This is a genomic window from Brevibacterium moorei (genome assembly GCF_024580735.1).
GTDB lineage: Bacteria > Actinomycetota > Actinomycetes > Actinomycetales > Brevibacteriaceae > Brevibacterium > Brevibacterium moorei.
This window is the reverse complement of record NZ_JANIJX010000002.1, coordinates 56,208-113,878: the sequence shown is the minus strand read 5'-3', so window position 1 is coordinate 113,878 and position 57,671 is coordinate 56,208. Positions and strand designations below refer to the sequence as shown.

Sequence of the window (57,671 nt, the reverse complement as noted above, 5' to 3'; positions counted from 1 at the left end):
TGGCCGCGGCGTATCGGTTCATGCGGGTCGTCGAACACCGTCTGCAGATCCCCCGGATGCAGCGCACGGCTTTGTTGCCGGATGATCCGGGCCGACTGCGGACCCTGGCCAGGGCCGTCTACGCCGATGGGGACCGAAGCGCCGAGCGCCTGGCGGCCGAGCGGACTGTCCACTCCCGCCGAGTGCGGGTCCTACACCAGCAGATCTTCTACCGGCCCATTCTGCAGGCCGCCGCGGGAGCCGACTCCATCGTGCGGATGTCCGATTCGGCCGCCCGCGACCGCCTGGCCGCCTTCGGCTACAAGGATCCGAAGTCCGCGCTGCTGCACATCGGCCGCCTGGCCCAGGGCACCGGGCGCAGCGCACACGTGCAAAAGCAGGTGTTGCCGGCCCTCCTGGACTGGTTCGCCGACGGCGTGGATCCGGATGCGGCTCTGCTGTCCTTCCGCCGCCTGTCCGAGTCATTGTCCGGTTCGACCTGGTATCTCAAGATGCTGCGCGACTCGGGTGTGGCGGCCAGGGCAATGGCCCGTGTCCTGTCGCTTTCGGCGTATGCTACGGAACTCCTGTTGAAGAATCCCTCGGCGGTGGCCTGGCTCGAAGAGCCACTGACGCTGGCCGTGCGCAGCGATCTGCGGGCCGAGACGGCGGGCCTGCTGCGCCGGCACGGCGCAGAATCGATTCCGGCTATCAGAGGCCTGTACGGGCGCGAACTGTTGCGCTGTGCGCTGGCCGATGTGCTCGAAGTCGGGGACCGAACGGAGATTCCGGCCCGGCTCGCGCAGATCGTCGATGCCACGATAGCGGCTGGCTGCCAGGCCATGCGCCTGGCCATGGACACCCCGGAAACGCCCGCCTACGAGTTCGCGGTCATCGCGATGGGCCGGCTGGGCGGTGCGGAGGTCGGCTATTCCTCCGATGCGGATGTGATGTTCGTCTACCGTCCGGCAGGCGATCTGGACGACGACGCCAGGAGCCGTCTGGCCACTCACGTTAAGAAGCTCGCCCTGCGCCTGATCCACGAGCTGGGCCAGGCGGGCGCCGCCCCGGCCGTCGAGCTGGACGCGGATCTGCGGCCGGAGGGCAAGAACGGACCGCTGGTGCGCACCCTGGAGAGCTACCGGGCGTACTACGGCAAGTGGTCGGAGCCCTGGGAGGCTCAGGCCCTGCTGCGGGCGCGTCCGATCGCCGGCGATCAGAGTCTGGCTGCGGACTATCTCGAACTCATCGAGCCGCTGCGCTACCCGGCAGTCGTCCCCGAGAGCTCTTTGCGCCAGATGCGCAGGCTCAAGGCGCGGATGGAGGCCGAGCGCTTGCCGCGCGGGGCCGATATCCGCAGGCATTTGAAGTTGGGCCACGGGGGACTATCGGACGTAGAGTGGACGGTTCAGCTGTTGCAGCTGGTCCACGGGCACGGGGAAGCGGCCCTGCACACCACCTCGACCCTGCCGGCCTTGCACGCTGAGGTGGCACTGGGCGTAATCGGTGGGGAAGACGCACAGGTTCTCGAGGAGGCCTGGTTGGCGGCCACCCAGATCCGCTGTGCAGCGGTGCTCTTCCGCGGGCGCATCGCAGATTCCCTGCCGGCCCGGCCGGAGGACCTGGAAGCGGTTGCACGGCTGATGGGTTACGGCCCTGGTCTGTGGCAGGAGTTCCAGGACGACTATCTGCGTGCGGCACGGCACGCCAGGAAGGTGGTCGAGCGGCTGTTCTTCGGCTATGAGGAGTGACGCGAGTCGAGATCCGAAGCGCGGTGCCAGGGCAGCGTGCGTTCCACCCACAGAGAACGATAAGGGCTGTGGCCCGCAACCGAAGCGGTTGCGGGCCACAGCCCTTATCGTTGAGCCGGTCTGATCGGATCAGACGGTGTAGTACAGCTCGAACTCGGCCGGAGTCGGGCGCAGGCGCACGACGTCGAGTTCGTTCTCACGCTTGTACTTGACCCACGTTTCGATCAGATCGGGCGTGAAGACATTGCCGGCGGTGAGGAACTCGTGGTCGGCCTCGAGTTCGGCCAGGGCATCCTCGAGGGAGTTCGGGGTGAGCTTGATGTCGCCCAGTTCCTCCGGGGGCAGTTCGTAGAGGTCCTTGTCGATCGGCTCCGGCGGCTCGATGCGGTTCTTGATGCCGTCGAGGCCGGCCATCAGCTGGGCGGCGAAGGCCAGGTAGGGGTTCGACGAGGGATCGGGCACGCGGAACTCCAGGCGCTTGGCCTTGGGCGACGAGCCGGTGACCGGGATGCGGATGGCGGCCGAGCGGTTGCGTGCCGAGTAGACCAGGTTGACCGGTGCCTCGTATCCGGGAACCAGACGACGGTAGGAGTTGATCGTCGGGTTCGTGAAGGCCAGCACGGCGCCGGCGTGTTCGATCAGGCCGCCGATGTACCAGCGGGCCAGATCGGAGAGGTTGGCGTAGCCGTTCTCGTCGAAGAACAGCGGCTTGCCGTCCTTCCACAGCGACTGGTGGCAGTGCATGCCGGAGCCGTTGTCACCGTACATGGGCTTGGGCATGAAGGTCGCGGTCTTCTCGAATTCGTTCGAGACGTTCTTCACGACGTACTTGAAGTCCAGCAGCTGGTCGGCGGCCTTCTGCAGGCTGTCGAACTTGTAGTTGATCTCCTGCTGGCCGGCTGTGCCTACTTCGTGGTGGGCGCGTTCGACGGAGAAGCCGATCTCCTTGAGCGTCAGTGAGATGGCATCGCGGATGTCGGCGAAGTGATCGGAGGGGGAGACGGGGAAGTAGCCGCCCTTGATGGGGGTCTTGTAGCCCAGGTTGTGGCCGCCCTCTTCGGCGCCGGTGTTCCAGGCCGCTTCGACGGAGTCGATCTTGTAGAAGGCGCCGCCGGGCTGGCTGTCGTAACGGATCGAGTCGAACAGGTAGAACTCGGCCTCAGCGCCGAAGAAGACCGTGTCGGCGATCCCGGTGGACTTCAGGTAGGCCTCGGCCTTGGCTGCGACCTGGCGGGGATCGCGGGAGTAGGGCTCGTCGGTGAAGGGATCGACGATCGAGTGCGTGACGACCAAGGTCTTGGCCTCGCGGAACGGGTCGATGAAGGCCGAGGTGACATCGGCCAGCAGCTTCATGTCCGATTCGTTGATCGACTGGAAGCCGCGGATGGACGAGCCGTCGAAGAGCAGGCCCTCTTCGATTTCGTCCTCGCCGTAGGCCTCAGCCGGCATGTTGAAGTGCTGTACGGTGCCCGGCAGGTCGCAGAAGCGGACGTCGACGAACTCGACGTCCTCTGCCTTCAGATAGGCGACGAGTTCAGAGGCTGATGTAAACAAGCTCACTCCCAGTGTCAATCGATACGCGATACATATGAATTACCGCGTTGCTCTGACCACTTTAGCCAGATGCCGTAACCGCTGAGTGTCCCGAATGTTTCGGAGATGTTTCAGCGACCACTCCTTCATCCTATGCGGTGCAGCCCTGCAATGTGGCGAAGGCCTCCGGATGCGGTCGGGAATCGTCTCAGGCGATACCCTGGTGGGGTGATCGACAGAGATGATATCGGCTCCTGGCTCAACGGCCCCGACCTCTCCATGCGCCCGGGCGACTGGCCCGGCAAACGCCTGGGTCTGCCCCAGGAGGGCCCGGGCTCGGTTGCCCCACACTGGAAGAGGTTCCTGTCCCTGTGCATCGACTGGGGCCTGTGCCTGCTCATCTCCACCGCGTTCTTCCACGGGGACTCCTGGGTGACGCTGGGGCTGTTCCTGGTGGAGAACTGGGTGCTGCAGTCCACCCTGGGGTACACGATCGGTCAGCGGGTGCTGCGGGTGCGGCTGCTGGGCCCTGGCGGGACTCGCCGCAATCCGGGCTGGATCCTGGTGCGGGTTGTCTTGCTGGCTCTGGTCATCCCGGCAGTCGTCTACAACGGCGATCGTCGCGGTTTGCACGACTTGGCGGCGAACGTCACCGTGGTCAGAATGTGACCGATGTCCTCCGTATTCGGATGGAGGGGACGACGAAGACGATGAAACAGGGCCCCTGTTCACCACACGGAGTGTGGATGGAACAGGGGCCCTGTTGCGTGCTGCGAGGTATCAGCGACCACGCATGGCGCGGCGGTCCGGGCGCGCCCGGCTGGGGTCGATGCCCTTGGGGATCGGAGCCCGCTTCGAAATGGTGCCCAGTGCGGTCAGGCGCTTGCGAATGACCAGGACCTCCGACTTGTTGAGCTTCCGCGGGATCTTGTAGACCTCCTTGGTCAGCCGATTCATCGGGATCTGTCCCTCGCCCTCGCCACCGAGCAGGGTGTTGACCGGAACGCCGGGGAGCACCCGCTCATGGCGCTTGCGTTCCTTGTCCACCAGCTTGGCCACGCGTCCGGCGGGGCCCTCGCCCACCAGGACGACGCCGCCGCGGCCGGTGGCGCGGTACACCAGGTCGCGTGTCTTGGGGTCGACCGCCACGGGCTCGTCGTCGGCCAGCCAGGACTTGCGCACCGTGTTGAGGACCGCACCGTAGGCGCCGGGCTTGCCACGCATCTCCTCGAACGCCGCGGTTTCGGCGAAGCGGCCCAGGATGAAGGTAGCACCGAGGACGCCGACCATCAGGCCCAGGATGATCCACAGCCAGATGGGTGGCAGGAGCAGGCCGACCAGGGCGCCGAGGGCGCCACCGCCGAGCACTGCGGCGGCCAGGATCCACGGCAGGGCCTTGTAGTGCTTGGCCGCCAGCTTGTAGACCTGCTTCATCTGGGCGATCCGGCCCGGATTGTTCGGATCTTTCGGCTTGCGCTTGAAGCGTTTGGGCTTCGGTTCGTTCGAAGTAGACATGGACTCGTTTCTTGACAGTTGCGGACTGCTCAGTATTTTACCTCTTCGCCCGCGCCGAAGGTATCGACCACCGCCTGGGCCTCCTGCCTGGCCGGGGATTCGGAGTCACGGTCGAGGTGGGCCAGGTGGGCCGGAATCGGGCGCCCCTTGCTGCGCATGGCCTGCGCCCACAACCGCCCCGCCCGGTATGAGGAGCGGACCAGCGGTCCCGACATGACTCCCAGGAAGCCGATTTCTTCGGCTGCATCGCGCAATGCGACGAAGTCCTGTGGTTTGACCCACCTGTCGATCGGATGATGGCGCGGTGACGGGCGCAGATACTGGGTAATCGTCAGCAGGTCACAGCCGGCGGCGTGGAGGTCCTGCATGGCTGCGACGACTTCGTCGTTGGTCTCTCCCATGCCGAGGATCAGGTTCGATTTCGTCACCAGGCCGGCCGCGCGGGCCTTTGTCAACACGGACAGTGAACGGTCGTAGCGGAAGCCGGGGCGAATACGTTTGAAGATGCGGGGGACCGTCTCGACATTGTGGGCCAGGACCTCGGGGCGGGAGGAGAAGACTTCAGCGAGCTGGTCGTCGTCCGAGTTGAAATCGGGGATGAGCAGCTCGACGCCGGTGCCCTGTCCGTCGGCGGTGTCCAGCCCGTGGATGAGGCGAACCGTCTCGGCGTAGAGCCAGGCCCCACCATCGGCCAGATCATCACGGGCCACGCCGGTGATCGTCGAATACCGCAGGCCCATGGTGGCGACCGATTCGGCGACCCGGCGCGGTTCGTCGGCGTCGAAGTCGGCGGGCTTGCCCGTGTCGATCTGGCAGAAGTCACAACGTCGGGTGCACTGTTCGCCGCCGATGAGGAAAGTCGCCTCGCGATCCTCCCAACATTCGAAGATGTTCGGGCACCCGGCCTCTTCGCATACCGTATGCAGCCCGGACGTGCGCACCAGGGATTTCAATTCGGAGAATTCGGGGCCGATATGGGCCTTCGCCTTGATCCAGTCGGGTTTGGACTCGATCGGGGTCTCCGAATTCCTGGCTTCGACGCGCAGTAATCTGCGTCCCTCGGGTGCGATTGTCACGTGCTGGTCCTTCCTGTGTGGGGTCAGGCTGTGTGGGGTCAGGCGGTGATATGGCGATTCAGAAGTGCGATGGCCTCATCGGCGAGTGCGGCGGGAGTGACCTCCCTGTGAAGCTCGCGGCTGATGGAGGTCACTCCGGCGTCGACTATTCCGCAGGGGACGATGTTGTCGAATCCGGAGAAGGAATTGGAGCAGTTAATGGCGACGCCGTGCATGGTCACGCCGTCGTGGATGCGAATGCCAATCGCGGCGATTTTGCGTTCGGGACCGGTGGCATCGGCCTCCAGCCAGACTCCGGCGCGCCCGTCCACGCGTCCGGCTTCGATTCCCAGGCCGGCGAGCAGTTCGATGACGGCATCCTCGATTTGGCTGACGTAGAGGCGAACGTCCTTGGCGTCGTTAAGTCGGTATACCGGGTAGAGGACCAGCTGGCCGGGTCCGTGCCAGGTGATCTTGCCTCCGCGGTCGATGTCGATGACCTCTGTGCCGTCGAGGGGGCGCTCGTGGGGCTCGGTACGCTTGCCCGCTGTGTAGACGGCCTCGTGTTCGAGTGCCAGGAGTGTGGAGTCCCGTGTGCCGGCGACGACCTCGTCATGGTAGGCGTTCTGAATGCCCAGGGCGTAACGGTAATCGACGAGTTCGGGGGCGAAGCCGAGTTTTTCAACGGTGAGGACCATGGCACCACCCTATGTCCCGCCGGGTGCTGTGGGCAAAGACACCCGGCGACGGGCGCTGGGAACCGACGGGAGGAGTGATTCAACCGGTGTCGGGCTATTTCTGGTGGAGAGCGTTATCTATTATCAACAAAACGACATAAACGCTCTTAGCCATTGGAACTGATTATGAACGATGACGAGCAGCAGGAAACAACGGGTGTCCGCGAGGATGACCAGGAAAAATGGACGCTTGTCCATCAGCTGGAGCCCGACCTCTTCCGTGTTGAAGCGGATGGCCGCAGCCGCTGGTTCGTCACCGGCGCCGACGCTCCCGGCGGCGCTTGGACGGGTGCGCGGCCCCGCGTCGCGCGGATGTACGACCCAATTGACGGACAGACGTTAGAGGGCCTGCTGGTGTCCCGCTGTGAAGGCGGGACCCTGCGCATGTATCTGGGTACGGCAGGGCCGCTGAGCGTGTCCCGCTGTCTGTTCCTACTGCACCGGGTGGTCGAGGTGCTCGACGGCGCGCCACCGCCACCTGAGGGGATGAGCAGGGTGCACCTCGATGCCTTCGGCGTGGATGCGAGAGGCGACATCGTGCTCGTCCCCGGGAGGTACGGCTCCGCCGCGGGACGGGATGAGGCGTGTGCTCTGGCCCGTCTGGCCGTGGTAGCGCTGAGTGGAGACCTCACCGCCGACATCGGCACCCCGCCCGCTTTGCTGGCACCGGGTATGCCAGACGAACTGGCCGAGTTCCTCAGCGACCTGGCTTACGGCAGCGCCCGCTACGCCACGGACCACGGCCTGGCCACCGAGCGGGTGCGCGAACGTCTCGACGCCTGCGGCCAAGGTGAGCCCCTGCCGTTCATCGCGGCGGAGACCGGCGTGGCCGTCGAACAGGCACGGACGGCGAGCACGCCCGCCATCGGGCCGGGAGCGGAGGCGCTGAGCGCGCGTCGTGCAGGTGTGCGGTCGAGGCCGCACGAAGACGGTCAGGCGGACTCCGTTGCGTTATTGCGGGCCGCACGGGGGAGCCGGCTGGTCCGCCGGTCAGCGGAGCCGTCCGAGGGCCGGATGGGTCGGCGTCGGTCCCGTCGGTCCGGAGGATGGGCAGTCTTGGTGCGGCGTTCGGCCGTACCCGTGCTGGGTGGGGCGTTGCTGCTCGTGGGGGTTGGGATTCTCCTGTCCGGTCCCTGGCATGATGCCGAGAAGATCCCGGCGGTGGGGGAGGCCGGCGGAGCGACTTCATCGGCCGTGGCGGCCGAGTCGGATTCACTGCACGATCCGGAGGAGCCGGTCGGCGCCTGGCGGGCACTGACGCGCTTGCGCGAGGCCGCGTTGGAGACCGGGGATGCTGGGGCGCTGGCAGACCTCAGCGTGCCGAACTCACCTGCGGCTCGGGCTGACGCGCAGACAGACCCGGGGACGCACCGGGGATCCGACGTGCAACTGAGCGTTGAGCCGGGCGCTCCGGAGGTGGTCGGCGCGCAGCGGGTGCGGCTGCGCAGCACTATGGGCGCGAAGGTGACGGGTGCCTCGGGCACGGTGGACTACGGCACGCGCACGGTGTGGGTCGAACTGAGGTTCGCCAACGGCGTCTGGAAGGTCTATTCGGTCCTTGAAGCCGAAGGTTAGTCCAGACGCCGAAGCGGCGGGGGGGGGGGGGGGATACCCGCTCCGCCCCGCCGCTTCACACGGGGTCGTGGAGTGCTCAGAGGTCCAGATCGGCCTCGAAGTTGCCGTCCTCCAGACGATCCTTGACCGTCTTGAGGAAGCGACCGGCGTCTGCGCCGTCGACCAACTCGTGGTTGTACGTCAACGGCAGGTAGACCATATCGCGCAAGGCGATCGTGTACTCGCCGTCGGCGCCCTTGACCGCCACCGGACGCTTGGTGATGGTGCCGGTGCCCAGGATGCCCACCTGCGGCGAATTGATGATCGGCGTGTCGAACTGCGCGCCGAAGCTGCCGATGTTCGTGATGGTGAAGGTACCACCGGTCAGTTCATCGGGACCGATCTTGTTGTCGCGGGTGCGGGAGGCGACATCGTCGATGGCCTTGGCGATTTCGGCGACGGACAGACCGCCGGCGTTCTTCACAATCGGCACCACCAGACCGCGCGGGGTATCCACGGCGAAGCCGATGTCCTCGTGGTCGAAGTAGGTGATCTGCTTCGAGGCGACATCGTACTGGGCGTTGACCGCCGGGTGGATCTGCAGTGCCTCGGCGACGGCCTTGGCGAAGAACGGCAGGTAGGTCAGCTTCACGCCGTGCTTGGCCTGGAACTGTGCCTTGTGGGCCGCCCGCAGCTTGGAGACCTTGGTCATGTCGACCTCGGTTACCTGAGTGAGCTGCGCCGTGGTCTGCAGCGACTCGCGCATGCGCTTGGCGATCGTCTGCCGGATCCGCGAGGCCTTCTGCGTGGTGCCGCGCAGCTTCTTGGCCTCCTCCGGGATCTCCAGCTGGAAGGGTGCCCGCGGTGCACCGGTTGCAACCGGCGCGGCGGCGGGCGCCCCGGCGACCGACTGGGCCGCCTGGGCCACAGCAAGCACGTCCTGCTTGCGGATACGTCCACCGACTCCGGTACCCGACACGGTCGACAGGTCGACGCCCTTCTCCTTGGCCAGCTTGCGGACCAGGGGGGTGACGTAGGCGGAGACATCCGAGCTGGCCACGGTCTGTGCAATCGAGGGCGCGGGTGCGGCGGCGGGTGCCGGAGCGGGCTCCGGTGCCGGCGTCGGTTCAGCGGCGGCCTGTGGTGCGGGCTCAGGCTCGGGTGCCGGTGCCGGTGCCGGTTCGGGCTCAGGCTCGGGTGCCGGTGCAGCGGGCGCTGCAGCCGGGGCGCCGGAGCCGACGAGGGCCAGCGCTCCGCCGACCTCGACTTCGTCATCCTCTTCGGCCAGGTGCTGGAGCACTGTTCCGGCGACGGGGCTGGGAATCTCGGTATCGACCTTGTCCGTCGAGACCTCGAGCAGCGGCTCATCGACGTCGACGTGTTCGCCGACCTCCTTCAGCCAGCGGGTCACGGTGCCCTCGGTGACCGACTCGCCCAGCGCGGGCATCACGACGGTCTCGGAGTCGCCGGAATCACCGGATGCGGTCGGTGCTGCGGATTCCGCGGCGGCCGGGGCCGGTTCGGGTTCCGGAGTAGGTTCGGGTTCCGGCTCGGCGGCCTGCGGTGCAGCGGCGGCGGGTGCCTCTGAGGCGCCGGTGCCATCGCCGATGACCGCTAGGTCGCCGCCGATCTCGACTTCGTCGTCCTCATCGGCCAGGATCTTCTCGACGACGCCGGCGTACGGGCTGGGAATCTCGGTATCGACCTTGTCCGTCGAGACCTCGAGCAGCGGCTCGTCGACGTCGACGTGTTCGCCGACCTCCTTCAGCCAGCGGGTCACGGTACCTTCGGTGACCGACTCACCGAGGGCCGGCATCTGTACGGTATTTGACATGGTTTACGTCTCCCTCGTGGGTCAGTTGTGGAAGTGGAGCGGCTTGCCGGCCAGGGCCAGGAAGGCCTCGCCCAGTGCTTCGTTCTGCGTCGGATGCGCGTGGATGAGCTGCGCTACCTCTTCGGGGTAGGCCTCCCAGTTCACGACGAGCTGTGCCTCGCCGGCCTGCTCGCTGAGGCGCGCGCCGATCCCGGTGACGCCAACGACGGGGCCGTTCTTGACGCGGATCGCCTTGATGAAGCCCGTGGTCTTAAGGATCGCGGACTTGGCATTGCCGCCCAGCGGGAACTTCACGGATTCGATGTTGTCCGCGCCGTACTCCTCCTTGGCCTTCTTCTCGGTCAGGCCGACGGAGAAGATCTCCGGATCGGTGTAGGTCACGCGCGGGATGCCGGATTCCACGGGTACCACCGGGTTGAGGCCGGCGATCTCCTCGGCGACGAACATGCCCTGGGCGAAGGAACGGTGTGCCAGCTGCAGGCCGGGGACGATGTCGCCGACGGCCCAGATGTTGCCCACACCGGTGTGGAACCGGTCGTTCGTGATGACGAAACCGCGGTCCATGGTGATGCCCTGCTCTTCGAAGCCGAACCCCGCGGTCACGGGACCGCGGCCCACGGCTACCAGCAGCACCTCGGCCTCGAGGCTGGTGCCGTCGGCCAGCGTTACGTGCACTCCGTCCGCGTCCTGCTCGACACCGTCGAAGAATACTCCGGTCTTGAAGTTGATCTTGCGCTTCTTGAATGCACGTTCGAGGGCCTTGGAGATGTCCTCGTCCTCATTGGCCGCCAGATGGGGCAGACCCTCGACGATGGTCACATCCGCGCCGAAGGAGTTCCAGATGCTGGCGAACTCGATGCCGATCACGCCGCCGCCGAGGACGATGGCCGACTTGGGCACGCGGTTGAACTTGAGCGCCTCGGTGCTGGTGAGCACGCGGTCGCGGATCTCGATGCCCAGGGTCTTGGAGGTCGAGCCGGTGGCCAGGACGATATTCGCGCCCTTGACGTCGATCACGCCGTCATCGGTGGTCACCCGCACGGTGTCCTGCGACACGAGCTTGCCCTCACCGGAGATGGTGTCGATGCCGGCGACCTTCACCAGGCCGGACAGGCCCTTGTAATTGCCGTCGATGATGCCCTGTTTGAACTTCAGGACACCGTCCATGTCGATGCCGCCCAGATCGGCCTGGATGCCGAAGGCCGCGGCGTCACGGACGGTGTCTGCGACCTCGGCCGCGTGCAACAGGGCCTTGGTCGGAACGCAGCCACGGTGCAGGCATGTACCGCCCACCTTGTCGCGTTCGATCAGTGCGACCTTCATATCCAGCTGGGCAGCACGCAGTGCTGTCGCGTATCCGCCCGTGCCACCACCCAAGATGACGAGATCGTAGGTGTTGTCGGAATCGCTCACGAATTTCTCCTCTTATAAGAGTTGACTTCGGACCGCCAAGCGCGGTTTGTCACTAGTGTTCCATTCATCGCCGCACCGGTGGGACCCGGGCGCCGTGTTCCGCGCGTGAGATCGGAGGAATGGTTACGTTCCAATGTTATTCTTCTGCGTCCGTCGTACTCAATCCACGAGCCACTTCGATCAGTGTGCGGACGGGCACACCGGTGCCCTCCTTGGGGGTGTATCCCCAGGCGCCGTGGCCGTTGAAGGCGGGACCGGCCACATCGATGTGCGCCCAGGCCTGCTCGGATGTGACGAATTCCCCGAGGAAGACGCCGGCCAGGAGCATGCCCCCGGGGCGTGGTCCGGCGTTCTTGAGGTCGGCGGTGTGGGAGTCGAGGCCCCTGCGCAGTTCCTCGGGCAGTGGCATGGGCCAGACGGGTTCGCCGGCTGCCTGGCCGGCCAGGACGACACGGTTGCGTGCACCTGTGGTTCCCATCACGCCGGAGGTGCGTTCTCCGAGGGCGACGATCTGGGCGCCGGTGAGGGTCGCGACGTCGATGACCAGATCCGGGTCCTCCTCCTGCGCGGCCACCAGGCCGTCGGCGAGGACCAGGCGTCCCTCGGCATCGGTGTTCGTCACCTCGACGGTGGTCCCGCCGTACATCTTGAGGACATCAGACGGGCGCTGGGCGGATCCGCCCGGCATGTTCTCGGCCAGTGCCAACCAAGCGGTGACTCGGACCGGTAGCTGGAGATCGGCGATTGCGAACAGGGCCTGACCGACGGCGGCGGCGCCGGCCATATCCGACTTCATCTCCTCCATCGAAGCCGGCGGCTTGAGTGATAGTCCGCCGGAATCGAAGGTGATGCCCTTGCCCACCAGGGCCATGTGCTTGAGTGCCTTCTTGGGGGAGTACTCGAGCTTGACCAGGCGGGGTCCGCGCGGGGACCCCTGACCCACCCCGGTCAGTCCGCCGAAGCCGCGTTCGCGCAGAGCCTTGTCGTCGATCACCGTGACCTTGAGGCGTCGTTCTTTGGCCTGCGTCGCGAATTCCTGGGCCATGGACTCCGGGTACAGATCGGCGGGCGGCTGGTTGACCAGATCGCGGGTGCGGTTGACGGCCTGGGCGATGAATCCGGCATTGCGGACGGCAGCGCCGTGGTCCTCGACCGTCAACATGGTGAGCGCTCCGGGTTCGGCGGCGGAGGCGGATTTGTAGGAGTCATAGGTGTAGGCGCCCAGCAGCGCTCCGGTGGCCACCGCCTCGGCAGCGGAATCGTCGGTGGTCGGCAGGGCCAGGGCCACGGAATGTCGCCGCTCGACCGTGCGCAGGGCAGTACCGGCGGCCCGCCGCAGCGCCTCGTGCGCGGCTTCGGAGGTCTCTGCGTCGTCGAGCAGATCGGCGGTGAAGTCACCCAGCCCCACCAGCAGTACGGCGCGGGCCTTGAAACCGGCCGGCGCGGGCAGCATGACGGTGGCCATGCTGGACCCGGTGAAGCCCACTGCCTGTGCCGCGTCGGCCAGGGCCAGGAGCTGGCTTGCCTCGAGGCGGGTTCCCGAACCCTCGGGCCCCGATTCGGTGAATCCGACGACCAGAACGTCGGCGGGGACGTCCTGTGGTCTTGTGGTGTTGGGCGTGAGCGCGCGGAGGGCGTTGGCCATGACGGTCCTTTCCTAGGGCAGTGGTTCCCGGACATCGTATCGTGGGTCTCCTGCGCTGGATCGGAGCGGAGGCCGATATGCTGAAGCGCGTGTATCGCCTTATCTACAATGCCGTCCTCAGACACATCGATGCTGAGCGGATTCATCATCTGAGCTTCTCCGCCCTCAAAGCGATCGACGCGGCGCCCTGCGGTGGTCGTCTCATGGACCTGGCCTTCGGCAACCGGGCCCATCCCGGCTCCCGCGCCACCGTCATGGGGCTGGACTTCCCCAATCGGGTGGGCCTGGCCGCGGGCTTCGACAAAGAGGCAACCGGCGTGCGGGCCATCTCCCGGATGGGCTTCGGCCATGTCGAAGTGGGGACCATCACCGCCGAAGGGCAACCGGGCAATCCGCGTCCGCGCCTGTTCCGACTGCTGTCCAAACACGCGATCCTCAACAGGATGGGGTTCAATAACGCCGGGGCCGTGGCCGTGGCCGGTTGGCTGCGCGAACAGCGGGAACTGTTGGCGGAACTGCCACAGGGAAAGCGGCCGGTGATCGGAGTCAACATCGGCAAGACGAAGGTGGTCCCGGCCGCCGAGGCCGTTGCCGACTACCGTGCCAGCACCAGGGTGCTCGCGCCCCTGGCCGACTACCTTGTCATCAACGTCTCCTCCCCGAATACTCCGGGGCTGCGCGACCTGCAGGCCGTCGAATCCCTGCGGCCGATCATCACCGCGGTGCAGGAAGAGGCCGAGGCGGTCGTACGGTCGCCGCGCTCGACCCTCGGCCATGTGCCGCTCGTGGTGAAGATCGCACCCGACCTGGGCGATGAGGACGTCGAAGATGTCGCTCGGATGTGCGTGGCCGCCGGCGTCGACGGAATCATCTGCACGAATACGACCATCGATCGCGATGTGGTTGATGGTGCTGATCGCGAGTTCGCGCAGTCACAGGCCGGCGGCATCTCCGGTCCGCCGGTCGCCGAACGCTCCTTCGAGGTGCTGCGTCTGGTGCGCCGGACGGTTGGAAGCGCACTGACCATCATCAGCGTCGGCGGAGTGACATCACCTGCTGACGCACGGGCCCGGCTGGGCGCCGGCGCAGATCTGGTGCAGGGCTATACCGGTCTGATCTACGAGGGTCCGTGGTGGCCGGGACGGCTGGTGCGCGGGTTGGCCCGCTCACGGGTCTGAGGAGAACGAGGGGGCCGGTTCCGAAGAATCGGAACCGGCCCTTCATGACGGCCTCTACCGGCCGGGACGACTCCGGCTATTACTCCGGGTACTGGCGACGTTTGACCTGCGGCTTGGGCATGCGCAGGGGGCGCAGCTGAATGGCGCGCATCACCGCGTACCAGGTGGTGCCGCGCTGGATCTTGTCCTTGCCACCGAACTTGACGGCCATCCGGCCCTTGAGTTGATAGTTCAGGACGAACGAGTCGAGGATCAACAGGGCGAAAAGCGCATAGACGACGATCGTCGCGTAGACCTGGACCGTCTGGTTGGTTAGGAAGCCGATGATGAGGACCACCACGGCCACCGGGATCAGCAGCTCGCCGATCGAGTACCGCGCGTCGATGAAATCACGGACGTAGCGGCGCTGTGGGCCCGCATCGCGGGCCGTGAGGTAGCGTTCGTCTCCGTTCATCAGGCCGAGGCGGGCATCCTCGCGCTGCTTGCGCATCTCCTCCTTTGACGCCTTGTCCGCGGCCTTGCGGTCCTCTGGCACCAGGGGACGGCGGTTGGCCGCCTGCTGCTGGCTGCGCTTGGGCGTGGGGCGGTTCTTCTTCTGCTCCGCGGGGTTCCCCTGTGGAGCGTCCTGCGCCGGCGTTGCGGCAGGTCCGGCGGTCACGCCGGGGACTTCGTCTTGACTCTTCTTATTGCGTCCGAACACGATGCCCATAGTATCGGACTATGACACACAGCGATTTCACGTCCCCTGAACTGACCGCGGACACACTCCACACCGAACTGGGGCGACTCATGCCCGAGGTGATCGAGCGGTGGCGCACCCTGGTCGCCATCCCCTCGATTGCCTGGCCCAGCTATCCGGCGCAGGAAGTGCGTCGCAGTGCGGAGCAGGTGGCCGACTTCGCGCGCAGGGTCGGATTCGAGACGGTCGAGGTGCTGACCGCGACGCGTCCCGACGGCACCGAGGGCTATCCCGCCGTCATCGCGCGCAAGCCCGCTACGGCGGGAAGACCGACGATCGTGCTCTACGGCCACCACGACGTGCAGCCGGTCGGTGACGAATCCCTCTGGGACACCCCACCGTTCGAACTGACCCAGCGCGGGGACCGCGTGTTCGGTCGAGGCGCTTCGGATGACAAAGCCGGTGTCATGGTTCATCTGACAGCGCTCGAACTGCTGGGTGACCGGTTGGGCGTCGGCGTCACGATGTTCATCGAGGGCGAGGAGGAAGCCGGGTCCCCGAGTTTCTCCGACTTCATCCACCGCTATCGTGACAGGCTGGCCGGCGATGTGATCGTCGTCGCCGACTCCGGCAACTGGGCTCCCGGCGAGCCCGCGCTGACGGCGAGCCTGCGCGGGATGGTCGCCCTGGAATTCACCGTGCGCACGCTGGACCATGCCGTGCATTCGGGAATGTACGGTGGCCTGGTGCCAGACGCCGGCCTCGCGCTGACCCGACTGCTGGCATCCTTGCACACGGCGGACGGCTCGGTCGCTGTCGCCGGTCTGGTGTCGAACACCACCGGGGGAGTGGAATACGCAGAGGACGTGCTGCGCGCGGATTCGGGAATTCTGCCCACATCCGAGTTCATCGGCCACGGTCCATTGTCCAGCCGGGTGTGGAATCAGCCCAGCCTGACGGTGATCGGTGTCGACCTGCCCAGCGTCGACCACTCGTCGAACACCCTGCAGCCGGCTGCCAGGGCCAAGGTGTCGATGCGTCTGGCGCCCGGGCAGGATCCTCAGGCGGCTCTGGCGGCTCTCAAAGAACACTTGCGCGCCAATGTGTCCTTCGGAGCACAGGTGGAATTCGGGGCGGCGGAGGCGGGCAGCCCGTGGAGTGCCGATCCGCACGACCCCGTGGTTGAAACGGCCCATGCCGCGCTCAGTGAGGGCTTCGGACACCCCAGTGTCGCCATGGGCCTGGGCGGGTCCATTCCGTTCATCGCGGATCTGCTCGAGGTATTCCCCTCGGCCTCGATCCTGGTCACCGGAGTCGAGGACCCCGATTCGCGGGCGCACAGTGCCAACGAGTCGCAGTATCTTCCCGATCTGCGCAATGCAATCGTCTCCGAGGCCCTGTTGCTGGACAAACTCGCGCGGGGCTGAGCCGAGGGGGAATAACGGGGAAACGCCGTCGGTTACGGTATATGCTCGTCCCAGCAGCGGGGCATCGCTGAGAGTCTGCTAAGGAGAATTATGACCGTCACGACTGAAATGCCGACCCACGAAGTCGAGCTGTCGGCGCCCGCCGCGGGCAAAGTCCGCAGCCTGCTGGAGCAGGAAGGGCGAACGGATCTGCGGCTGCGCGTCGCGGTGCAGCCCGGTGGCTGCTCCGGATTGATCTATCAGCTGTACTTCGACGAGCGACTGCTCGACGGGGATGCGGTACGCGACTTCGACGGGGTCGAGGTCGTCGTGGACAAGATGAGCGTTCCGTACCTCAACGGTTCGACCATCGACTTCGCCGACACCATCGAGAAGCAGGGCTTCACGATCGACAACCCGAATGCCCAGGGCTCCTGCGCCTGTGGCGATTCGTTCCACTGAGCCCCACGGACTCGGGAGGCGAATACATGGACCTGGGGGAGGTCAGCGCGGTTACGCCGGCGTTGACCATCCCCCAGGTCCTTCGTGCTTATCGGACGGGGATGTTCCCGATGGGCCTTGGCGAGAGGGGAGCGGCGCCCTATGGCTGGTGGTCTCCACATATGCGCGGGGTCTTGGAACCGGGACGTCTAAAGATTACAAAAAGTTTGCGAAAATCAGTTCGGCGATTCTCGTGGAGCTGCGACCTGGATTTCGACGGAGTCATCCGAGGATGTGCCGACCCACGGCGCGAAGGCGCATGGATCGACGAGGAGATCATCGCGATCTACTCGAGGCTTCACTCCAAGGGCATCGCACATTCGATCGAGGTGTGGGAGGACCAGCGGCTGGTCGGAGGACTATACGGCCTGGCTCTGGGCTCCTTGTTCGCGGGGGAATCGATGTTTCATCGGGCGACGGACGCCTCGAAGGTGGCCCTGGTTCACTTGGTCGAGCTGCTCGACGGGGTGGCGACGGGACGGCCGTGGCTGATCGACACTCAGTGGTCTACACCGCATTTAGCGACGCTCGGTGTATCGGAAATCCCCCGGCTCGAATATGAGCGCAGACTGCCCGCCCTGCTCGGCGGCATTCATTCGCAGGGTTTTCTCAAGAACTGAACAGCCCGGTATGAATTTCTACCCCGTGTAGCGGTAAGGTAGACACGACAAAAGTAGTTATTGGTACGTAGGCTCATCGCCCGCTGCGAAACCCACTCGGATTCGCCTCGATCGCGGTTGGTGAACCTGCCGAATCAGTTGTGAAAGGCTGCACGTGGATTCTCCGAATCAGCCAGCACGTGGGAGGGCAGCGACCTGGGCCAAGCGGCTTGGCCTGGTCGGGGTGCTCTCCGGCGCTGTGCTCCTCTCAGGATGTTCCAAGGAGGAACTCAAAATCGGGTTCATGCCCCTCGATTCCGTGGGCGCCACGAACCACACGGAGGCATATACCCATCTGTGGGTCGGCGGCTGGATCGCCGCCCTGCTCGTCGGCCTCGTTACCTGGGGTCTGATGCTCTTCTGCCTCATCGCCTACCGTCGGCGCAAGCACGACCGTGGCCTGCCGGTGCAGATGGGGTACAACATGCCCATCGAAATCTTCTACACGATCGTCCCGATCATCTTGGTCGTCGGATTCTTCGGTCAGACGGTTCACACGCTGAACCAGACGACTGAGGACAAGACCCCCGGCGAACAGAAGATCGAGGTCGTCGGCAAGCAGTGGGCGTGGGACTTCAACTACGTCACGGAGGACGCTTACTACGCCGGTGTCCAGGCGAACCTGGACGGCACGGAGAAGCCCGGTAAGAACGCTCCCACGCTGTACCTGCCGGCCAATACGAACCTCGAGATCGAGCTGCGCTCCCGCGATGTCATCCACTCGTTCTGGGTGCCGGCATTCCTGGAGAAGCGGGACATGATCCCCGGCCAGCCCAATACCCTGCACCTCAAAGCCCTCAAAGAGGGCGAGTACATGGGTAAGTGCGCCGAACTGTGCGGCGAATTCCACTCGGAGATGCTCTTCAACGTGAAGGTCGTGTCGATGGAGGAGTTCAAGGCCCAGACCAAGCAGCTGCGCGATTCCGGTAACAAGGGCCAGCTCGGCGACGACCTGGACCGTACCGAATGGCACAAGAACCCGTACGAGGAGGGTGAGAAGTAATGACGGCGGTTGCCAATGAACCGATTACCGTCGCGGCCGGGCCCAAACAGCCCAAGAGCCTCGGCAAGGTGATCGTCAGCTGGATCACCTCCACTGACCACAAGACCATCGGGTACATGTACCTGATCGCGTCCTTCCTGTTCTTCTGCATCGGCGGCGTGATGGCGCTGCTGATCCGCCTGGAGCTGTTCGAACCGGGCATGCAGATCATCGAGACCAAGGAACAGTACAACCAGCTGTTCACGATGCACGGCACGATCATGCTGCTGATGTTCGCGACGCCATTGTTCTCCGGCTTCGCCAATGTTCTGATGCCGCTGCAGATCGGGGCGCCCGATGTCGCCTTCCCGCGACTGAATGCCTTCGCCTTCTGGCTGTACCTGTTCGGTTCGCTCATCGCCTGCGCGGGCTTCCTGACCCCGCAGGGCGCCGCCGGCTTCGGCTGGACGGCCTACGCCCCGCTGAGTAACACGACGTACACGCCGGGCATCGGCGGACACCTCTGGGTGATGGGCCTGGCCTTCCAGGGCTTCGGTACCATCATGGGCGCGGTGAACTTCATCACCACGATCATCACCCTGCGCGCTCCGGGTATGACCATGTTCCGGATGTCGATCTTCACCTGGAACACCCTGATCACCGGTGTTCTGATCCTGATGGCGTTCCCGCCCCTGGCCGCAGCCCTTCTGGCGCTGGGAGCCGACCGAATATTGGGTGCGCATGTGTTCAGTCCGGAGAACGGCGGGCCCATTCTGTTCCAGCACCTGTTCTGGTTCTTCGGGCACCCGGAGGTCTATGTCATCGCCCTGCCGTTCTTCGGCATCGTTTCCGAGATCTTCCCGGCGTTCTCCCGTAAGCCCGTGTTCGGCTACAAGATGCTGGTTTACGCGACGATCGCGATTGCGGCCCTGTCCGTGACCGTGTGGGCACACCACATGTACGTCACCGGTGCGGTGCTCTTGCCGTTCTTCGCCTTTATGACGATGCTGATCGCGGTGCCGACGGGTGTGAAGATCTTCAACTGGATCTTCACCCTGTGGAAGGGATCGATCACCTTCGAGACCCCGATGCTGTGGTCGTTGGGCTTCCTGGTCAGCTTCGTCTTCGGCGGTCTGACCGGTGTCATCCTGGCCTCTCCTGCGCTGGACCAGCACATGTCCGACAGCTACTTCGTCGTGGCCCACTTCCACTACGTGATCTTCGGTACCGTCGTATTCGCGATGTTCGCGGGCTTCTACTTCTGGTGGCCCAAGTGGACCGGCAAGATGCTGAGCGAGCGCCTGGGCAAGATCCATTTCTGGATCCTGTTCATCGGCTTCCACGCGACCTTCCTGGTGCAGCATTGGCTGGGTGTTATGGGTATGCCGCGGCGTTACGCCGACTACCTGCCGCAGGACGGCTTCACCGTTCTCAACCAGGTGTCGACGATTGGTTCGCTGATTCTGGGCCTGTCGATGATTCCGTTCTTCTTGAACGTCTGGATCACCGCACGCAAGGCACCCAAGGTCACCGTGGACGATCCGTGGGGCTACGGCAGCTCGCTCGAATGGGCGACCTCCTGCCCGCCCCCGCGCCACAACTTCAACTCGCTGCCCCGGATTCGCTCCGAACGCCCCGCGTTCGACGCGAACCACCCGGAGCTACTGGAGCTGGCGGGGCACCCGGCGGATGCCTACTCCCTGCCTGAGAGGAGCACCAAGTGAAGTTCACAGCATGGCTGTTCGGCGCTTCGATCTTCTTCTTCCTGCCGGTCGCCCTGGTCTACGGCATTCTGACGGATTTCAAGGAGCTCGTGGGCTTTCCCGCGATCGCCCTGGTCGGTCTGATGTGCCTGATGATCGGCGGCTATGTGGGCCTGCATCACAGGACCACCGGTGATATCGCCTCGGATAACGAACAGGGCGAGATCGCCGATGAGGCCTACGAGTACGGCTTCTACAGCCCCTGGAGCTGGTGGCCGCTGGTCGTCGCCATCGGCGGCGCCATCACCTTCATGGGTGTTGCGGTCGGCTGGTGGATCGTGCCCTTCGGTGCACTGATCCTCTCGGTCGGTGTGGTCGGTCTGGTCTTCGAGTACGATCGCGGCAAGCACGCTCACTGATCGGATTCCCGGTTGCCGCGCCCCGGTCCTCCACATCATGTGGAGGGGCCGGGGCGCGGTGCATTCAGCGGCTTCCTGCGGGCAGGCCGGCGAGGTGGATGGGCTTCTCGGAAGTAACCCACCGGGTTCGGTGAGCCACTGGCGGTCCGTGCAGCGGGCGGTGGCGGGTGCCGGGGGCTGTGGGCGCACGGACTCTCGGGTCCCGCGGATATAGCGTTCTGACATAGCGAAAGGGGCGGGTGCTCAAACTCAGTTTGAGCACCCGCCCCTTTCGCGGTCCCTCCCGGGGAAGTATGTCCTGACCTGTGGCCTGTTACCGCGGCTAGCGTGCCCTGCGGGCGGCGCGCCGGGCCGCGAGCTCGTCCATGGGCGCCGGTGAGGTGGTCCGGCCTGCAGCGTCCAGGGGACGCTCGCTGGGAAGCTCGGAAAGCTTGCCCTCGACCTCACGCCAAACGCGCCCGACGGCGATGCCGAAGACGCCCTGCCCGCCCTGGATGAGGTCGATGACCTCGTCTGCGGATGTGCACTCGAAAACACTGGCGCCATCACTCATCAGCGTGATCTGGGCGAGTTCCTCGATGCCGTGTTCGCGGAGATGACTAATGGCCACGCGGATCTGGTTGAGTGCAACACCGGTATCGACCAGACGTTTGACTACCTTGAGCACCAATACGTCACGAAAACCGTAGAGACGCTGCGTGCCCGAGCCGTCGGCTTCTTGAATGGAGGGTGCGACGAGGTCGGTACGGGCCCAATAGTCGAGTTGCCGATAGGTGATGCCCACGACTCTGCACACAGTGGGCCCACGGTAGCCGGCCTGCTCGTCGAGGGCGGGTAGATCTTCGTCGAAGAGCAGGCCCTGTGCCGCACGTGGCACGGGACTCGGCTCCATCGAATCAAAACTTGAGCGGTTCACACCGACTCCTCCTTACTACCCACCGGGAAGTGAGGTGCCCTCGCACATCTGGTCCGGGTACCGCCCGGCGCGCCGAGGGGCACCCGGGGCTGATAACTGAAACCAATCTATGCTCAAGTCCGGGCGCACTCAAGGATCTGGGCCGGAAGAATTCGGCGTGTCGCGCTCACTGGGAGTCTTTGGGCCTGTTCCGTGATTCGGTTAGCAATCGGGTCTTGACGCTGGAGGCGTAGGAGTCGACGTATTGCTGGCCGGAAAGGCGGAGGATCTCGTACATGATCTCATCGGTGATGGAGCGCAGGAGGAAGCGGTCCTCGCTCATCTCCGTGTACTTGGAGAAGTCGAGTGGTTCGCCGAAGATGATACCCACCCGGCGCAGGCGGGGGATGAGTCTGCCCTGGGGTTGGATCTTGTCGCTTCCGACTATGGCGACGGGGATGACGGGGACCTGGGCTTCGACGACCAGGCGGGCGACACCGGTCCTGCCGCGGTAGAGCTTGCCGTCCGGGCTGCGTGTGCCCTCAGGGTAGATGCCCAGCAGGTTGCCCGAGCCCAGAACCTTCAATCCCGCGTTCAAGGAGGCCTCAGAGGCCGAGCCGCCGGAGCGGTCCATGGGTAGTTGATTCGTCGCCAGGAAGAACCAGCGGGTCAAGCGGCCCTTGATCCCGCGGCCGTTGAAATAGTCCTGTTTGGCCAGGTAGACCACCGGACGGGGGGCGACCAGAGGGGTGAAGATCGAATCCATGAACGACAGGTGGTTGCCGGCGAGGATAGCGGGGCCGGAGTCGGGGATGTTCTCGACTCCGCGGACCCAGGGCCGGAAGAGTATCCGCAACAATGGGCCGACAAGAATCCTCTTCAACAACCAGTAGAACACTCAGTACCTCTCAGGGGTCCCCGGCGCCGGGGCACCGCGCTCATCACGATATCGGGCCTGCCGGCAAAGGCGGCCCAGACCCACTATAAACGGTGGGGGCCGTTGTAGTGTGTGCGCCGGGGCCGCGCGAAACGGTCACGATGCCGCCGGCTGTGTCAGGGGCCCGCGGCACAATGGGGGATATGAGTGGTTCGCAGCGCAAGCAGTTCACCCCTGCATTCGAGCGTCCGGAGGATAAACGGTCGGGGCAGCTGGATCTCAGGTCGCTGGGCACACGATTCTCCGATGCCGCCTTCACCGTGGTGGACTTGGAGACAACCGGGACCCTGGGGGCGCGCGACGAGATCACGGAGATCGGTGCGGTACGCGTTCGGGCCAGGCGAGTCGAGGAGGAATTCTCGACGCTCGTGCGTCCTCGTCGGGCCGTGATCAGCCCGTTCGTTCAGAACCTGACCGGGATCTCCAATTCGATGGTCCAGAACGCGCCGTACCTGGACGCGGTTCTACCGGAATTTCTCGAATTCTCCCGCGGCAGCGTATTCGTCGCCCACAATGCGCCCTTCGATATCGGTTTTCTGCGGCGGGCATGCCGCGAGCTGGACTATCCCTGGCCGGAGCCGCTTGTGTTGGACACCGTCAGACTTGCCAGACAGGTGGTGCCACGTCCCGAGGTGCGCAATCACAAGTTGGGGACCCTGGCGGGTTTTTTCGGTACCGAGGTCTCGCCGAGTCACAGGGCGCTCGACGACGCTGCCGCAACCGCCGAGATCCTCTACCACCTGTTCGACCGGTACCGCGCCGCAGGGATCGACACACTCGAGGAATTGAAAGCGCTCAAGCCAGTGGGTACCGGGCGCCGGGCGGAGAAACGCCATTTGGCCCATGACGTGCCGGCCCGGCCGGGTGTCTATATGTTCGTCGACGCGGCAGATCGGGTCCTGTATGTCGGGACGAGTCGCAACATGCATGCGCGGGTACAGCAGTACTTCACCGTTTCCGAAACGCGGGGACGGATGGTGGAGATGATCGCAGCCGCCGTTCGGGTGCAGACCATCGTGTGTGATTCGATCATCGAGGCCCAGGTGCGTGAGGTCCGACTGATCGGCGAACTGGCCCCACCATACAATCGGGCATCGAAGCATCCGGACCGACTCACCTGGGTCAGGCTGACGGCGGAGGCCTATCCCCGCCTGTCACTGACCCGACGGGATCCGGGCCCGGATGTGACGGCACTGGGGCCCTTCAGGAGCAATCGCGGGGCGGCCGGGGTCAAACACCTGTTGGAACGGATTTACCCGCTCAAGACCTGCACAACCAGGGTCCCCCGTGGGGCGGAGTTCCATGACTTCCGCGGGTGCCCTGCTGGGGAGATCGGTGGTTGTGCTGGGCCGTGTGCAGGCGACTTCGATGTGGCGGACTACACCGCCGGTCTGGCGGATCTGATCGAGTTGGGGCGGGGACGGCCGGTGGACTTCGTCGGCCGGTTGCGCGTGCGCCTGGCAGAACTAGCGGGGGACCAGCGCTACGAGGCAGCGGCGACTGCACGCGATGCGGGGCTACGCGTCCTCCGGTCCGCGGCCGGGAACGAGTCCCGGGCGCAATTGGAGGGCCTTCCGGAAGTGCTGGCGGCCCAGCCGGTGGCAGCCGGCGGATTCGACGTGGCGATCCTCAGGTACGGCCGGTTGGCCGGTAGTGCCCACGTCGACCGACTCGAGCAGTTGGAACAGGCGGGCAGGGTGCTGCGCCTGACGGGCGAATACGTTTCCGAACAGCCGGGGACCCTGCGGGCGGAGACTGGCCTGTTGCTGGATTGGCTGGGTAACGGCGAAACCCGATTCATCATGGGCGATCTTTCGTGGACCTGTCCACTGCAGGGCGCCCAGGCCCAGGCGGCGGCCTTCACCGCGCGCCCGGGCCAGTAGACAGCCCGGGGTCAGCCCCGCGCTGCGATCCGCTGCGAGGCGTCGACCAGGGCCTCGAGCCGTCCCGCGGCGGCGCCGGAGTCGATTGCCCGGCGCGAGGACTCGATCTTGACGGACAGGCGGTCGGCGAAAGAGCCGCCCGCGTCACGATCGAAGGCGACCAGAGCAGCCGCCGCATTCAACAGGACCGCATCGCGAACCGGCGATTCCTCCCCGGCCAGGGTCCGGCGCATGACAGAGGCGTTGAATGCGGGGTCTCCGCCGCGGAGATCCTCCTTGGTGACCCGCGGAAGGCCCAGCTCGGTGGCATCGAGGACCGAGTGCTCGACGTTGCCGCCGCGGACTTCCCAGACATCATTCGGTGCGGTGTTGCTCAATTCGTCGAGCCCATCACGCGAGCGGAAGACCACTGCGGTGTCACCGCGGGCGGCCAGGGTGCCGGCGACGAGTGGCGCCATCGCCGGGTCGGCCACCCCGATCGCGGTGGCCCTCGTGTGCGCGGGGTTGGTCAGGGGCCCCAGGATATTGAAGGCCGAGGGCACCGCGATCTGTTTGCGCACAGGAGCGATGAAGCGCATGGCGGGGTGGTAGACATTGGCGAAGCAGAAGGCCATTCCGACCTCGTGGGCCAGTTCCACGGTCTGCTCCGGGGTCAGGTCGAGGACCAGTCCCAGTCGTTCCAGCACATCGGCCGAACCGGAAGCCGAGGACGTGGCCCGGTTGCCGTGCTTGACCACCCGGGTGCCCTGGGCGGCGATCACGAAGCTCGACGTCGAGGAGATGTTGACGGTCTTGGCGCGGTCTCCACCGGTACCCACGATGTCGACGGAATCGGAGAGGCCCGGGAGCTCCACGGCATGCTCCATCATCGCCTCGACCAGACCGGAGATCTCCTCGACGGTCTCGCCTTTGCCGTGATGGGCCACAAGGAAAGCCGCCATAGTGACATCGGGCACGACGCCCGACATGATCTGATCCATTGCCCAGGCCGAAGTGGCACGGTCCATATCGTGGTGGGCCATCAGTCCGACCAGCAGATCGGACCAGTCGCGGACCTCGCGCAACGTGGGCTCGGTCGGCTGATCTGTGGCAGTGGATGGAGACATGGTGTGCCTTTCGGAATGGAAACCTCATCGTAGGGCGTCGGCGACACCCTCAGTGGCAATCCTATTGGCTGTCTCGGTGGACCGGGCCCGCCGGTGGCTACAGGCGTCGGTGTGACCGGAACGGGCGCAGCCACGGCCGCGGCAATTAGAACATACTCCGATGCCCTAAAGATGCCTGCTCGCGATACCTTGGTCACCCTGTGGGACTGGCGATCTGCCGCGTCAGAGCTTGCCAAGCCCGGGAATCCGCGGAAGACACTACGCGTTGTAGAAAAACAGCTCCGCAAACCTGAGTGAAAGATGAAATTAGCCTGCGCACTGAGTAATAATAGGGCTGTGTCTACTGCCACTGCTAATCACTCAGCGCCGGTTCATCCCGTGATCAACAGGCCAAACTCGACCACTGTCGGGTTCATGGTTTGGCTGTCGAGCGAGTTGATGTTCTTCGCCGCGCTCTTTGCTATGTACTTCACGATTCGGTCGGTCGTACCGGAGATGTGGGCTACGGAAACCCAGAAGCTCGAGGTTCCCTACGCCACTGTGAACACCATCATTCTGGTGGTGTCGTCTGTGACGTGTCAGATGGGCGTGTTCAAGGCCGAGCATTTCAAGCCCCGTCGTACCGGCGGGCTGCTCAATGTCGGGTCCTGGGGCATGGTCGAGTGGTACTTCCTGTCCTTCATCCTGGGTGCGATCTTCGTGTCAGGCCAGGTGCTGGAATACGCGAACATGGTCTCCGAGGGTATTGCGATCAACTCCGATGCCTACGGGTCCGTCTTCTACCTGACCACGGGCTTCCACGGCCTGCACGTGACCGCCGGCCTGTTCGCCTTCCTGTTGGTGATCGGCCGCGCCTACGGTGCCAAGAAGTTCGGTCATCGTGAGGCGACGTTCGCCATCTGCATGTCGTACTACTGGCACTTCGTCGACGTTGTCTGGATCGGTCTGTTCAGCGTCATCTACCTGCTGAAGTAGCCACCGGCTCCGACCGTACGTATTTCCAGTAATGAAAAGGACAAACTCGTGAAGTTTCTTTCACAACGGCGACGCCACCCGATGGCTCTGCTCGTGCTGCTCCTCATGGGTCTGATGCTCACGGGCGGTGCTTACGCCCTGTTCACGACCAGCAGCACGGCAAAGGCCGAAGAGTACTCGGCCTCCGATATCGACGGCGGCAAGAAGCTGTTCGTGTCCAACTGTGCGACCTGCCATGGCGCTGGTGCCCAGGGCACTCCCAACGGGCCCAGCCTGATTGGCGTCGGAGCCTCGGCCGTCGACTTCCAGGTCGGCACCGGACGTATGCCGCTGCAGGCATCGGGCCCACAGGCGCCCGTGAAGAAGGCGCAGTTCAGCGACGACCAGATCAAGCAGCTGTCCGCCTACGTCGCCTCGCTGGGCCCCGGCCCGTCGATTCCGGACTCGGAATACCTCGATGCCTCCAAGGGTGACGCGGCCGCCGGTGGCGGTCTGTTCCGCACCAACTGCGCCATGTGCCACAACGTCGTCGGCGCCGGTGGTGCCCTGACGCGTGGCAAGTACGCCCCGAATCTGCAGCAGGTCAGCGAAAAGCACCTGTACGAGGCGATGCAGACCGGTCCCCAGAACATGCCGATCTTCAACGACGCCAATCTCACCCCCGAACAGAAGCGCGACGTGATCTCCTACGTCCGCACGGTCTCCGAAACCCCGTCGCCCGGTGGTTTCAAGCTCGGTGCCCTGGGCCCCGTCGCAGAAGGCCTGTTCGTCTGGTTCTTCGGTCTGGCCGCTGTCATCGGCATCACCGTCTGGCTTACGGCTCGGTCGAAGTAAATGCCCCAGAAGTCTCTATCCACAACGATCACTAAACGAGGAAGCGAATGAGCTCGAATCAGCATTCAGGTTCCACGGCCGGTGAGCTCGAAGTGGTGAACGGGTTCGAAAACCCCGGTCTCCCCGAGCACAAACCGCGCATCACAGACGTCGAACCGGCTGCCGAGAAGGTGGCTGAACGCCAGATTGCGGCCTGGTTCCTTCTGTCCATGGTCGGCACCATCTGGTTCATCGTGTCGTACTTCCTGTTCCCGCTTGACGGACAGATCGGCTCTGTCCGCATGCAGAACACCATGCTGGGCATCGGCCTGACGGTCGCGCTGTTCAGCATCGGTATCGGCATCATCCTGTGGGCCAAGACCCTGATCACCGACGCCGAGGTGTCGGAGGATCGCCACAGCATCCCGGGCTCGGAAGAGGATCAGGCAATCGCCATCGAGATCTTCAACCAGGCCAAGAACGAATCGGGCATCGCCCGTCGTCCGCTGATCCGCAATATGCTCATCGCCGCCGTGGCCATCGCGCCTCTGCCCGCGATCCTGGTGCTGCGCGATCTGGGCCCGCTGCCCGGTAACAAGATGTTCGAGACCCTGTGGGGCCCGGGCGTTCGCCTGTGCAAGGACACCGGCGGCGTGCCGTCGGTGGAGACCCCGATCAAGGCCTCCGATGTCACGATCGGTTCCGCCTTCCACGTGATCCCCGAGGGAATGAACAAGTCGGAGGACCCGCTGAATGAGAAGGCCAAGGCCGCTGTTCTGCTGATGCGGGTGGATCCCGAACAGCTGAATACCAAGCCCGAGCGTGAGAGCTGGCAGGTCGACGGCATCGTCGCCTACTCCAAGATCTGCACGCACGTGGGTTGCCCCGTGGCCCTGTACGAGCACCAGACGCACCATCTGCTGTGCCCGTGCCACCAGTCGACCTTCGACGTGACCAATCACTGCAAGGTCATCTTCGGGCCGGCCAAGCGTCCGCTTCCGCAGCTCCCGATCAAGGTCGATTCCGACGGCTACCTTGTCGCCCAGCGCGACTTCACCGAGCCCGTCGGCCCGTCCTTCTGGGAGGTTCACACGAGGGAGACTGAATCTCGATGAGTACCGATCTCAACGCACCCCCGGCTCTCGCCGCCACCTCGAAGTGGATCGAGGAACGAACCGGGGCCTCCGCGGCCGTCAAGGAGTTCGGCCGTAAGATCTTCCCGGCCCACTGGTCGTTCATGCTGGGCGAGGTCGCCCTGTACAGCTTCATCGTGCTGGTCCTCTCCGGGACCTTCCTGACGCTGTGGTTCCATCCGGCGATGGGGGAGACGCACTACGAGGGTCCGTGGACTCCGTTGAAGGGCGTCGAGGTATCCGAGGCATACGCTTCGACCCTCTACATCTCCTTCGAGGTCCGCGGCGGCCTGTTCCTGCGCCAGATCCACCACTGGGCTGCCCTGCTGTTCATGGCGGCACTGAGCATCCACGCTCTGCGCATCTTCTTCACGGGCGCCTACCGCAAGCCGCGCGAGGTCAACTGGATCGTCGGCGTGGGCCTGGTCGCCATGGGTATGGCCGCCGGCTTCACCGGCTACTCCCTGCCCGACGATCTGCTCTCGGGCAATGGCCTGCGGATCATCGACGGTCTGCTGAAGTCCATCCCGCTGATCGGCACCTACCTGTCGTTCTTCCTGTTCGGCGGTGAGTTCCCCGGCACCGATATCGTCTCGCGCCTGTACTCCGTGCACATCATGATCGTCCCGGCACTGCTGATCGCCCTGATCGGCGTGCACCTGATGTTCGTGGTCATCCACAAGCACACGCAGTGGCCCGGTGCCGGGCACACGGAGAAGAACGTGGTCGGCGAGCCCGTCCTGCCGACCTTCGCGGCCAAGGGCGGTGGCTTCTTCTTCATGATCTTCGGCCTGCTCTCGGCGATGGCCGGGCTGTTCACGATCAACCCGATCTGGAACTACGGTCCCTACGATCCTTCGCCAGTGTCCGCCGGTACCCAGCCCGACTGGTACATCGGCTGGATGGATGGATTCCTGCGCCTGCTGCCCGGTTGGATGGAGTTCTACGTCTTCGGCTACCCGATCTCGCTGAACATCTTCCCGGCTCTGCTGGCGGCGGCTGTTCTCTTCGGCGGCATGGTCGTCTGGCCGTTCATCGAAGCGTGGATCAGCGGGGACAGGCGTGAGCACCACATCCTGGACCGTCCGCGCAACGCCCCGACGCGCACCGCGCTGGGCGTGGCCGTGATCATCTGGTACTGCGCGATGTGGGCTGCCGCCTCCGGCGACTTGATCGCTGTGTTCTTCCACATGTCGTTGAACGACATGATCTACGTGTTCAGGACGCTGTTCTTCGTCGGTCCGGTGATCGGGTACATCGTGACCAAGCGGATCTGCATCGGCCTGCAGCGCAAGGACCGGGAGATCGCTCTGCACGGGTTCGAATCCGGCGAGATCATCCGTCTGCCCCACGGTGAGTACCAGGAACGCCACAAGCCCCTGGACGAGCACGAACGCTGGCGCCTGACCGCATTCCAGACCCCGTCCTATGTTCCGGCGCAGCCGGATGCCAGGGGCAAGGTCTCGGGTGCGGAGAAGGCTCGCGCGGCCCTGTCGAAGTTCTTCTACGAGGACCGTGTCGAACCGGTGACCAAGGCCGAACTGGATGAGGCCCACGCGGCCCATGCAGTCGAGGGCCATGGTTCCACCGGCGAGCTGGAGCACTGAGCCGGCAGTAAGGCACACGCCCGTGGGGCGGACACCTGAGGGTGTCCGCCCCACGGGCGTTTTTCGTTTCCGGCTCACAAACTGCGCGCCCACAACGGATCGTTCTGGTTCCCCTTGATGGCAGAGTCGGTGCCCGGCCCGGAAATGCAAGCCGAGAGGGTAAGACGACAAAAGGACCCTGCCAACATCACCGAGATGATCGGTGGTGTCGGCAGGGTCCAGCGCAATGCTGCCCCTGGCGGGGTGGGTCAGTGCCGGGGTCGGCGGGGCTTTCGTTCGCCTTCGGAGGGCGTGTCCGCGGGGGAATCGGGCTGGTCCAGGGGCCGGCGGTCATTACCGCGCGGGCGGCGGAGACTCGGTTCACCAGCGGCATCTGCGGACGGGGCGCGATCGGGCCGACTGGGTGCAGCCGCTGCCGGTGCGGCGGTCTGCGGAGCAGGGGAGATCTGCTGCGGCGGACTGCTGGGCACGGCGGGCGCAGCGATTGTGGGACTCTGCGCCGTGAAAGTCGGCGGAATGTCCGGTTTGACCGGTGTCTTCACCGAGTTCGCGGAGGCGCCGGTCTTCTCGGCTGCCCGCCGTTCGAGTGCGATGAGGAACGCGTCCTCGTGGGTCGGGGGTTCCGACTCCGGGGCCGGCGTCTGGCCGGTGGGTTGTGCGCCTGCGTCTGTGACCGCGTTCGGCTCGGCGGGTACCGTCGGTGCCTGCGCGGACCGTGTCCGCTCCCGGTCCTCGGACCCGCGGATGCTCTCGGCACGTAGCGTACGGTCGAGGATCTGGTCGAATGCGGTGGCCAGTTCGGCGGCCGGGCGCCCCGGCCAGGCATGGATCGGGCGGGCAGAGCCCTGGGCCTGTTGGAGGACCGTGCGCTCGGGCAGAGCAGGGGAGAGCACAAGGGGACCGAACATCTCGCGCAATTCATTGACCCTGTACTGGTGCTCACGTGAGTTGGGCCGCACCCGGTTCACTGCGATGCCCAATGGCTGGACGGTAGCAGAGGAGTGGCGGCGTAATTCGTCGACGGCCCGCAGTGCCCGGTCGGCGGCGGCAACGGAGAACAGCCCCGGCTCGGTGACGATGAGGACGCGCTGGCTGGCAGCCCAGGACGCCCGGGTCAGTCCGTTGAGGGAGGGCGGCGTGTCGATGATGACCAGGCGGTAGTCCTGGGCGATTCGGCTCAGCGCCTCCCGGAGTTTGCGCAGGTAGCGGTCGGAGAGCGAGGGCCGGTCGAACTCCGCAGCCCGTGGAGAACCGGGGATGACGTCGACGCGTCCGCGCTTGTCGGTCCACCCGCTGGGTACCAGCGCATCACCGAGCAGCTTGGATTTGGGCGCGGCGAGGACGTCCGCGACGTCGAGCGGGGTCTGCACGGGAATATCAAGACCCGTGGATACATCCGCCTGCGGATCCATATCGACGATCAGGGTCGGAACCCCACGGCTGTACGCGGCCGATGCGAGACCCAAGGTGACCGAGGTCTTGCCCACTCCGCCTTTTAGACTTGAAACACTGAGGACGATCACAACCTTAACGTTATCGCACCGACCGGGGTGATTTCTTCATCCCGCGCCTACCGGAGAGCCGAATGCGTTGTAATAGTCGAACCCGTGGGGGATGGGACTACCGTCAACGTGTTCGGAACTACATCGTGAATCGCCTGCACATGGGAGATGATTCCGATGGTCCGGCCGCCCTCCCTCAGTTCGTCGAGCACCGCCAGGACCTCTGCCAGCGCATCGGGGTCCAAGGATCCGAAGCCCTCGTCGATGAAGAGGGTGTCCAAGTCGATTCCACCGCGTTGCGCCGCCACGGTGTCCGCCAGGCCCAGGGCGAGGGCGAGTGCCGCCATGAAGCTCTCTCCGCCGGAGAGCGTGCGGGTATCGCGCAGCGTCTGGGTGAAGGAGTCCTCTACCAATAGTCCGAGCCCGGCACGTTTCTCCCGTTTGTGCAGCCCGTCGTCATGGACCAGGCGGTAGCGGCCCCGGCTCATGGTCGTCAGGCGCTGTGAGGCGTTGCGCGTGACATCGATGAACAGTGCCAGCAGGGCGTACGAGGTCAGCGGCATCCGTTTGAGGTTGTCGGCACCGGTGGCGCTGACCGTCTCCGCCAGGCGCACCCTGGTGGCCAGCTGGGACATGCGGGCGTCCTGTGCGGTGGCACGGCGGGCGTGGGCGGTGCCCTGCTCGGCCAGTTCCGTGGCCGCATGTCGGGCGAGGGTGAATCGCTCCGCCGCAGCGCTCTGCTGCGCTTGGGCTCGTACGAGCCCAAGGCGTGCGGCGTCGCGGCGATCTGTGAGGAGCTCGTCCGGGCTCGAGTCGGCCAGTGCGGCCGGCGCTGCCGGATCCTCACGCAACTGCGCGAGTCGGGAGGCGGCATCCTCGTGGGCCCGGATTCGGGAGGCCAGTGCGGACTCGTCTCCGGTGGCGGCCCGTGCCAGTTCTTCGGGATCGGCGAACGGGGAGTCGGATAGGAGTGCGGCGAAGCGCTCACTGGTGTCCTGGGAGACTGCCAGGGCGGCTGCGGCTTCGCCCGCGGCCAGCTGGGCCCGACGTGTGGCCTCGACCAGCTCGGCACAGTCGGCTGCCAGGATCTGCGCCGCCTCCGGTTCCCGTGGAGCGGTCAGGCCGGCGGCGGCCAGCGTTTCCTCCTCCGGCAGGAGAGAGGCCGTCGCGAGGGCAGCGAGGTCCGCGCTGGCGTGGGTGAGCTGATCCTGCAAGGCGTCGGCTCGCCGCCGGCAGGTTGTGGCGTGCGTCTGTGCCTCCTGTCGGCTCGCTTCAGCGGCGGACGCGGCCCGTACCCGGTCCTGGGCGCCGGCCTCGAGTTCCCGCAGATGGGCTGTGACCTCTGCTAGTTCCGCTGCTGCGGATTCCTCATCGACGCCGCCCAGTGCCTCCGCGCGGGTCCGCGCAGCGGTATGGGCGTCTCGGGCCTCGCCCAATGCGATCCTGACGTCCTGCAGGTGGGACTCGGCCTGGGTCCAGCGGGTGGCCGCGGCCTCTTCATCTGCGCGGGTCACGGCATCTGGTGCGGTACCGGCCGGCGCAGGGTGTTCCTCCGATCCACAGACCGGGCAGGCCGCACCGTCCTGCAATTGGGCTGCGAGTTCAGCGGCGAACCCGGCCAGGCGCAGGTTTCGGGTCCGTTCGAAGGCACTTCGGTCGTCTTCCGCGCGGTGCTGCGCACGGTCGAGGTCGTTCTGGGTCCTGAGGAGTTCGGCCGAGGTGCGTTCGAGCTCTGCACAGGCCTCCCGTACCGCAGTGCGACGCCGGGTAGCCTCGGCGACCCTGCCGCGAAGTGTTTCGAGGCGTTCGGGGGGAATCAGTGCGGCGGTCGTGCTGTTCACGCGCTCTATGTGTTCGGCCAGCGCAGAGGAGGCGGCGTCGGCGGTTTCGTGGGCAGACGCCACGTCTGCGGTGAGTCGGTCGACTCTGGCCAGGAGCTCGGCGCGCCGGCCCAGGCCTTCGGCCAGCCTGTCTGCGGCATCGCGCAGCGCCAATCGGGATTCGAGGAGGGTATGGGGGAGCTCTGCCGACTCCGGAAGACCCAGTCTGTTCGCTACCTCTTGCAGGGCCTGCGCGGCGCGTCCGGCGGCGGCGTCGAGCTCCCTGACCGTGGCCTGGCGTCTGCTGGACTCCTCGGCCAGGCTCGTGAGCTCCCGGGCCCGGCGCAGACGTGCAAGTTCAGTGCGGCTCGAATGCAGGTCGGCGGCACCGGCGTCGACTGCGGTCTGGAGTGAGCGAATCCGATCGGCCAGGGCGCGTCGGTCGATGGCCTGTTGTGCCCGTTCGACCCGACCGGCGGCCACGGTCACCTCCTGTTGGGCCAGTGCGAGTATCTCAGCGGCAGCCCAGGACTCCTCCTGGGTCTGGATTCGGGCCACGGACAGCGCAAGTGAGACTTCGGCCAAGGTCGGATGGTCCGGAATGGCGATGGCATCGCCGGGCAGGCCCGCGATCTCCAATGCCCGTGCCATTGTGTGCGTCCGGGTGGCCGAGATCGTGCCGATCTCGCGGCGCGCCGCGGTCGCGTCGGCAGACAGAATGCGTTCGACAGCGGCGAAACGGCCGGTGTCGAACAACTGCTGAAGGATCGGTTCGCGTTCCTGTGGGCCGGCCTTGAGGAACTGTGCGAACTGTCCCTGCGGCAGCATGATGATCTTGGTGAACTGTTCGGCATTGAGGCCGATGAGGTTCTGGATGGTCTGCGAGGTCTCCTGATTGGTCCGGGTCAGGCCGGCGGGACCGTCGCCGCGCAATTCGCTGAGGAACGCCTGGGCGCGCTGCACGGTCATCCGGTTGCCCCGCTTGGCTGGGCGTTCATACGCCGGAGTCCGCTCGACCCGGTAGGTGTGACCGCGTGCGCTGAAGGTCAGGGTGATCGTCGTCGGCATGTCGGGGCCCGCGGCCTGGGCGCGCAGTTGGTGGGCATCGTTGCGCTGGCCGGGAACGCGTCCGTATAGCGCATAGCAGACCGCATCGAGGATCGAGGTCTTCCCGGCGCCGGTGGGACCGGAGATGAGAAACAGTCCGTCGGCGGCGAGCCGGTCGAAGTCGATGTGAATCCGTCCTGCGAAGGGCCCGAAAGCGCTCAATTCCAGGGTGTGCAGTCTCATGCGTCCTCCCGCAGCGCCTGGGCCAGCGCGGTATCGAACAGTGCGGTTTCCTCCGCGGTCGCAGGCTGTCCGGTGGTGGTGCGCATGAAGTCGATGAAAACCTGTGTATCGGTGCGCGCTTGAGTGGAGCCGGTCGGTGCGGTGGCCGTGGGAGTCGGCAGGTTCGTCCATTCGTAGCGGACCAGTCGTTCGAAGGCCTGTTTCAGGCGCGGTAGGGCCTGCGGCGACCTGGCCGGATCGGTCAGCCGGACCTCGACGAAGGAACCGTCGTCCGGGGTCCCGAGCACTTCGGCCAGGGTGCCGGTCAGAGTCCGGGCGGAGACGAAACAGGGCAGGGCGATGGCCTCGACCTGCGCGGGACCATCGGGTGGGACGTCGATCTGCAATAGCCGTTTGGGCCCTTCGTCGAATCCGAACGCCAGGGGAGACCCCGAGTACCGCACAGTGGGCAGTGGGTCCTGAGGGCGGTGTAGGTGGCCCAGAGCGGTATAGGCGGTGGAGGCGAATGTGGCCGCGGGCACGGAGCCGACCCCGCCCAGATCGATCTGGCGTTCGGATTCGGAGGGACCGGAACCGGTGACAAAGGCGTGGGCGGCCACCACGAGTCGGGTACCGGGGTGGTTGCGGGAGTGATCATCGTGGATGATCTCCATAGCCCGCTCCAGGACCGCGGCGTGGGTCCGGGGAACACCCAGCCGGTCGGCCACCAGTGCGGGCTCCAGATAGGGAATGCCGTAGACGGCCACGTGGGCGTCGGAGTGCCCGATGAGCGCCGGGCGCACAAGGTCCGCCAGGCGGGTGCGCAGATGGATTCCGGAGTCATCGAACAATTCCCGGCCGAAGCCCAACCGCATGAACGAATCATGATTGCCACTGGTGGCCAGGACCGCCACGCCGGCCTGGCGCAGGCGTGCCAACAGTGTGTCGAAGGCGGCGACGGCCGCGGGTCCCGGGATCGCGCGGTCGTAGACGTCGCCCGCGATGATGAGGAGGTCCACATGGCGTTCGGCACAGACGTCGACCAGATGCTCTGCCAGCGCGGTGTGGGCCGCGCTCAGGTCGAAACCGAAGAAGGTGCGTCCCAGGTGCAGATCCGAGGTGTGGAGTATGCGCATGCGACAACCCTAGCCGCGGGCGCTGACACGGCCGGGTGCCGCTGTCGGATGCCACGATGTGACATCGTGCACTGGGTATCTGTCGAGGTGGGTAGAGTATGTCCTGACATCAGTGTCCCCCTCACCGTCAATGATGGCGGTGACGAACTGAAATGAGTGTCTGAATGTTTCAGAAAGTACTCGTAGCGAACCGCGGGGAAATCGCGGTTCGTGCGTTCCGCGCCGCCTATGAACTGGGTGCCGCGACCGTGGCCGTATTCCCCTGGGAAGATCGCAATTCGGAACACCGGCTCAAGGCCGATGAGGCCTACATGATCGGCGAAAAGGGTCATCCCGTTCAGGCCTACCTCAACGTCTCGGAGATGATCCGGGTCGCTCAACTGGCCGGCGCCGATGCAATCTACCCCGGCTATGGATTCCTCTCCGAGAACCCGGATCTGGCCCGCGCCTGCGCGGATAACGGCATCACGTTCATCGGTCCGCGTGCGGACATCCTGCAGATGGCCGGCAACAAGGTCGAAGCCCTGCATGCGGCGCAGAAGGCCGGTATCCCCACCCTTGACTCCGTCGCCCCCTCCGACGACGTCGAGGTCCTGCTGGCCGAGGCCGAGCGGATGGAATACCCCCTGTTCGTCAAGGCGGTCGCCGGTGGTGGCGGACGCGGCATGCGCCGGGTCGCCGAGCCCGCTGCGCTGCGCGAGTCCGTCGAGGCCGCAATGCGCGAGGCGGAGGGCGCCTTCGGCGATCCGACGGTGTTCATCGAGCAGGCCGTGCAGCGGCCCCGTCACATCGAAGTCCAGATCCTGGCCGACACACACGGCGATGCGATCCACCTGTTCGAGCGCGACTGCTCGATCCAGCGCCGTAACCAGAAAGTCGTGGAGATCGCCCCGGCTCCCAACCTGGACCCGGAGATCGCCACAGCCCTGCACGCCGATGCGCTGACCTTCGCCCGCGCGCTGGGCTACCAGAACGCCGGCACCGTCGAATTCCTGCTGGAGACCGAGGGGCCGCGGGCGGGCAAGCACGCGTTCATCGAAATGAACCCGCGGATCCAGGTCGAGCACACGGTCACCGAGGAGATCACCGACGTCGACCTGGTGCAGTCGCAGATGCGCATCGCCGCCGGTGAGTCCCTGTCCGATCTGGGCCTGGATCAGGATTCCGTGCACGTGCGCGGGGCCGCCCTGCAGTGCCGCATCACGACGGAGGACCCGGCCAACGGCTTCCGGCCAGACACCGGCACGATCACCGCCTACCGGTCCGCCGGCGGCGCGGGTGTCCGCCTGGACGGCGGGACCGTACACGCCGGTGCCGAGGTCTCGGCCTACTTCGACTCCATGCTGGTCAAGTGCACTTGTCGTGGCCGCGACTTCCGGCAGGCGGTCAACCGGGCACAGCGAGCCCTGGCAGAGTTCCGCATCCGCGGAGTCGCGAGCAATATCGCCTTCGTGCGCGGGGTGTTGGCCGATCCGGATTTCCAGTCCGGCAACCTCTCGACCCGTTTCATCGAGGAGCGTCCGCAGCTGCTGCAGGCCAATGTGGGAGCCGACCGCGGATCCCGCCTGCTCGAATACCTGGCCGACGTCACCGTCAACCGCCCCAACGGCAGCTCGCCGGTGGACCTGCAGCCGCGCGAGAAGCTGCCCAGCCTTGACCTCAGCGCGGCGCCCGCGCAGGGCTCGCGCCAGCAGTTGCTGGACCTGGGTCCGGCCGGCTGGGCCCAGGCCCTGCGTGAGCGCAAGGGTCTGGCCGTAACCGATACGACCTTCCGCGACGCGCACCAGTCGCTGTTGGCCACGCGCGTGCGGTCGAAGGACCTGCTGGCCGTGGCGCCCTATGTGGCACGCGAGATGCCGGAACTGCTGTCGGTCGAGTGCTGGGGCGGGGCGACCTACGATGTGGCCCTGCGCTTCCTGGCGGAGGACCCGTGGGAGCGTCTGTCCAAGCTGCGCGAGGCAATGCCGAACCTCAACCTGCAGATGCTGCTGCGCGGGCGCAACACGGTGGGCTACACCCCGTACCCCACCCGCGTGACCCAGGCCTTCGTCGAAGAGGCCGCCGCCACCGGTATCGACATCTTCCGGATCTTCGACGCGCTCAACGACATCGAACAGATGCGCCCGGCCATCGAAGCGGTCCGCGAGTCCACGAACTCCGTGGCAGAGGTCGCCCTGTGCTACACCTCCGATCTGAGCAATCCGGCGGAGAAGGTCTACACCCTGGACTACTACCTGGGCCTGGCCGAAAAGATCGTCGATGCCGGCGCTCATGTGCTGGCCATCAAGGACATGGCGGGCCTGCTGCGGCCGGCCGCAGCCGCCACGTTGGTCACCGCCCTGCGGAAGAACTTCGACCTGCCTGTGCACGTGCACACGCACGACACCGCCGGCGGTCAGCTGGCCACGCTGTTGGCCGCGGCCAACGCCGGCGCCGACGCCGTAGACGCGGCGAACGCCGCCATGGCCGGGACCACCAGCCAGCCCTCGCTGACGGCGCTGATCGCGGCCTTCGAGAACACCGAGCGCGACACCGGGCTGTCGCTGGCGGCAGCGGAGGACCTCGAACCGTACTGGGAGTCCGTCCGCAATGTCTACAAGCCCTTCGAATCGGGCCTGCCTGGGCCCACCGGCCGTGTCTACCGCCACGAGATCCCCGGCGGTCAGCTGTCCAACCTGCGCCAGCAGGCCGTGGCGCTGGGCCTGGGGGAGAAGTTCGAGGAGATCGAGGACATGTACGCCGCGGCGGACGCGATCCTCGGCCATCTGGTCAAGGTCACCCCGTCCTCGAAGGTGGTGGGCGATCTTGCCCTGCACCTGGTGGCGGTGGGCGCCGACCCGCAGGAGTTCGCGGAGAACCCGCAGAACTTCGACATTCCGGACTCCGTCATCGGCTTCCTGTCGGGTGACCTGGGCGATCCGCCCGCCGGCTGGCCCGAGCCCTTCCGCACCAAGGCCCTCGAGGGCCGCACGCACAAGTCCCCGGTGGCAGAGCTCGATCCAGCTGACGAAGAACTGCTGGCCGTCGCCGGCCGGACGCGCCAGGACACCCTGAACCGTCTGCTGTTCCCCGCCCCGACCCGTGAGTTCGAGGCGGCCCGCACCAACTACGGCGATCTGTCCGTGCTCGAGTCGACCGACTACCTCTACGGTCTGACCCAGGGTGAGGAACACGGTGTCGAGATCGAGCAGGGCAAGGTCCTGCTGCTCGGCGTCGAGGCGATCGGCGAGGCCGATGAGCGCGGCATGCGCACGGTCATGTGCACGCTCAACGGCCAGCTACGTCCGGTGTCCGTGCGCGATAAGTCGGTCGACGTCAACGTCGCGACCGCCGAGCGGGCCGATGCGAACAACCCCGGCCACGTCGCCAGCCCCTTCGCCGGAGTCGTCTCGCTGCAGGTCGCGGTGGGCGACAAGGTCAAGGCGGGCCAGACCGTCGCGACGATCGAGGCGATGAAGATGGAGGCGGCTATCACCAGCCACATCGACGGCACGGTCTCGCGCCTGGCGATCGGCCCCGTCCAGCAGCTGGAGGGCGGCGACCTGGTGTTGGTGATCGATGCCTGATCGGTCGATCCGAGTCTTCGGGGACCCGGTTCTCAGACAGATCTGCGAACCCGTCGTCGAATTCGACGAAGCCGCGCGCCGGCTGGCGGAGGATCTCATAGAGACCTCCCTGCCGGCCGGGCGCGCGGCGGTCGCGGCACCCCAGATCGGGGTGCCGCTGCAGGCCTTTGGCTACGACGTCGACGGGCGCCGCGGCGCTGTATTCAACCCCGTGGTCGTCGAAACCGGGGGAGAGCTCAGGGACATCGACGAGGGCTGCCTGTCGGTGCCCGAACTATGGTTCCCCACTCCCCGGTGGGAGTACGCGCGGGTGACCGGCCTCGATGCCACCGGTGAGCCGGTGGACATCGACGGAGAGGGCGTCTTCGCGCAGATGCTCCAACACGAGACGGACCATCTCAAGGGGATCGTCTACGTCCAAACCCTGCCCCGGGGGCGCCGGCGGGAGGCGATGCGCAGCATCCGCACCGCGCCGTGGTTCCTGGCCGGCAGTCAGAACTGACGCACATCGAAGGAGAAGAGTGTGAGCATTGAACGCGCTGGAGTAATCGGCTCCGGTCTCATGGGATCCGGCATCGCCGAGGTGCTGGCCCGGTCCGGACTGCACGTCGTCGTCCGCGATATCAACGACGCCGCCGTGGCCGCCGGCCGCGGACGGATCGAGAAGTCGCTGGGCCGCGCGGTCGAGCGCGGCAAGCTACCGGCCGCGGAGGCTACTGCCGCGCTGGACCGGCTGGTCTTCACCACCGACCTGTCCGCTATGGCCGATCGCCAGCTGGTGATCGAGGCGGCCAGCGAGAACGAGGAGATCAAGAAGTCGATCTTCGCCGAACTCGATGCGATCGTCACAGACGAACGCGCGATCCTGGCCTCGAACACCTCCTCGATGCCGATCATCCGGTTCGCCCAGCAGACCGCGCGGCCCGAACGGGTCCTGGGCATTCACTTCTTCAATCCTGCGCCCGTGCAGCCGCTGGTGGAGATCGTGTCCTCCGTGCTGACCGCTCCCGTCGTGGCGGCCGAGGTCGAGGACTTCGTCACCGATGTGCTGGGCAAGGCCCCGATCCATTCGGAGGATCGGCCCGGTTTCATCGTCAACGCCCTGCTCATCCCCTTCCTGTTCTCCGCGATCAGGATGCTGGAGGCCGGACATGCGACGAAGGAGCAGATCGACGCGGGCATGGTCAATGGCTGTGCCCATCCGATGGGCCCCATCGCCCTGGCCGACCGCGTCGGGCTGGACACCTGCCTGTTCGTGGGCCAGTCGATCTTCGCCGAGACCGGCGACGCTGCGGCCAAGCCGCCGGTGTTGCTGTCGCGGATGGTCGACGCCGGGCTGCTGGGCGTCAAGAGCGGCCGCGGTTTCTACGATTACAGTCGCTGAGCCGCCGACCGGCGCATGCCGGTGAGATACACTGCAGGGTCCGTCCCCGAGCGATCGGGGACGGACCCTGCAGCTGTGTGCCCAGCCGGCTATCGCATACCACCGGCCTGCGCGGCCTGCAGGCCGGCGTAGACGCCGCCGGCGGCCATCAGCTGGGCGTGCGTACCCTGTTCGACGATATGGCCCGCATCCATCACGATGATGAGATCAGCGCCCTGAATGGTCGAGAGACGGTGTGCGATGACGAAACTGGTCCGCCCGCTGCGCAGCCGGTTCATGGCCTTCTGCACCAGCACCTCGGTGCGCGTGTCGACCGAGGAGGTGGCCTCGTCGAGCACCAGGATCTGCGGCTGGGACACGAACGCTCTGGCGATCGTGATGAGCTGGCGCTGACCGGCTGAGATATTGTCCGCCGTCTCCGTGATGACGGTGTCGTAGCCGTCTGGCAGGTGGGCGACGAACTGATCGACGTATGCCTCCTTTGCCGCTGTCATGACCTGCTCACGGGTGGCGCCCGCGAGTCCGTAGGCGATGTTGTCGTAGATCGTGCCCTCGAACAACCAGGTGTCCTGGAGCACCATGCCGATCGGCGCCCTGACCTGGTCGCGGGTCAGCTGAGCGGTGTCGATTCCGTCCAGGGTGATCCGACCGGCGGTGGGCTCGTAGAAGCGCAGCAGCAGGTTGACCATGGTCGTCTTGCCCGCCCCTGTGTGTCCGACGATCGCGACGGTCTGGCCCGGTTCGGCCACCAGGCTCAGATCCTCGATCAGCGGGGTATCCGGACGGTAGGCGAAATCCACGTGTTCGAAGGCGACTCGTCCGCGGGTCACGGCGAAGTCCGGATGCGCACTGGGCGGGGCCGGTTCGTCGGCCTCGTCGAGCAGTGCGAAGACGCGCTCGGCGCTGGCCAGGGCGGACTGCAGCTGGGAGGCCATACCGCCGAGTTGCTGCAGGGGCTGGGCGAACTGCCTGGCGTATTGGATGAAGGCCTGGACCGTGCCCAGTGTCAGCTGCCCGGAGGCGACTTGCAGGGCGCCCAGTAGGGCGATGCCCACGAAGACCAGGTTGGAGACGAAACTCATCGCCGGCATCATCGCCCCCGAGAGGGCCTGGGCCCTGAACGAGGCGCGGTAGACCTCCGCGTTCTTGACGGCGAAGGCCTCCTGGGTCCGCTCGAGAGCTCCGTAGACCTGCAGCAGGGCGGCACCCGTGATCGACTCCTCGACCTGGGTGTTCAACTCGCCCGTGGACTTCCACTGGGTGCGGAACTGGCGCTGGGATCTGGTGCCCAGGAGCGCGATGACGACGACCGTCAGCGGAATCGTGGCGACGGCGACCAGTGCCAACTGCCAGGACAGGACGAACATGATGCCCAGCACGCCCAAGAACATGACGAGGGCGGAGACGATGTCCTGCGCGGACTGGTTGAGGGTCTGGTTGAGATTGTCGATGTCGTTGTTCAGCCGCGACAGCAGATCGCCCTTGGCCTTCGAATCGACGACCGACAGCGGCAGGCGCTGGATCTTGTCCTCGATATCGGCGCGCAGGGAGGACATGACGCGCTGGATGATGGAGTTGGCGATGTACCCGCCCCACCAGTTGAGCAGGCCGGACACGATGTGGATGAGGACCACCAGGCACAGCAGCCGGGCCAGGGCGGGGAAGTCGACGCCCAGACCGGGGGTCAAGTGCATCGCCGCGACCATATCGGCCCGTTCACCCGCCCCCTGGGCGCGCAGTTCTGCCACGACCTCGGCCTGGGTCTGGCCCGGGCGCATGGTCAGGGAGACGAATCCGGAGAATACGAGATCGGTCGCCCGGCCCAGCACATAGGGCGCTGCGATCGTCAGCACGGTGCCCAGCACGAGTGTTAGGGCCGACAGGCCGGCCCGCCAGGCGTACGGGCGGAACACCCCGCCGAGTCTGCGCAGGGTTCCGCGCACATCGCCGGCCTTCTGCCCCGGTGCGATCTGCTCACTCATCGTGCCTCCTCGTTCAGCTGGCTGGAGACGATCTCCTGGTAGACCCCACAGGAGTCCATGAGCTGGTCATGGGTGCCCAGCCCCACGACGTGGCCGTCGTCGAGGACCACCACCTGGTCGGCGTCGATGGCCGCTGCCACGCGCTGGGTCACGATGACCTTAGTCGCCTCGACCTCGTGGTCCAGGGCGGATCTGACCGCGGCGTCGGTGGCGGCGTCCAGGGCCGAGAACGAATCGTCGAAGACCAGGATCGGGCAGCGGCGCACCAGGGCCATGGCGATGGCCAGGCGCTGCCGCTGTCCACCGGACAGGTTCGTCCCGCCCTGGTTGATCGGGTGGTCCAGCCCGTCGGGGAAGGTGGAGACGAACTCGTCGGCGCGGGAGACCGCCAGGGCCCAGGCGAGGTCGGACTCTGGTGCATCGGGTGCGCCGGTGCGCAGATTGTCTCGCACGCTGGCCCCGAAGACGTGGGGTTGCTGGGGGACGTAGCCGAATTGGCGGCCCAGCGTCTGCGGGGCGATTGCGGCCACGTCGACGCCGCCGATCGCGACCCGACCGGAATCCGGATCGGCCAGCCGGACCAGGAGTTGGACCAGGGTGGACTTGCCCGATCCGGTGGCGCCGATCACCGCGGTGGTGGTACCCGGGTCCACCGTGAAGGACACATCGGTGAGCACGGGGGACTGGGCGCCGGGATAGCGGAATGTGACATGGGAGAATTCGATCGCTCCGGGATCCGGCAGGCTTTCGACGGTGCCGGAGTCGCGGTCCATCTGCGGGGTCGTCTCCAGGACGTCGACCAGGCGCCCGGCCGCGACCTCGGCGCGGGGGATCATCATCGCCAGGAACGTCACCATCATCACGCCCATCAGGATGAGCATGAGGTACTGGATGAACGCCATCACGACGCCCACCTGGGTGGTTCCGTCCTGTACCTGGCGGGCACCGAACCACACCACGGCGGCCGCTCCCGCGTTGACGATGGTCATCACGGCGGGGAAGAGCACGACGAAGAGTTTGCCGACGTACAGGTTGGTGCCGGTGAGCGCCTCATTGGCGGCTTGGAAGCGGTCGCGTTCGGTGCTCTGCTTGCCGAAGGCGCGGATCACCCGCAGTCCGCCCAGCTGTTGGGAGAGTACGGAGCCAAGTGAGTCGAGGCGCTCCTGCATGGCGCGGAAGCTCGGGACCATCTTGCGCACCACCTGCAGCATGATCACCAGCAGGACGACGACGGTCACCAGGATGACCCAGGACAGCCGCAGGTCCTGTGCCAGTGCCATCGCCAGTCCGCCCAGCGCCATGATCGGCGCCATGATCATCAGCGACATGCCCATGACGAGGAACTGCTGGACCTGGCGGACATCGTTGGTTGAACGGGTGACCAGGCTGGAGGTCCCGAAGTGACCGGTCTCCCTGGCGCCGAAGCCCATGACCGCGGTGAAGAAATCCCGGCGGATGTCTGCGGCGGCGCGCATCGCGACATGGGCGCCTGCGACGATCGCGACGATGTTCGCCACCACCTGTCCGGCCGCTACGGCGAGCATCAGGCCGCCGTAGCGCCAGACGGTCGCGGTGTCGCCTGCGGTGATGCCGCGGTCGACGATGCCGGCGTTGAGCGTGGGCAGGTACAGGGTGCCGAGCACCTGGAGGAGTTGGAAGAGCAGGAGGACGATGACGGCTGGAACGTACGGGCGCAGATAATGCCGGAACAGGCGGATGAGCATTCCACCGATTCTAGTCGCTCGGGCCATCGGCGAATACGCACACCCGTTCGAAAACCTGGGTGTCGGCCCACCTGAGTCAGCGGGGCAGCGGAGCCCTGCGGTAGGCGGAGTCCGTCACCGCGGTGGCGGCGGCGATGACGAAGCACAGGCCGACTATGTGCAGGGCGACCAGTGCGACCGGCACGCCCAGGAAGTACTGCAGATACCCGATGAGGCCCTGGACGACTTCGGCGGCGAGCATCACCCACAGGGCGCGGCGCACGGCGACCAGCCCCAGGCGGGTACTCAGAACCAGACCCCAGACCGTGGCGATGACCAACAGCCAGACGGGGAAGGCGTGCATCCTGGCGATGATGACCATCGGCAGTCCGTTGCGGGCGCTGATCGCATCACCGGCGTGGGGGCCCGCACCTGTGACCAGTACGCCCAGGACGACCGTGAGCGCGGTGAGGATGCCGATGGCCCACTGCAAGCCGCGCAGCAGGGCCGTGCCCACCGGCTCCGTCGGGCCGCCGGCGTCGTGGGTGCGGAGCACCAGGTAGGCGGACAGGGCCACACAGACGGCCGATGGCACGAAGTGCGCGGCGACGATCCAGGGGTTGAGCTCCATATGGACGCTGATGCCGCCGATCACGGCTTGCACCGGCACGACCAGGGTCAGCACGATGGGCAGCCAGAACAGATCCTTCCGGGTTCTGCGCAGCCGCCACACCGCGGTGATCGCCACCAGGCAGATGATGAACAACACAACGCCCAGCAGGCGGTTGCCGAACTCGATCGCCCCGTGGATCCCGGCGTCGGCCGCCGGCGCGATCGTCACGCCGTTGCAGGTCGGCCAGTTGTCGCAGCCCAGGCCGGAACCGGTCAGGCGCACCAGGGCGCCGGTGACGATGATTGCGGAGTTGGCGATGAGCAGAAGCCAGGCGGTCGCCCGTACGGTGGCGTTGACCTCGGTGGGCTGTAGGCGATCGCGCAGGGTGGCCCCGGCCGCAGGGCCGGCGGGAACGGTGGATTGTGCCATGGTGCCTATCCTCCCCTCTTTTCTACCTCAGGTCGAATTCGGTGGTACGGCCCACAGACGGCCGTCCGTGGGCGTGGATGGTCACTTCGCGTCGAAGGAGAACCAGCGCTTGCACGCGGTGACTCCGATGATCGCCCAGACCGCCAGAACGGCCAGGCTCGTCCAGTCCGGGGTGGCGTCGAGCACCGCCGAGCGCATGGCCTCGCCCAGGGCCCCGAAGGGCAGGAAGGCGACCAGGTCGCCCCACAGTCCCGGCGGGTCGAAGACCACGCCGCCGGCCGCGGCCATCACCACCCAGACGATATTGGCCAGGGCCAGGGTGGCCTCGGCGCGCAGGGTGCCGGCCAGCAGCAGGGCCAGGGAGACCAGTGCCGCGGTGCCCAGGATGGCGGCCAGTACGATGCCGAGGACGGAGACGTGGCGGTGGAAGCCCAGGGTGGCGGCGATGACGAAGAGGACGAGGAACTGGGTGAGCACCACCGCGTAGACGGCGATGATCTTCGCCACCACCAGCCCCCAGGCCCCCAGCGGGGTGGTGGAGAGTTGGCGCAGCACACCGTAGCGCCGGTCGAAGCCGGTGGCGATCGCCTGACCGGCGAACGAAGTGGCCGAGATCGCCAGGGGCAGGGCCGCGGCGGTCGCCTCGGACAGATGATCGTCCGAACCCGCGCCCAGGGCGTCGTAGAGCTGAGTGGTGGCCAGTGCCACGAGTGCGCCGACCGGCAACAGGATGGACAGCAGGAGCTGCTCTCCATTGCGCATGATGGCGCGCATTTCGAACAGCGCCTGTGCCAGGATCCGGCGGGCGGCCGGCGCCGCATTGCCGCTGCGGTCGCCGACGGGCGCATCCGATGAGGGGACGGTGCTCAACGCAGGTTCCTTCCCGTGAGGTCGAGGAAGACATCGCCCAGGGACCTGCCCGTGAGCTGGAAGTCGTCGATTACGGCGCGGTGGTGTGCGAGCACCCCGGTGATCGCATGGAGCCGTTCGGTGTCGAGCTCGCCGGACAGGGTGATGGCCGGACCGGTCGCCTCGACTTCGGCGAGGACGGCCAGATCGGTCAACACGTCGACCGCGGGGACGCCGCGCAGGCGGATGCGCAGGACCCGTGAGCGTTCGGCGATGAGTGCGGCGGGTGCGCCCTGGGCGATCACTCTGCCGTGATCGACGATGGTCACCTCATCTGCCAGGCGTTCGGCCTCGTCCATATCGTGTGTGGTCAATACCACGGCAACGCCCTCGGCTCGCAATTGGTCGATCACGGTGTACACCGCGATCTGCGCCTGCGGATCGAGGCCGGCGGTCGGTTCGTCGAGGAAGACCAGCCGGGGCCTGCCCACCAGGGCGGCCGCCAGATTGACCCGCTGGCGCTGACCGCCGGAGAGGTGCCGGATCGCCCGGTCGGCAAACGAGGTGATGCCCAGGCGCTCGGCCAGGGCCTGCACATCGAGCGGGTTCGCATACATCCGCGCGATGTGGCTGAGCGCCTCGAGTGGTTTGGAGGCCATCGGCAATCCGCCGTCCTGCAGCATGACGGACACCAGGCCGGCGGTCCGCGTGTGCTGGGCGTGGGGGTCGAGGCCGAAGGCGCGGACCCGCCCACGGGTCGGACGGTAGAGTCCGACCGACAGGGCGATGGTCGTGGACTTGCCCGCTCCGTTGGGTCCCAGCAGGGCGTGGACGCGGCCGGGTTCGACGCAGTAGGACACGTCGTGGACGGCTTCGGTCCGGCCGTAGGAATAACCCAGGTCGGTCACGGTCAGCGCAGCTGTTTCGGTCACGGGAGTCCATTCTACGTCGCGCGCCCAGCGCTCCCCGCGCGCGTCCGGCAAGCGCGTCGGCGCTGGCCGGAAGCCCCGCGGCGTCGGTGGAATACGGGTTCCCGCCGATGATTTCGGCAGGTTCTGTAAGGCGGTCCTGGGTTTACAGGGAATAAATTACGTTACAAACTTCTTCTTGAAAACGTCAGTGCTCATCGGGTCATGTGCCCGTGGAAGACGGAAAGTGGAGGCGGTGACGGCCGTGGTGAACAAGGAGAAACAGGACGAACGCACGCGGCAGAAGGTCCTGGCCGCGGTCCTCGATCACGGTCCGGTGACCGCATCGGAGGTCGCACGGATGCTGGAGTTGACCGCCGCGGCGATCAGACGGCACCTGGACGCGCTCGAGGCCGACGGCTATGTGGAGGTCAGGCGACTGACCGGCACCAAGGCCGGACGGGGCAGACCCGCCCGACACTATGTGCTCACGGAACGTGGGCACAGCGAGATCAGCAACACCTACGACGACCTGGCCGTCGAAGTCCTCGACTTCGTCTCCCGCGAGGTCGGCGATGAGGGCGTGCGGAAGTTCGCAGCAGAGCGCACCGAACGGCTCCGCCGGGCCCTGACCGCCCGCCTCGACCAGCGGCACTCGGGGCGCACGGAGACCGTCGCCGCCCGCTCCAGGGCGCTGGCGAAGGCCCTGACGGCAGAAGGGTATGCGGCCTCGGCCTCTCCCGTGGCCGTCGGCACTCCGCTCGAGGCCATGCAGCTGTGCCAGGGCCACTGCCCGATCCAGAACGTGGCGGGGAAGTACCCGGAGTTCTGCGAGGCCGAACTCGAGATGCTCTCTGACATGCTCGGCGTCGACGTGCGCCGCCTGTCCACCCTGGCCAGCGGTGGACACGTGTGCACGACCCATATCCCGACCTCGCTGACGAATCGGCCCCTGCTCGACTAGCGCGTCAGCGCCCCACCCCAAGCACACCGCTCGATTTCACAACACCCAAGGAGGATGCTGGTGACCGAAACCACCGAATCCAATCGCATCATCGAGCTCAATCCGGAGCTCAAGGACATCGGCAAGTACGCATACGGCTGGCATGACGAACACGATGCCGGTGCCAATGCGACCCGCGGCCTGAGCGAACAGGTCGTGCGCAACATCTCCGGTATGAAGAACGAACCGGAGTGGATGCTCAAGCGCCGCCTCAAGGCCCTCAAACTCTTCGAGAAGAAGCCCATGCCCAACTGGGGCGCGGACCTCACCGGCATCGACTTCGACGACATCAAGTACTTCGTGCGCTCCACCGAGGGCCAGGCGGATTCCTGGGAGGATCTGCCCGACGACATCAAGAACACCTACGACCGCCTGGGCATCCCGGAGGCGGAGAAGCAGCGCCTGGTCGCGGGCGTCGCCGCCCAGTACGAGTCCGAGGTCGTCTACCACAAGATCAACGAGGAGCTCGAACGCCAGGGCGTCATCTTCCTCGATACGGACACCGGTCTGCGCGAATACCCGGAGATCTTCGAGGAGTACTTCGGCTCCGCGATTCCCGCCGGGGACAACAAGTTCGCCGCGCTGAACACCGCGGTGTGGTCCGGCGGCTCGTTCATCTACGTGCCCAAGGGCGTCCACGTCGACATCCCGCTGCAGGCCTACTTCCGCATCAACACGGAGAACATGGGCCAGTTCGAGCGCACGCTCATCATCGCCGACGAGGGCTCCTATGTGAACTACGTCGAGGGTTGCACGGCGCCGATCTACAAGTCGGACTCGCTGCACTCGGCCGTCGTCGAGATCATCGTGAAGAAGGACGCCCGCGTCCGCTACACGACGATCCAGAACTGGTCGAACAATGTGTACAACCTGGTGACCAAGCGCGCGATCGCCGAAGCCGGCGCCACCATGGAATGGGTTGACGGCAACATCGGCTCCAAGGTCACCATGAAGTACCCGGCGATCTGGCTGACCGGTGAGCATGCCCGCGGCGAAACGCTGTCGGTCGCCTTCGCCGGTGAGAACCAGCACCAGGACACCGGCGCCAAGATGGTCCACGCCGCGCCCAACACGCACTCCTCGATCGTTTCGAAGTCCGTGGCGCGCGCGGGCGGCCGAGCCGGCTACCGCGGCCTGGTCCATGTGCACCCCGGTGCCAAGGGCTCGTCGAACAACGTGTTGTGCGACGCCCTGCTGGTGGACAATGTGTCGCGTTCGGACACCTACCCCTATATCGACATCCGCGAGGACGATGTGTCCCTGGGCCACGAGGCCACCGTGTCGAAGGTGTCGGCCGATCAGCTGTTCTACCTGATGAGCCGCGGTCTGCCGGAGACCGAGGCGATGGCGATGATCGTGCGCGGCTTCGTCGAGCCCATCGCGCGCGAGCTGCCGATGGAATACGCCCTGGAACTCAACCGCCTGATCGAACTGCAGATGGAAGGCGCCGTGGGCTGATCGGGTTGACAGATAACCCGAACGGCAACCACTGAAGGAGACATTTTCAATGACAGAAACCCTGCAGGCAGCGGCGGAGGTCCAGGTACCTGCCGCTCGCCGCGACGCCAGAACCCGCAGCTTCGCAGTCGCGGACTTCCCCGAGATCACGGGCCGGGAGGAGGAATGGCGCTTCACCCCGGTGCGCAAACTGGCCGGGCTGTTCGCCGACGCCCCGACCGGCGGCCACCTGAAGTTCACCGAGTCACTGCCCGAGGGCGTGACGAAGGAGACCATCACCCTGGACCAGGCCCGTGAGCTGGGCATCATGGAGCCGGAGGACCGGCCGGCCGCGATCGCGGCGGCCCACGCCGGCGGCGTCCTGCACTACCACGTGCCGGCGAACACCGAATTGACCGAGCCGCTCATCGTCCACGCCGACGGCCAGGGCGAGACTGTGCACGGCCACGTGCTGCTGACCGTGGGGGAGAACTCCACGGCGACCATCATCGTCCAGCACGAGGGCGAGGCCGAGTACTCAGAGCTCGTGTCCACCGTGATCGGCGACGGCGCGCGGGTGACCTACGTCGGCCTGCAGCTGTGGGGCGACAAGGCCGTGCACCTGGGCCAGAACGACACGATCATCGGCAAGGACGCGTACTACAAGCACATCCTCATCACCCTCGGCGGTGACGTGGTCCGGTTGAACTCGAACGTCCGGTACTCCGGTCCCGGCGGCGAGGCGAAGATGCTGGGTCTGTACTTCGCCGATGCGGGCCAGCACCTGGAACACCGCACCTACGTCGACCACAACACCCCCAAGGCCGTCTCCGACGTGCTCTACAAGGGCGCGCTGCAGGGCCAGGACGCCCACAGCGTGTGGATCGGCGATGTGCTGATCCGCCCGGAGGCCCTGGGCATCGACACCTATGAGATGAACCGCAACCTGGTGCTCTCCGAGGGCGCCAGGGCGGACTCGGTGCCGAACCTGGAGATCGAGACCGGTGACATCGAGGGCGCCGGCCACGCATCGTCGACCGGCCGGTTCGACGAGGAACACCTGTTCTACCTCATGAGCCGCGGCATTCCGGAAACGGTCGCCCGCCGCCTGGTGGTGCGCGGCTTCTTCAACGAGGTCATCCAGCAGATCAAGGTCCCGGCGATCGAAGAGCTGCTCACGGCCAAGATCGAGGACGAGCTGTCCAGGAGCATGATGTGAGCCTGACCCGTGTCTGTGCTGCGGACGAACTCGCGGCCGGCGAGGCGGTGCGCATCACCTTCGGGGATGTGCCGATCTGCCTGGCCCGCGATGAGGACGGCCGCGTGCACGCGGTCGGCGATCTGTGCACCCACGGTGAGGTATCCCTGTCGGAGGGCGATGTGGAGGGCTGCACCGTCGAGTGCTGGCTCCACGGTTCCGCCTTCGACCTGCGCACCGGCCAGGCGCTCACCCCGCCGGCATTCGAACCCATACCCGTCTTCGACTGCGTCGAACAAGACGGCGACATCTACATCGATCCCGAGCCCAGCCCGGCGACGGATCACTGACATCCGAGGAGTCTCATGTCCACCTTTTCCATCCGCGACCTGCACGTCAGCGTCGAAACCGAAGCGGGTCCCAAGGAGATCCTGCGCGGGGTGAATCTCGACATCAACTCACGTGAGACCCATGCGATCATGGGCCCCAACGGCGCGGGCAAGTCGACCCTGGGCTACGCCCTGGCCGGCCACCCCTCCTACACCATCACCTCCGGCAGCGCGACGCTTGACGGCGTCGACCTGGTCAAGATGACCGCCGACGAACGCGCCCGCGCCGGCCTGTTCCTGGCCATGCAGTACCCCGTCGAGGTGCCCGGCGTGACCGTGACGAACTTCCTGCGCGCTGCCAAGACCGCGGTTTCGGGCGAAGCCCCCAAGCTGCGCACCTGGACGAAGGAACTGAGCCAGTCCATGAAGGACCTGCGGATCGATCCGGAGTTCGCCAGCCGCAATGTCAACGAGGGCTTCTCCGGTGGTGAGAAGAAGCGCCAGGAGATCCTGCAGCTCGAACTGCTCAAGCCGCACTTCGCGATCCTCGACGAGACCGACTCCGGCCTCGACGTCGACGCGCTGCGCATCGTCTCCGAGGGCGTCAACCGCGCCAAGGAGCGCACCGACATCGGCATCATGCTCATCACCCACTACACGCGCATCCTGCGCTACATCAAGCCCGATCACGTGCACGTGCTGGTCAACGGCCGCGTCGCAGAAGAGGGTGGCCCCGAACTGGCCGACCGCCTCGAGAACGAGGGCTACGACCGCTTCTTCGCGGACGCCTGATGTTCTCGCCCACCCAGCTCACGCAGATCCGCAACGACTTCCCGATCCTCGATCGGGAAGTCGGCGGGCTGCCGGTGGCGTACCTGGATTCGGGGGCGACGAGTCAGAAACCCGTCTGCGTCATCGACGCCGAACAGGAGTTCTACTCGATGCGCAACGCCGCGGTCCACCGCGGTGCGCACACCCTCGCGGTCGAGGCGACCGACGCCTATGAGGCGGCCAGGGCCACGGTCGCCCGGTTCGTCGGCGCCGCCGTCGACGAGATCGCCTGGACGAAGAACGCGACCGAGGCACTCAATGTCGTGGCGTACGGCTTCGCCAACGCCACCGCAGGGCTGGGCGGGCCCGAGGCCGAACGCTTCGTCTTGGGACCGGGCGACACGATCGTCGTCACCGAGATGGAGCACCACGCGAACCTGGTGCCCTGGCAGCAGCTGGCCCGGCGCACCGGCGCCGGACTGCGCTATCTGCCCCTGGCAGACGACGGTCGGCTGGACCTGGACGGGCTGGAGACGATCGTCGATTCCTCGACGAAGATCCTGGCCTTCACCCACGCCTCGAACGTGCTGGGCACGATCAACCCCGTGGCCCGGCTGGTGGAGCGGGCCAAGGCGGTCGGCGCCTATACGGTGCTCGACGCCTGTCAGTCCGCACCGCACTTCGCCCTGGACTTCCACGCCCTGGGCGTCGACTTCGCCGCGTTCTCCGGACACAAGCTGCTGGCGCCGACCGGGATCGGCGTGCTCTACGGGCGGGCGGAACTGTTGAACGCCCTGCCCCCGGTGCTCACGGGGGGATCAATGATCACCACCGTGACCATGGAGGACACGCAGTTCATGCCGGCCCCGCAGCGCTTTGAGGCCGGCACCCAACCCGTCGCCCAGGCCGTCGGCCTGGCCGCGGCGATCGACTACCTCACGGAGACCGGGATCGACGCGATCCACGCGCACGAATCCGAGCTGGCCGCCCGCCTGCTCGACGGGGTCGCTGGCATTCCGGGCGTCCGGGTGATCGGGCCCACCGACACAGCGGATCGCCTGGCCACGGTGTCCGTGGTCGTCGACGGTGTGCACGCCCACGACGTCGGCCAGTACCTCGATGCGCAGGGAGTGGCGGTGCGGGTGGGACACCACTGTGCTCAGCCGCTGCACCACCGCTACGGGGTGACGGCGACCACCAGGGCCAGCGCCTATCTGTACACCACCCCGGATGAGGTCGATCGGTTCACCGCCGGCCTGGCCGAGGTCCGCGGTTTCTTCGGAGTACCGCGATGAACGGGCTCGAACAGCTCTACCAGCAGGTGATCCTGGACCACTCGCGGCAGCGCACCGGCAATCTGCCGTTGACCGGGGGCGCCCCTGGGGAGTCCTTCGGGTCCTCCCACCAGCTCAACCCCGTGTGCGGCGATGAGATCACCCTGGAGGTCCACATCGGCGCAGACGGCAGCCACTCGGTGCGCTGGGACGGCGATGGTTGTTCGATCTCCATGGCCTCGGCCTCCGTGCTGAGCGAACTGGTCGAGGAATCCGCACCGGAGGAACTGGTCCGGATCGAGGCTGCCTTCTACGAGCTCATGCACTCGCGCGGCAAGGGGGAAGCCGATGAGGAACTCCTCGGGGATGCGGCGGCCTTTGTCGGAGTATCCAAGTTCCCCGCCCGCGTCAAGTGCGCACTGCTGTCCTGGGTCGCGTTCAAGGACGCGTTGCTCCAGGCTCACAGCCTGACACCCGAAGAAAGGAAGTGACATGCCGGAGATCATCGACGCACCGGCCAATGCCGACCCGGACGAGGTCAAAGAGGCCCTGTTCGACGTCATCGACCCGGAACTCGGAGTCAATATCGTCGACCTGGGGCTGGTCTACGACGTCGCGGTGGAAGAGGACAACACAGCCGTGATCTCGATGACCCTGACCTCGGCGGCCTGCCCGCTGACCGACGTCCTCGAAGACCAGATCGCCGCTGCCCTGGACGGGATCGTGCCGGCAGTGCGGGTGAACTGGGTGTGGATGCCGCCGTGGGGTCCAGAACGCATCACGGAGGACGGGCGCGAGCAGATGCGCGCCCTGGGGTTCAACCTCTGAGTCCGAATCAGGCCGCCCCGAGCGCATTCCACGCGATGCGCCCGGGGCAGCCCGCGCTGTTCCAGGTGGACGGCGTACCATAGGAGAGTTGTCCACTCCCCACACCCGAACAAGGAGACCCCGTGCTCACAGTTGCCGTCGATGGATCGGCCCTGGGCAATCCGGGACCGGCCGGCTGGGCCTGGTACATCGATGCGGACAATTGGGCCGCCGGAGGATGGCCCAAGGCCACGAACAACCGCGGTGAGCTGCAGGCCGTCATCGAGGTCCTCGAGGCGACCGCCGACACCGGTGAGGACCTGCACCTGATGGCCGACAGCCAGTACGTCATCAATTCGGTCACGAAGTGGATGGCCGGGTGGAAGCGCGAGGGCTGGAAGAAACGCGACGGCCAGGAGGTCGTGAACAAGGACCAGATGGTTCGGATCGACGAACTCATGTCCGCAGCCAAGTCCGCCGGTCGCACGGTCGACTTCGAATGGGTCAAGGGCCATGCCGGCCACCCATTGAATGAGGCGGCGGACGACGCCGCCAGGGGAGCGGCAGAGGCGTATCGGAACAAGCGCGCCCCTGACGCCGGCCCCGGTCTGGCCGGGGCACAGGCTGGGCGGCCGCGCCCGGCCGAGGCGCGACCGGACCCGGTGGACGACTCCGTCATCGTGTCCTGCCGATTGCCCCGGGAGCGCGCCGACGAGGTGATCCGGCGGGCCCGGGCCGCCGGAGTCAACCCCCAAGAAGAATTGGCCGAACTCATCGAGCTCGGCATGGAACGAAGGTATTCTCTGTGATCTCAGTCTCCGACCTCGAAGTCGTCGTCGGCTCGCGCACCCTCATGTCGGGCGTCAGCTTCCGTGTCGACAAGGGCGACCGGGTGGGCCTGGTGGGCCGCAACGGCGCTGGCAAGACCACCTTGACCCGGGTACTGATGGACGACTACATGCCCAGCAACGGGCACGTGGACAAGTCCGGGACCATCGGCTACCTGCCCCAGGACCCCCGCTCGGGCAAGCCGACCGAGACCGCGAAGGAACGCATCCTGGGCGCCAGGGACCTCGACGTCCTGGCCAAGCGGATGCGCCGCGTCGAAGAGCAGATGGCCAGCCCCGACCCGGATGTGATGGCCAAGGCGATCGAGAAGTACCCCAGGGTCGAAGCCGAGTTCGTCTCCGCCGGCGGCTATGCGGCCGACTCCGAGGCCAGTGCGATCGCGGCCAATCTGGGCATCGACGAGGAACTGCTCGCCCGCGAACTGCAGGCCCTGTCCGGCGGTCAGCGCCGCAGGGTGGAACTGGCCCGGATCCTCTTCGCCGGTCCCGACACGATGATCCTCGACGAGCCGACGAACCACTTGGATGCGGAATCGGTGCTGTGGCTGCGCGACTACCTGAAGACCTACTCGGGCGCGCTCGTCATCATCTCCCACGATCTGGACCTGATCGAGGAGGTCGTGAACAAGGTCTTCTTCCTCGACGCCAACCGGCAGGTCATCGACATCTATCAGATGAACTACCGGCAGTACCTCAAGCAGCGCGAGGACGATGAGCGGCGGCGCCGCCGCGAGCGCGCCAATGCCGAGAAGAAGGCCGATGCGCTGCTCAAGCAGGCTGCGAAGCTCGGCGCCAAGGCCACGAAGGCCGCAGCCGCCCATCAGATGGTCCACCGGGCCGAGAAGATGATGGCCGGGCTGGAGGACGAGCGGCAGCAGGACAAGGTCGCCAATCTGCGCTTCCCCGCGCCGGCCGCGTGCGGCAAGGTGCCGTTGACGGCCGATGGCCTGTCCAAGGCCTACGGCTCCACCGAGGTCTTCACCGGGGTGGACCTGGCGATCGACCGGGGTTCGCGCGTGGTCATCCTGGGCTACAACGGCGCTGGCAAGACCACTCTGCTGCGGATCCTGGCGGGCCTCGACGAGCCCGATTCCGGCACCGTGGTGCCCGGCCATGGACTCAAACTGGGCTATTACGCGCAGGAACACGAGACCCTCGACATGGACCGGACGATCCTGGAGAACATGCGCTCGGCCGCGCCCGACCTGGACGATACGGGCGTGCGGACCGTGCTGGGCTCTTTCCTGTTCTCCGGCGACGACGTCTCCAAACCCACCCGGGTGCTCTCCGGCGGTGAGAAGACGCGCCTGGCCCTGGCCACGCTGGTCGTCTCGAGTGCCAATGTGCTGTTGCTGGACGAGCCGACGAACAACCTGGACCCGGCCAGCCGTGAGGAGATCCTCTCGGCCATCCACCGCTATGAGGGCGCGATCGTCCTGGTGACCCACGACGAGGGCGCAGTGGAGGCGCTCAACCCGGACCGGGTCCTGCTGCTCCCCGACGCCGACGAGGACATGTGGAGCCCCGACTACTTGGAACTGGTCACCCTGACCTGAGGCCGAGTCAGTCAGTTTGATCAGGATCGAGCCGGGGGCGTGTGGCTTCACGGACGCACCTTACCGAAGGACGCTCCCGGGTCAGGAGCCGAAGATAAGGCTCGTGATGTAGTCGATGACGTCGTGGAGTTCGTCGTAGTCGTTGACGGCGGGGCCAGCGATGACGAGGTTCCACACGGTTGCGATGCCGGCGAGGGTCGCGAAGACGATGACGGAGGCGATGATCCCCGTGACGGCAAGGCCTGTGCCGCTGGTCGCGCCGCGCAGCCCGGTCCAGGCGACGATGATCCCGGCGCCGGCGATGAGCGCGGGGACGAACCCGACATACGGGATGAGCAGCAACAGCGGGGCGGTGAGCATCCCGCTGGCGGCGAGCACCAGGGAGATGATGCCGCTGCCCGTGGCGGATTTCTGCGGTGCCCCGGCCACTGAGGTGTTGTTCTGGTACACGTGCACGGGAAGGCTGCCCTGCGGAGGGTAGGGACTGGTCATGATGAGATTCCTTTCGAGGCGGGTCAGATGCGGGTGTCGCGGCGTTCGAGGATGACGGTCGTGAGCGCGAGGATCAGGCCGGTAAGGATGACGGTGGCGGCGAGGATCGCGGTGATGTCGCCGCCAGTGGCGGCGCCGGTGTCGACGAACGACCCGGTCCCCAACAGTGCGGTCCTCGTCGCGACGCCGTAGGGCGAGACTAGGGCCGCGTTGCCGAGAGCCATCAGTGCTGCGGTGGAGATCCCGGAGGCGACCAGGGCGATGGCGATCGGGGCGGCGAAGGAGCGCAGGAACATCGACAGCGCCGATTGCAGCGCCGCGGCAGGGATCGTCGCGACGATCAGCAGTCCGGTCACGGCGAGGTATTCGGCGGGGAGCATGCCGGGCAGCCCGAACGCGGCCTTGCCGATCACGATCACGGCGGCCAACAGGATGACCTGCATGATCGCGGTGAGCGCGGCGACGATGATGGCTTTCGCGGTGATGATATGCACGGACGAGACGGGGCCTGACATGAGTGCGTTCCAGTTGCTGCCGCGATGTTCGGGCCGCCAGACAAGGGAGCCGAGGATCGCGATGCCGATCGCGATCGGGAACAGTCCGTAGAAGCCGACGGACTGCAACCAGACGGTGTGCCACCCGTTCTCCGGGGTGCGGCCGGCGGCGAGCTGGGTGGCGGCCCCGGCGAGGACGAGGACGATGGGAAGGAACACGACGATCGGCCAAGCCAGGGAACGCTTAAGCTTGATCAGTTCGGCGGACAGGGCGCTCATGTCAGGCCTCCTGACGGTCGAAGCGGAAGGTGAGGGCAGCGAAAAGGCCTCCCACGATCACGGTGAGGGCGATGATGCTCGGGTAGGAAATTGGCAGTGCCTGGATCATCTCGCCCTGGTAGCCGGCGGC

At 66.1% G+C, this 57,671-nt stretch carries 50 protein-coding genes (2 of these 50 cut by a window edge); 28 read left to right on the top strand and 22 right to left on the bottom strand.

The annotated features are described in order from the left end of the window. Positions 1-1,730, top strand: partial view of a bifunctional [glutamine synthetase] adenylyltransferase/[glutamine synthetase]-adenylyl-L-tyrosine phosphorylase gene (locus NQ034_RS02175; protein ID WP_257046764.1) — the 3' portion only. It extends 1,291 nt beyond the left edge of the window; only the last 1,730 of its 3,021 coding nucleotides appear in the window; its start codon lies beyond the left edge, outside the window; its stop codon occupies positions 1,728-1,730. Between the two features lie 129 nt (positions 1,731-1,859). On the opposite strand, the gene glnA is transcribed toward NQ034_RS02175, so the two are convergent. Then, positions 1,860-3,284, bottom strand: a complete 1,425-nt coding sequence (gene glnA, locus NQ034_RS02170; protein ID WP_257046763.1) for a type I glutamate--ammonia ligase — start codon at positions 3,282-3,284, stop codon at positions 1,860-1,862. Positions 3,285-3,491: 207 nt separating this feature from the next. Here glnA and NQ034_RS02165 point away from each other — a divergent pair, with 207 nt between their 5' ends. After that, positions 3,492-3,932 carry an RDD family protein gene (locus tag NQ034_RS02165; protein WP_257046762.1) on the top strand — a complete coding sequence of 147 codons (441 nt, stop codon included), beginning with the start codon at positions 3,492-3,494 and terminating at the stop codon, positions 3,930-3,932. Between the two features lie 111 nt (positions 3,933-4,043). On the opposite strand, the gene NQ034_RS02160 is transcribed toward NQ034_RS02165, so the two are convergent. Genes NQ034_RS02160 through lipB form a run of 3 tightly spaced genes read right to left on the bottom strand, consistent with a single transcriptional unit; the run spans position 4,044 to position 6,531 of the window. Continuing rightward, on the bottom strand, positions 4,044-4,778 hold the full coding sequence (locus NQ034_RS02160; RefSeq protein ID WP_257046761.1) for a DUF4191 domain-containing protein: 735 nt from the start codon (positions 4,776-4,778) through the stop codon (positions 4,044-4,046). A 29-nt stretch (positions 4,779-4,807) separates the two neighbouring features. Beyond that, a complete protein-coding gene (lipA, locus tag NQ034_RS02155; RefSeq protein WP_257046760.1) occupies positions 4,808-5,854 on the bottom strand; it encodes a lipoyl synthase in 1,047 nt (348 codons plus the stop codon). Positions 5,855-5,892: 38 nt separating this feature from the next. After that, positions 5,893-6,531 carry a lipoyl(octanoyl) transferase LipB gene (lipB, locus tag NQ034_RS02150; protein WP_257046759.1) on the bottom strand — a complete coding sequence of 213 codons (639 nt, stop codon included), beginning with the start codon at positions 6,529-6,531 and terminating at the stop codon, positions 5,893-5,895. Positions 6,532-6,696: 165 nt separating this feature from the next. Between lipB and NQ034_RS02145 the strand changes: the two genes are divergently transcribed. After that, positions 6,697-8,145 (top strand): serine/threonine-protein kinase, encoded by a 1,449-nt coding sequence (locus NQ034_RS02145; RefSeq protein ID WP_257046758.1) that lies wholly within the window; start codon positions 6,697-6,699, stop codon positions 8,143-8,145. 76 nt (positions 8,146-8,221) lie between these two features. Here NQ034_RS02145 and sucB read toward each other — a convergent pair whose 3' ends face one another. From sucB to NQ034_RS02130, 3 genes are all read right to left on the bottom strand, one after another. Beyond that, positions 8,222-9,958 (bottom strand): 2-oxoglutarate dehydrogenase, E2 component, dihydrolipoamide succinyltransferase, encoded by a 1,737-nt coding sequence (sucB, locus tag NQ034_RS02140; protein ID WP_257046757.1) that lies wholly within the window; start codon positions 9,956-9,958, stop codon positions 8,222-8,224. Positions 9,959-9,979: 21 nt separating this feature from the next. Continuing rightward, entirely contained in the window at positions 9,980-11,371 is a 1,392-nt protein-coding gene (gene lpdA / locus NQ034_RS02135) for a dihydrolipoyl dehydrogenase (RefSeq protein WP_257046756.1), read from the bottom strand. Between the two features lie 136 nt (positions 11,372-11,507). Then, positions 11,508-13,016: a leucyl aminopeptidase gene (locus NQ034_RS02130; RefSeq protein ID WP_257046755.1), complete on the bottom strand. Its 1,509-nt coding sequence runs from the start codon at positions 13,014-13,016 to the stop codon at positions 11,508-11,510. Between the two features lie 77 nt (positions 13,017-13,093). Between NQ034_RS02130 and NQ034_RS02125 the strand changes: the two genes are divergently transcribed. Beyond that, positions 13,094-14,194 (top strand): quinone-dependent dihydroorotate dehydrogenase, encoded by a 1,101-nt coding sequence (locus tag NQ034_RS02125; RefSeq protein ID WP_257046754.1) that lies wholly within the window; start codon positions 13,094-13,096, stop codon positions 14,192-14,194. Positions 14,195-14,273: 79 nt separating this feature from the next. On the opposite strand, the gene NQ034_RS02120 is transcribed toward NQ034_RS02125, so the two are convergent. Further along, positions 14,274-14,903, bottom strand: a complete 630-nt coding sequence (locus tag NQ034_RS02120; protein WP_257046753.1) for a DUF3043 domain-containing protein — start codon at positions 14,901-14,903, stop codon at positions 14,274-14,276. Positions 14,904-14,914: 11 nt separating this feature from the next. Here NQ034_RS02120 and NQ034_RS02115 point away from each other — a divergent pair, with 11 nt between their 5' ends. The 6 genes from NQ034_RS02115 (at position 14,915) to NQ034_RS02090 (ending at position 20,543) form a co-directional block, all read left to right on the top strand. Beyond that, a complete protein-coding gene (locus NQ034_RS02115; protein ID WP_257046752.1) occupies positions 14,915-16,300 on the top strand; it encodes a dipeptidase in 1,386 nt (461 codons plus the stop codon). 90 nt (positions 16,301-16,390) lie between these two features. Further along, the gene (locus NQ034_RS02110; RefSeq protein ID WP_257046751.1) at positions 16,391-16,741 is read left to right on the top strand and encodes a HesB/IscA family protein; all 351 of its coding nucleotides are present in this window, start codon (positions 16,391-16,393) and stop codon (positions 16,739-16,741) included. Between the two features lie 26 nt (positions 16,742-16,767). Beyond that, the gene (gene aat, locus NQ034_RS02105; RefSeq protein ID WP_257046750.1) at positions 16,768-17,400 is read left to right on the top strand and encodes a leucyl/phenylalanyl-tRNA--protein transferase; all 633 of its coding nucleotides are present in this window, start codon (positions 16,768-16,770) and stop codon (positions 17,398-17,400) included. A gap of 154 nt (positions 17,401-17,554) precedes the next feature. Beyond that, entirely contained in the window at positions 17,555-18,442 is an 888-nt protein-coding gene (gene ctaC / locus NQ034_RS02100) for an aa3-type cytochrome oxidase subunit II (RefSeq protein WP_257046749.1), read from the top strand. Continuing rightward, positions 18,442-20,145: an aa3-type cytochrome oxidase subunit I gene (gene ctaD / locus NQ034_RS02095; RefSeq protein ID WP_257046748.1), complete on the top strand. Its 1,704-nt coding sequence runs from the start codon at positions 18,442-18,444 to the stop codon at positions 20,143-20,145. The genes ctaC and ctaD overlap by 1 nt, the downstream gene beginning before the upstream one ends. After that, complete coding sequence (locus NQ034_RS02090) at positions 20,142-20,543, top strand: cytochrome c oxidase subunit 4 (protein ID WP_257046747.1); 402 nt, start codon at positions 20,142-20,144, stop codon at positions 20,541-20,543. The genes ctaD and NQ034_RS02090 overlap by 4 nt, the downstream gene beginning before the upstream one ends. A gap of 322 nt (positions 20,544-20,865) precedes the next feature. On the opposite strand, the gene NQ034_RS02085 is transcribed toward NQ034_RS02090, so the two are convergent. Beyond that, positions 20,866-21,435 (bottom strand): MerR family transcriptional regulator, encoded by a 570-nt coding sequence (locus tag NQ034_RS02085; protein ID WP_306427908.1) that lies wholly within the window; start codon positions 21,433-21,435, stop codon positions 20,866-20,868. A 190-nt stretch (positions 21,436-21,625) separates the two neighbouring features. Beyond that, on the bottom strand, positions 21,626-22,336 hold the full coding sequence (locus tag NQ034_RS02080; protein WP_257046745.1) for a lysophospholipid acyltransferase family protein: 711 nt from the start codon (positions 22,334-22,336) through the stop codon (positions 21,626-21,628). 182 nt (positions 22,337-22,518) lie between these two features. Between NQ034_RS02080 and NQ034_RS02075 the strand changes: the two genes are divergently transcribed. Further along, the gene (locus tag NQ034_RS02075) at positions 22,519-24,258 is read left to right on the top strand and encodes a DEDD exonuclease domain-containing protein (RefSeq protein ID WP_257046744.1); all 1,740 of its coding nucleotides are present in this window, start codon (positions 22,519-22,521) and stop codon (positions 24,256-24,258) included. 11 nt (positions 24,259-24,269) lie between these two features. On the opposite strand, the gene trpD is transcribed toward NQ034_RS02075, so the two are convergent. Further along, positions 24,270-25,364 carry an anthranilate phosphoribosyltransferase gene (gene trpD / locus NQ034_RS02070; protein WP_257046743.1) on the bottom strand — a complete coding sequence of 365 codons (1,095 nt, stop codon included), beginning with the start codon at positions 25,362-25,364 and terminating at the stop codon, positions 24,270-24,272. 336 nt (positions 25,365-25,700) lie between these two features. Here trpD and ctaE point away from each other — a divergent pair, with 336 nt between their 5' ends. The 4 genes from ctaE to qcrB are packed head-to-tail and all read left to right on the top strand — an operon-like array spanning position 25,701 to position 29,892. Then, on the top strand, positions 25,701-26,339 hold the full coding sequence (gene ctaE / locus NQ034_RS02065; protein WP_257046742.1) for an aa3-type cytochrome oxidase subunit III: 639 nt from the start codon (positions 25,701-25,703) through the stop codon (positions 26,337-26,339). A 48-nt stretch (positions 26,340-26,387) separates the two neighbouring features. Next, complete coding sequence (gene qcrC, locus NQ034_RS02060) at positions 26,388-27,173, top strand: cytochrome bc1 complex diheme cytochrome c subunit (RefSeq protein ID WP_257046741.1); 786 nt, start codon at positions 26,388-26,390, stop codon at positions 27,171-27,173. A 47-nt stretch (positions 27,174-27,220) separates the two neighbouring features. Continuing rightward, on the top strand, positions 27,221-28,267 hold the full coding sequence (gene qcrA / locus NQ034_RS02055; RefSeq protein WP_257046740.1) for a cytochrome bc1 complex Rieske iron-sulfur subunit: 1,047 nt from the start codon (positions 27,221-27,223) through the stop codon (positions 28,265-28,267). Next, entirely contained in the window at positions 28,264-29,892 is a 1,629-nt protein-coding gene (qcrB, locus tag NQ034_RS02050) for a cytochrome bc1 complex cytochrome b subunit (RefSeq protein WP_257046739.1), read from the top strand. Before qcrA ends, qcrB begins: the two co-directional genes overlap by 4 nt. Before the next feature lie 248 nt (positions 29,893-30,140). Here the strand turns inward: qcrB and NQ034_RS16165 are convergent, their stop codons facing one another. The 3 genes from NQ034_RS16165 to NQ034_RS02035 form a co-directional block, all read right to left on the bottom strand. Next, positions 30,141-31,379: a ParA family protein gene (locus tag NQ034_RS16165; protein ID WP_373456806.1), complete on the bottom strand. Its 1,239-nt coding sequence runs from the start codon at positions 31,377-31,379 to the stop codon at positions 30,141-30,143. 83 nt (positions 31,380-31,462) lie between these two features. Continuing rightward, positions 31,463-34,504 (bottom strand): AAA family ATPase, encoded by a 3,042-nt coding sequence (locus NQ034_RS02040; protein ID WP_257046738.1) that lies wholly within the window; start codon positions 34,502-34,504, stop codon positions 31,463-31,465. After that, positions 34,501-35,619 (bottom strand): exonuclease SbcCD subunit D, encoded by a 1,119-nt coding sequence (locus NQ034_RS02035; RefSeq protein WP_257046737.1) that lies wholly within the window; start codon positions 35,617-35,619, stop codon positions 34,501-34,503. Before NQ034_RS02035 ends, NQ034_RS02040 begins: the two co-directional genes overlap by 4 nt. A gap of 164 nt (positions 35,620-35,783) precedes the next feature. On the opposite strand from NQ034_RS02035, the gene NQ034_RS02030 reads away from it, so the two are divergent. From NQ034_RS02030 to NQ034_RS02020, 3 genes are read left to right on the top strand one after another with little or no spacing between them, the layout of a single operon-like run. Further along, positions 35,784-39,185, top strand: coding sequence for a pyruvate carboxylase (locus NQ034_RS02030; RefSeq protein WP_257046736.1), 3,402 nt, complete (start codon positions 35,784-35,786; stop codon positions 39,183-39,185). Next, entirely contained in the window at positions 39,178-39,687 is a 510-nt protein-coding gene (locus NQ034_RS02025) for a peptide deformylase (RefSeq protein ID WP_257046735.1), read from the top strand. The genes NQ034_RS02030 and NQ034_RS02025 overlap by 8 nt, the downstream gene beginning before the upstream one ends. 21 nt (positions 39,688-39,708) lie before the next feature. Continuing rightward, positions 39,709-40,569: a 3-hydroxybutyryl-CoA dehydrogenase gene (locus NQ034_RS02020; RefSeq protein ID WP_257046734.1), complete on the top strand. Its 861-nt coding sequence runs from the start codon at positions 39,709-39,711 to the stop codon at positions 40,567-40,569. An 89-nt stretch (positions 40,570-40,658) separates the two neighbouring features. On the opposite strand, the gene NQ034_RS02015 is transcribed toward NQ034_RS02020, so the two are convergent. The 5 genes from NQ034_RS02015 to NQ034_RS01995 form a co-directional block, all read right to left on the bottom strand. Next, complete coding sequence (locus NQ034_RS02015) at positions 40,659-42,551, bottom strand: ABC transporter ATP-binding protein (RefSeq protein ID WP_257046733.1); 1,893 nt, start codon at positions 42,549-42,551, stop codon at positions 40,659-40,661. Next, positions 42,548-44,275 (bottom strand): ABC transporter ATP-binding protein, encoded by a 1,728-nt coding sequence (locus tag NQ034_RS02010; RefSeq protein WP_257046732.1) that lies wholly within the window; start codon positions 44,273-44,275, stop codon positions 42,548-42,550. Before NQ034_RS02010 ends, NQ034_RS02015 begins: the two co-directional genes overlap by 4 nt. Positions 44,276-44,351: 76 nt before the next feature. Next, positions 44,352-45,296: a COX15/CtaA family protein gene (locus tag NQ034_RS02005; protein WP_257046731.1), complete on the bottom strand. Its 945-nt coding sequence runs from the start codon at positions 45,294-45,296 to the stop codon at positions 44,352-44,354. 81 nt (positions 45,297-45,377) lie between these two features. Then, positions 45,378-46,166, bottom strand: a complete 789-nt coding sequence (locus NQ034_RS02000; RefSeq protein ID WP_257046730.1) for an ABC transporter permease — start codon at positions 46,164-46,166, stop codon at positions 45,378-45,380. After that, the gene (locus tag NQ034_RS01995) at positions 46,163-47,077 is read right to left on the bottom strand and encodes an ABC transporter ATP-binding protein (RefSeq protein WP_257046729.1); all 915 of its coding nucleotides are present in this window, start codon (positions 47,075-47,077) and stop codon (positions 46,163-46,165) included. The genes NQ034_RS02000 and NQ034_RS01995 overlap by 4 nt, the downstream gene beginning before the upstream one ends. Positions 47,078-47,318: 241 nt before the next feature. Between NQ034_RS01995 and NQ034_RS01990 the strand changes: the two genes are divergently transcribed. From NQ034_RS01990 to abc-f, 10 genes are all read left to right on the top strand, one after another. Continuing rightward, the gene (locus NQ034_RS01990) at positions 47,319-48,017 is read left to right on the top strand and encodes a helix-turn-helix transcriptional regulator (protein WP_373456807.1); all 699 of its coding nucleotides are present in this window, start codon (positions 47,319-47,321) and stop codon (positions 48,015-48,017) included. A 60-nt stretch (positions 48,018-48,077) separates the two neighbouring features. Further along, positions 48,078-49,514 (top strand): Fe-S cluster assembly protein SufB, encoded by a 1,437-nt coding sequence (sufB, locus tag NQ034_RS01985; RefSeq protein ID WP_444861097.1) that lies wholly within the window; start codon positions 48,078-48,080, stop codon positions 49,512-49,514. Positions 49,515-49,563: 49 nt separating this feature from the next. Beyond that, complete coding sequence (sufD, locus tag NQ034_RS01980; protein ID WP_257046727.1) at positions 49,564-50,712, top strand: Fe-S cluster assembly protein SufD; 1,149 nt, start codon at positions 49,564-49,566, stop codon at positions 50,710-50,712. Then, on the top strand, positions 50,709-51,041 hold the full coding sequence (locus tag NQ034_RS01975; protein WP_257046726.1) for a non-heme iron oxygenase ferredoxin subunit: 333 nt from the start codon (positions 50,709-50,711) through the stop codon (positions 51,039-51,041). Before sufD ends, NQ034_RS01975 begins: the two co-directional genes overlap by 4 nt. Positions 51,042-51,056: 15 nt before the next feature. Continuing rightward, positions 51,057-51,812 (top strand): Fe-S cluster assembly ATPase SufC, encoded by a 756-nt coding sequence (sufC, locus tag NQ034_RS01970; RefSeq protein ID WP_257046725.1) that lies wholly within the window; start codon positions 51,057-51,059, stop codon positions 51,810-51,812. Beyond that, entirely contained in the window at positions 51,812-53,086 is a 1,275-nt protein-coding gene (locus tag NQ034_RS01965; protein ID WP_257046724.1) for a cysteine desulfurase, read from the top strand. The genes sufC and NQ034_RS01965 overlap by 1 nt, the downstream gene beginning before the upstream one ends. Continuing rightward, a complete protein-coding gene (sufU, locus tag NQ034_RS01960) occupies positions 53,083-53,556 on the top strand; it encodes a Fe-S cluster assembly sulfur transfer protein SufU (RefSeq protein ID WP_257046723.1) in 474 nt (157 codons plus the stop codon). Before NQ034_RS01965 ends, sufU begins: the two co-directional genes overlap by 4 nt. Position 53,557: 1 nt before the next feature. Further along, positions 53,558-53,893 (top strand): metal-sulfur cluster assembly factor, encoded by a 336-nt coding sequence (locus NQ034_RS01955; protein WP_257046722.1) that lies wholly within the window; start codon positions 53,558-53,560, stop codon positions 53,891-53,893. Between the two features lie 122 nt (positions 53,894-54,015). After that, on the top strand, positions 54,016-54,681 hold the full coding sequence (locus NQ034_RS01950) for a ribonuclease H family protein (protein ID WP_257046721.1): 666 nt from the start codon (positions 54,016-54,018) through the stop codon (positions 54,679-54,681). After that, positions 54,678-56,276, top strand: a complete 1,599-nt coding sequence (gene abc-f, locus NQ034_RS01945; protein WP_257046720.1) for a ribosomal protection-like ABC-F family protein — start codon at positions 54,678-54,680, stop codon at positions 56,274-56,276. The genes NQ034_RS01950 and abc-f overlap by 4 nt, the downstream gene beginning before the upstream one ends. A gap of 81 nt (positions 56,277-56,357) precedes the next feature. Here abc-f and NQ034_RS01940 read toward each other — a convergent pair whose 3' ends face one another. The 3 genes in view from NQ034_RS01940 to NQ034_RS01930 are tightly spaced (at most 23 nt apart) and all read right to left on the bottom strand, a layout consistent with a single transcriptional unit that may run on beyond the window. Next, entirely contained in the window at positions 56,358-56,768 is a 411-nt protein-coding gene (locus NQ034_RS01940; RefSeq protein ID WP_257046719.1) for a hypothetical protein, read from the bottom strand. Positions 56,769-56,791: 23 nt separating this feature from the next. Continuing rightward, the gene (locus tag NQ034_RS01935) at positions 56,792-57,541 is read right to left on the bottom strand and encodes an ABC transporter permease (RefSeq protein ID WP_257046718.1); all 750 of its coding nucleotides are present in this window, start codon (positions 57,539-57,541) and stop codon (positions 56,792-56,794) included. 1 nt (position 57,542) lies between these two features. Beyond that, positions 57,543-57,671: the final stretch of an ABC transporter permease gene (locus NQ034_RS01930; protein WP_257046717.1), read on the bottom strand. It continues 606 nt past the right edge of the window; 129 of the gene's 735 nt are visible here — the last part of the coding sequence; the start codon falls outside the window, past its right edge; its stop codon occupies positions 57,543-57,545.

What these genes read in the sequence shown, in the direction of transcription:
- aat (WP_257046750.1), top strand. Translation starts at nt 16,768, where the DNA reads ATGGACCTGGGGGAGGTCAGCGCGGTTACGCCGGCGTTGACCATCCCC.
- NQ034_RS02130 (WP_257046755.1), bottom strand. Translation starts at nt 13,016, where the DNA reads ATGGCCAACGCCCTCCGCGCGCTCACGCCCAACACCACAAGACCACAG.
- NQ034_RS01935 (WP_257046718.1), bottom strand. Translation starts at nt 57,541, where the DNA reads ATGAGCGCCCTGTCCGCCGAACTGATCAAGCTTAAGCGTTCCCTGGCT.
- NQ034_RS02025 (WP_257046735.1), top strand. Translation starts at nt 39,178, where the DNA reads ATGCCTGATCGGTCGATCCGAGTCTTCGGGGACCCGGTTCTCAGACAG.
- ctaD (WP_257046748.1), top strand. Translation starts at nt 18,442, where the DNA reads ATGACGGCGGTTGCCAATGAACCGATTACCGTCGCGGCCGGGCCCAAA.
- NQ034_RS02115 (WP_257046752.1), top strand. Translation starts at nt 14,915, where the DNA reads ATGACACACAGCGATTTCACGTCCCCTGAACTGACCGCGGACACACTC.
- trpD (WP_257046743.1), bottom strand. Translation starts at nt 25,364, where the DNA reads ATGTCTCCATCCACTGCCACAGATCAGCCGACCGAGCCCACGTTGCGC.
- NQ034_RS02160 (WP_257046761.1), bottom strand. Translation starts at nt 4,778, where the DNA reads ATGTCTACTTCGAACGAACCGAAGCCCAAACGCTTCAAGCGCAAGCCG.
- qcrA (WP_257046740.1), top strand. Translation starts at nt 27,221, where the DNA reads ATGAGCTCGAATCAGCATTCAGGTTCCACGGCCGGTGAGCTCGAAGTG.
- NQ034_RS02030 (WP_257046736.1), top strand. Translation starts at nt 35,784, where the DNA reads ATGTTTCAGAAAGTACTCGTAGCGAACCGCGGGGAAATCGCGGTTCGT.
- NQ034_RS02015 (WP_257046733.1), bottom strand. Translation starts at nt 42,551, where the DNA reads ATGAGTGAGCAGATCGCACCGGGGCAGAAGGCCGGCGATGTGCGCGGA.
- NQ034_RS02125 (WP_257046754.1), top strand. Translation starts at nt 13,094, where the DNA reads ATGCTGAAGCGCGTGTATCGCCTTATCTACAATGCCGTCCTCAGACAC.
- NQ034_RS02010 (WP_257046732.1), bottom strand. Translation starts at nt 44,275, where the DNA reads ATGCTCATCCGCCTGTTCCGGCATTATCTGCGCCCGTACGTTCCAGCC.
- NQ034_RS02120 (WP_257046753.1), bottom strand. Translation starts at nt 14,903, where the DNA reads ATGGGCATCGTGTTCGGACGCAATAAGAAGAGTCAAGACGAAGTCCCC.
- NQ034_RS01940 (WP_257046719.1), bottom strand. Translation starts at nt 56,768, where the DNA reads ATGACCAGTCCCTACCCTCCGCAGGGCAGCCTTCCCGTGCACGTGTAC.
- sufC (WP_257046725.1), top strand. Translation starts at nt 51,057, where the DNA reads ATGTCCACCTTTTCCATCCGCGACCTGCACGTCAGCGTCGAAACCGAA.
- NQ034_RS02075 (WP_257046744.1), top strand. Translation starts at nt 22,519, where the DNA reads ATGAGTGGTTCGCAGCGCAAGCAGTTCACCCCTGCATTCGAGCGTCCG.
- NQ034_RS02005 (WP_257046731.1), bottom strand. Translation starts at nt 45,296, where the DNA reads ATGGCACAATCCACCGTTCCCGCCGGCCCTGCGGCCGGGGCCACCCTG.
- NQ034_RS02040 (WP_257046738.1), bottom strand. Translation starts at nt 34,504, where the DNA reads ATGAGACTGCACACCCTGGAATTGAGCGCTTTCGGGCCCTTCGCAGGA.
- sufD (WP_257046727.1), top strand. Translation starts at nt 49,564, where the DNA reads ATGACAGAAACCCTGCAGGCAGCGGCGGAGGTCCAGGTACCTGCCGCT.
- lipB (WP_257046759.1), bottom strand. Translation starts at nt 6,531, where the DNA reads ATGGTCCTCACCGTTGAAAAACTCGGCTTCGCCCCCGAACTCGTCGAT.
- sufU (WP_257046723.1), top strand. Translation starts at nt 53,083, where the DNA reads ATGAACGGGCTCGAACAGCTCTACCAGCAGGTGATCCTGGACCACTCG.
- NQ034_RS02110 (WP_257046751.1), top strand. Translation starts at nt 16,391, where the DNA reads ATGACCGTCACGACTGAAATGCCGACCCACGAAGTCGAGCTGTCGGCG.
- sucB (WP_257046757.1), bottom strand. Translation starts at nt 9,958, where the DNA reads ATGTCAAATACCGTACAGATGCCGGCCCTCGGTGAGTCGGTCACCGAA.
- NQ034_RS01955 (WP_257046722.1), top strand. Translation starts at nt 53,558, where the DNA reads ATGCCGGAGATCATCGACGCACCGGCCAATGCCGACCCGGACGAGGTC.
- NQ034_RS02085 (WP_306427908.1), bottom strand. Translation starts at nt 21,435, where the DNA reads ATGGAGCCGAGTCCCGTGCCACGTGCGGCACAGGGCCTGCTCTTCGAC.
- NQ034_RS01965 (WP_257046724.1), top strand. Translation starts at nt 51,812, where the DNA reads ATGTTCTCGCCCACCCAGCTCACGCAGATCCGCAACGACTTCCCGATC.
- NQ034_RS02035 (WP_257046737.1), bottom strand. Translation starts at nt 35,619, where the DNA reads ATGCGCATACTCCACACCTCGGATCTGCACCTGGGACGCACCTTCTTC.
- qcrB (WP_257046739.1), top strand. Translation starts at nt 28,264, where the DNA reads ATGAGTACCGATCTCAACGCACCCCCGGCTCTCGCCGCCACCTCGAAG.
- NQ034_RS02145 (WP_257046758.1), top strand. Translation starts at nt 6,697, where the DNA reads ATGAACGATGACGAGCAGCAGGAAACAACGGGTGTCCGCGAGGATGAC.